The sequence below is a fragment of the Streptomyces canus genome (assembly GCF_030816965.1).
Lineage (GTDB): Bacteria > Actinomycetota > Actinomycetes > Streptomycetales > Streptomycetaceae > Streptomyces > Streptomyces canus_E.
The window spans coordinates 57,672-114,506 of record NZ_JAUSYQ010000002.1 but is presented as its reverse complement, the minus strand read 5'-3'; the positions used below and the strand labels follow the sequence as shown (position 1 = coordinate 114,506).

Sequence of the window (56,835 nt, the reverse complement as noted above, 5' to 3'; positions counted from 1 at the left end):
CAGTGGCTGCGGACGACCAGCGGGCCGGCGGGCAGACGTACCGGATCGGTGAGCAGCCTCTCCAGCGCCTCGGTGGCCCAAGAGCCGAGCTCCTGGCCAATCGTCTCGGCCTGCGCGCCAAGTTCGCGTGCTGCCGAGGCACTGTCCGGGCCCAGGGACAGCGGGAGGGAGGTCTCCCGGGTGCCGAGGGCAAGTGTCGCGCGGATTTGGTCCTCCAGCACCTCGCTGTCGGCGCTGGTGAGGGCGTTGTCGTCGATGATGCCCTGGAGCAGCGGCTCGGTGGCCGTGAAGAAGTCGCGGGCGGTCAGGGTGGTGCCGGCCGCGGGGAAGGTGTTCCAGTGGCTTCCGCCGAGAGCGGGCGCACTCGGGGCGGGTGCGTGGGGCATGGGTCCTCCGAAGTCTTCGAATGAAGCGGGGAAGGGTCGCCGGATCCCGTGTCCGAGTAGGCACCGGCGGTTTTTCTGGATCACCTGATACAGATTCAGGACATGAAAAAGTCAGTCGAGGGCGGCCAGCGCGACCTCCACAAGGGGTTCGAGGGCGCGGACGTCCGGCGTGATCTTCGAGGAGACGAGCAGTCCGTTGAGGAAGGTGACGAGGAAAGCGGCGAGGGTGTACGGGTCGTGCCGCTTCGCGATCTCGCCCCGCTCCGACGCGACCCGCAGCACTTCGCCAAGCGCGTCCCGACTGGCGTCCTGCATGTCGCGCACGGTGCGCCGGGTCGCTGCATCCTCCGGCAGGCGCTCGCAGGCGGCATTGACCGCCAGGCAGCCCCGGCCGTTGTCCTCCACAGCGATCCGGACCCGCTCGACCAGCATCGTGCGGATCGCCGACCGGGCGTCCACCCCCTCCTCCAGACTGCGCAGGGCGGCCGCCGCGAGGGTGGTGCGGTAGTGCTCCAGCGCTGCCCGGTACAGGCCGTCCTTGTCGCCGAACGCGGCATACAAGGACCCCTGCCCGATCCCCAGGTGCCCGGTCAGGTCGCGTACCGAGGTGGCCTCATAGCCGCGCGTCCAGAACAGCTCCATCGCGCGACTCACCGCTGCCTCGGTGTCGAACTCCCGGGTCCTTGCCATGACCCCACCGTAACCTATCTGGATCGTGCGCTCAAGAAAAGAGGCTGTGGCCGCCTGGCCATTCGCTGACCCCTGCAGGCCGACCTCACGGCTACTCGCCGTCGGCGTCCTCGGCGTCCTCGGCGGTGCCCGGGTCGTACAGCGGGCGCAGGCCCTGCCCGGGGCCGCTGGATTTGATGTTGAACAGGTAGCGGCCGGGGAAGTTGATGTGCCGGTCCTTGAGCGGCGGGCAACGTCCTCGTCCTTGATGTCGTGGTCCTCCGCGCGGAGCTGAGCGACAGTCGCGTCCAGGTAGCGCGTATTCCGCACCACGGCATTGAGGGCCAGGCCGAGGGCGGCGAGCTGGTCCTCCTGGCCCTCGCGGTACGCCTGGCGGATCTGACCCCGGCCACCGTTGCAGATCGCGCGAGCGAGGCGGTGGCGGGACTCCTGCACGGTCAGCTGCCGGTTCATCAGGCGGCGGTAGGTGTCGTCCATCGGGTCGACCATGGCAAGCAGGCGCACCCTGGTGGCCTCGTCGGCCAGGTCGTCGTCGAACCCAACGATCCTCTCCAGCTCGGCGATGGTCTCGTCCTCGCCATCGATCGCCCGCAGCGTGTGGGGCATCGCGGGCCGCGTCCGCGATGATGAACGCATCCCTCGCGTCGGTCTTCGCCTCACCTGGGTAGAGGTCGGCGATCCTCCGCATCGTCAGGCCCGGCAGGTAGGCGACCGGACAGCCCATGTCCCTCGCGACCGACGGCGGCAAGGCACCGATGGAGGCCGGTTGGTCGACCACGACAAGCACCGTTTTGTGCCTGGCCTGGAGTTTCGCGAACAGTTCGCGGAGCTTGGGTTCGGTGTTGGGCAGTCGCTTGTCGAACGCCTTCTTCCCGGCCGGTGTGACGGCGGTGGCGTGGTGTTCGCCCTTGCCGACGTCCAGGCCGAGGAAGACGTCGATGGCGCCGGTGTCGATCACGTGCAGGCCCCTCCATCACGCTTTCGTCCGGCCTTGCCTCGGCATCGAGCTGCCACATCCACGTTACGGAGAGCTCTTCCGGCCCGGGTGAAGCCGGAGCTCAAGCCCCTCATCAGCGGTCCGTCGATGCCTCCAGGCCCGGTGGCACCACCCCCCCCGGATCATGAACAACAAGGGGGGAAGTCATGTCGGACCCGAAGGCCGGTAGCCCCATTGCGGAGCCACGAAAAAGGTAACGGGGGCCGCGTACGACCTCGCGCCGATCCCTGCGACCTGGTCGTTGACTGCACTGAGCCGCGTTACGCCCCTTTTTATACCCCAACCTCCCGCGTCGGCTGGGCACTTGTCGTGGCAGACACATGAAGCTCCTGGTAGACGGGTTTTCGACCAAGAGAACCGTCGCCATACCGCGAATGCCGTCGAGGGGCTGGCAGCGGGCGAGGAGCTGGCGGCGGACCGGACACATGGCGCTGAGGCGCAGGGTGTAGCCCTGGCCGCGTGCGTACGGTCATGCCGTCGGGGCATGAGGCCAGCGACGGCCGTGCGGATGGCGCCGCGGCTGACGCCGGTTTCGCGAGCGGAGGGCGGCGATGGAGCGGCCTTCCAGGTACGCGGTGCGCTCAGCGGCGGTCTTCCCGGCAGCGACGGCCGGGCGGTGGGCACCCTTGCTGCCCTTGGCCCTCGTGGCCCGCAACACGTCGTAGGTCAGCTCGCGTTGAAGGTCTCGCTCGAGTTCGCCGGCGGCGGCGAGGGTCTGCACCATGAACTTCACTGTGGACAGCAACTCGCCGGTGCGCGGGGTGACGGGCGGTGAGGGCCATCGCGGAGAACGCGCCATCGTGGATGCGCACGGCGAGACGATCGCGATGGAGGACGTCGAGCACGTCGAGGATGTGCTGGGTGGCGCGCACGAGATGGCTATCTCTGCTGCCCGTGGGTCCGGAGTGGCGGGCAGTTACTCGGCCAGGTGCTTGCCGAAGAACTCGGTGAGCTTGGCGACGGCGGGGGTCACGTATTCGTCCTTGTCGTACAGGTCGATATGCGTGGCACCGTCGATGACGACCAGTTCCTTGGGCTCGGCTGCCTGCTCGATCGCTTCTCGGCTGAAGTAGGCGCTCTCTGCTTCCGAACCGGCGATCATGAGCAGGGGCCGGGGCGAGATGAGTCGGATCATCGCGTACGAGTCGTACTGGGCGATCAGGTCGATGCTGCGCAGTACCCATCCTTGGTTCGCGCGAGGATGGTGGCCGCGCGGGGTGCGGTAGAACTCGAACGTCTCCCGGAACTGCCTGGTTTCGGTCTCCAGCAGCTCCTCAGCGTTGTCGGGAATCCATGCCGCCAGATGCGGGGCCGCGCCGCGTGCTTCCGCGGTGCGCGCCGCACCGGCCTGGTCGAGCATGGCCTGGAGGATCGCCGGGTCCTGGGTGCGGCCCAGTCCCTCACGGAACGCCGACCCGAGGTCCGCGGCGCTGACCGTGGCGACGGCCTTGATGCGGCGGTCGGTCTGCGCGGCGTAGGGGACGTAACCGCCGGACGCACAGATGCCCAGAGCCCCGATGCGGTCTGGGGCGATGTCGTCACGGGTGGTCAGGTAGGACACGGCGGACTTGATGTCCTCGGCCCGCTGGAAGGGGTTCTCGAGACCCCGCGGCTCGCCCTCGCTCTCGCCCTGGTGGGCGGCGTCGAAGACGAGCGCGGCGAACCCGGCACCGGCCAGACGCTCGGCGTAGATACTCGGGCTCTGCTCCTTCACGCCGCCTCCCGGATGGGAGATGACAACGGCCGGCAACCGGCCGTCGATGTGATCACCGGGGGTGAAGAGAATCCCGGCGATGGCGAGATTGTTACTGGGGAAGGTGACGTTGGCCTTCATGTTTCTGTGTCTCCTGGGTGCAGGTGGGAAATGGGAAATGCTGTGACTGCGGACGAGACGGATTCCTCTGACGGGGCCTCCCGCCTCGGGCGGCCCGTCCGCCGGTCACGTCACCGACGCTGGCACGTCGTACGCGGGTGGGTAAGGGGCGTGTTCTGTCCCCGGACAACGCTGTCCTGGGACACGCCTGGCCCCCTGTCACGGGCATGGCTGTCTGTAAGACTTGTGCCTATGAGCAGCAACAACGCCCACGACAGCGAACTGGGCGCCTTCCTGAAGGCACGGCGCACAGAGCTGAGCCCGGCCGAAGTGGGGCTGCCTGATTCGGCCGGCAGGCGCAGAGTCAAGGGCCTGCGCCGTGAGGAGGTGGCCTTGCTGGCGTCGATCAGCCCCGACTACTACACGCGCCTGGAGCAGGGCCGCCGCCAGGCTTCCGAACCGGTGCTTGACACCCTCGCGCGTGTCCTTCAACTCGACGACGGTGAGCGTGCCTACATGTTCGAACTGTCCGGTCGAGACGCCGCCCGGCCGCATCGGAGCACCACGCAGAAGGTCCAGCCGCAGCTGCAGCGCCTCCTAAATGACCTCTCCACCACACCGGCCGTCGTCCTGGGGCGCCGCACAGACATCCTCGCCTGGAATGCCATGGCGGCCGCCCTGTTCACCGACTTCGCGCGAATCCCTGAGAAGAAGCGCAACTTCGTACGGCTGGTCTTCTGCGAACCGGCCATCAGAGCGCTGTACCCGGATTGGGATTGGGTAGCGCAGATGACCCTGGCACAGCTGCGCATGGAAGCCGCCCGCGATCCGAAAGATCCGCGGCTGGCCGAACTGGTGGACGAGCTGTCGCTTCAGGACCCCGACTTCCGGCGCTGGTGGGGCGCCCACCGCGTCGCCACGCAGGGATCGGGCACGAAAACGCTGAACCATCCGGTTGTCGGCCCGCTCACCCTCGACTGGTCCTTCCTCACCTCCACCGACGACCCCGACCAGCAGCTCATCACCCTGACCGCCGAGCCCAGCACACCCAGCCACGACCGTCTGCGCATCCTCGCCTCATGGGCAGCGCAAACCCCCGACCACCCGATTTCGGACCGTTAGAGGATCGCCTGGTTCCGGGGCCGGCAGGCTGTTCAGCCCGGCATGGGCCTTTGGGAAGGTCACTCACTGTGCGTTGGGCGCACCGCAGCGCAGGCCGTCCGGGGCCGGTCCGAGCTGCCGGGCGAGGCCGTGGAGTTCGTCGCGCGGCAGGTACAGGTGCCCGTGTCCTAGCCAGACGGTATGTGGGTGGGTGCCGGTTGTGAGCCCGGGCCTCGCTCGCAAGTTGTCGTGAGTTGCCGGCCGGGCGCAGCCTGGCCTGTAGTGCCTACATTTGGGGGAGGCCCGGTGTTTTCTGAGCGCACGAGCGTCGGGTTGGATGTGCATGCCCGCAGCGTGGTGGCGTGCGGGATCGACACGGTGACCGGGAATTGATCCGCTGTCGGCTCACGCCGCAGCATGCTGAAGTCCTGGGGTGGATCACTTGCCTGCCCGGTCCAGCCGCGGTGGCCTACGAAGCCGGGCCGACCGGCTTCGACCTGGCCCGGGCGCTGTGGGCAGCGGGGATACGCCGCGAGGGGCTCGCGCCCTCGAGACTGCAGCGTCCGGCCGGTGAGCGGGTGAAGACCGATGCACGCGACGCTCTGCACCTGGCGAAGCTGCTGCGTCTGGACGAGTTCACCGCGGTGCGGGTGCCGTCTCCGGCCGAAGAAGCTGCCCGAGATCTGGTGCCGACCCGCGAGGATGTGCGCGGAGATCTGATGCGTGCTCGCCATCGGGTGAGCAAACTGCTGCTGCGCCAAGGGCTCGTGTGGAGCGGCGGGGTCACGTGGAGGCCGGCGCACCACGCGTGGCTCGGCGCGCAGCGCTTCGACGACGTGGCGCAGCAGGCCGCGGCCACGGACCGGGCGTTCGAGTCCGTCCGCCGAACGCAGTGACTCCAGCAGCCGAAGTAAGTCGGGCTGGGACAGGGCCATCATGCACCTCCTGGTTGAACTGGCCGTGTACCAGAGCGAGTTGCATGGTGGCCCGCCTGCTGGGCAGGGAGCGGAATCCCAATCGGCACACGAGTTGGGCGAGAACCTGCTCCGGACTCAGGCCCGTGCAGGCGGCGATGGCGCGTAGCCGACGGCTCGCGTCTGTAGGCAGCCGCACCTGTGCCTTCAGTTCGTCGCGCGCGTCCTCGCGTTCCTTTCCCGAGCGGTACGACGTGCGATGGCGCCCTCGTGATGGGGATCTCTGATTCGGCTCCGGCCGCAGTTCCGTGAACGGTGGGCGAGGTGCCGGTCAGCCCAGCGAGGCGCTCGCGGCACGCAGTTCGTCCAGGGCCGCCAGGGTGTACCCGGCGAGCGCGTCCTTGCCGTCACGGTCGCCCTCGGACCATTGGACGTATCCCCGTTTGAAGGCGAGGACGCCCAGCTCGCCCGCCAGAGCCGCGGTCGGATCGGGTATGCCGCGGGCGACCAGAGCGGTCGTCATCGCGGCCGCGAGGCTGACGCTCTTGAGGGCGTCACGCTCTTGAAGTTCGGCGCTGGCGGCGACGGCCGCCTTCAGGCGAGGCGCGAGCTCGCGGCTCATGGGGCCCATCGCGCTCGACGCGCGCTCCAGACCGGCGGCGACCGCCTCGAGCGGGCTGGCGTCAGCGGGCGCGTCGGCGATCCCCTCGGTCAGCAGTCGGCTCAGCGTCTCCTGTCCGGCCACCAGCAGCTCGCGCTTGTCGGGGAAGTGCCGGAAGAAGGTGCTCTTGGTGACTCCTGCGCGCTCGGCGATCTGCGCGACCGTCGTGGCGTCGTACCCCTGCTCGGTGAACAGGTCGACGGCAGCCACGACGAGGCGTTCGCGTGCGCCTGGTTCCCATCTGCCCATGGTCACCATCCTAGGTGATGGGACTCTTGTCCCATCACTGCAGTAGGGTGATGGGACAAGAGTCCCATCACTCCTGGGGAGTTTCCCATGCGCGTTTTTGTCACCGGCGGCACCGGTCTGATCGGTTCCGCTGTCATCGCCGAACTGCTCGACAACGGCCACACCGTCCTCGCACTCGCTCGCTCCGACGCATCCGCGCAGGCCATAGCGGCGGTTGGTGCCGAGCCCCTCCGGGGAGCCCTCGCCGACCTGGCCACCCTTCGCGCCGGCGCCGCCCGGGCCGACGGGGTGATCCATCTCGCGTTCGACCACGACTTCAGCAGCGCCGACACCCTCGCGAAGTCGGTCGCGGAGGAGGGTGCCGCCCTCGCGGCCCTCGGCGAGGAACTCGTCGGCAGCGACCGCCCCCTCGTCACCTGCTCGGGTACGCCCTACGTACCCGGCCGCGCCTCCACGGAGGCCGACCCGCTGATGACCGAGGGGCCGGTCGGCGGTCGCGGTCGTGCGGTCACGTCGGTCCTGGGCCTGTCCTCGCGCGGGGTCCGCAGCAGCGCCGTACGCCTGCCGCGCACGGTTCACAACCAGGGCTCCGGCGGATTCGCCGGCCTGTTGACCGACATCGCACGCCGCACCGGAGTGTCCGGTTACCCCGGTGACGGCGCACAGCGCTGGCCGGCCGTGCACGCGCTCGACGCGGCAGTCCTCTTCCGGCTCGCCCTGGAACAGGCGGAAGCGGGTACCTCCTGGCATGCCGTGGCCGACGAGGGGGACAAGGTTCGCGATATCGCCACGGTCATCGGGCGACGGCTGGGCCTGCCGGTCGAGTCGGTATCGGCGGAGACCTTCGGCCCCCTGGGCCAGATCTTCGCGAGCGACCAGCCCTCGTCCAGCGCGTACACCCGGCAGGCGCTCGGCTGGGAGCCCAAGCACCCCGGCCTTCTGGAGGACCTGAAGAACATCCAGCCCTGACCGACGACCGGGACGTTCGGGCAGGCCCCCTGCCGAAACGATCCCCCGTTCCCGCCCCTGATCCGTGAGGAGGTGTGTCCCATCCTCTCTCCGCAGGCCACAGCGTTGTGGAGCGTGGCAGGGCTCCGCTTTTCGTTCGGTGTGGCGTCGGTGGACGGGCAGCCGAACGGCAACGGGGCCCCAGGGCGTTGCCGCGAGGGCGGCCGGAGCGATCGCGGGCCAGAGGCACCGTTGAGTCCGGGAACGCATCAGGAAGGTGCCGGTGGCCTTTTCCAGGCCTTTCCACCCAGTAGAGCTGTCAAGCGCCGCGCTCATCGAGAGTCTCGCTGAGCTTTTTGGGCTTCGTCGTGGGAGGCATATCTGCCGACCCGGTGCCGGGCGCGTTGGCGTCCTGGTGGATCACTGACAAGGGAAGCGTGATCGGGTTACTGGCGTCGTCGCCTCCGCCGTGCATAACGCGGCATCAACTCCCCAGGCTGCCGTTGGCTGGCCGAAGGCGGGCGCAGTCGGCGCCTCCCTGGTAGGTGGCAGCGAGTGCGACACGGGCGCACTCGGCACCGGTTGGGGTGAAGCGGTAGTAGCGGCGGCGATGCCGGGGCGGATGGTGCCCGTGGGAGGCCTGCCGCCTCGGAGATTTTCAGGGAGCAATAGTCAAGACTTGTCGATGAGTTGTGTGGCTCGGATCCTTCCTTGGCTGCGTGACGCGGGAGACGACGTGTCAGGTCAGTCGTTGAGTGGTTCGACGTGAATGGGATCAGATCCGCCCAGGTAGAGCATGCACCCCGCGTACTCCATGTCCACGTCCATCCTCTCCGGTGGTACGACGTAGAGTCCTGCGAGCGGCGGCGATGCCGGGGCGGATCGGTCTTCTCGATCTCGCTGTGGGTGAGCGCGGGAGCTCAGCCGAGAGTGACCGAGTGGGCCGCGATGAAGGCGGTCGCAGCCTACTCGGAGACAATCACAGGATCATCGGGAAGATACGCCCTCGGCGTTGCTCCCAGCAATGATCCACAGGTTCCGAGCGTTGCTCCCAAGTGTGCAAGTACCAAAATGCTTCCGAAACTCGGCTCTGGCACAAGATCTTGGGGAGTAGCTGCGGAGAGTCACCGAAGTGTTCGATTGCGGATGTCCGGGTTCGCGTGAGACCGCGTACGTCTTCCTCCTCGACGGCGTTCGACGGCTCGGTCACTTCTCGCGGCGTGGCGCGATCTCCGTCGCGTTGGCACGGATCCATTGCAGCAGTGGGTCCAGCGCCGCCGCCGCGCCGCGGCCCAGGTTGGTGACCGAATACGTCACCGATGGCGGCTGTCCCGTGCCGACCTGGCGGTGTACCAGGCCGTCCTGCTGGAGTGAGCGGAGCGTGGCTGCGAGGCTCTTGTCGCTGATTCCCGCGACCACCGTGCGTAGCTCGTGATAGCGGAGCGGTTCGGCCAGCAGTGCCGTGAGGATCAGGATCGTCCACCGGCTGGCGAGGTGCCCCAATACCTCGCGCGCCGGGCAGTCTTTGTGGAACACGTCACCCATCACACCTCTCCCGGGCTTCTGGACTGCGCGCTCACCGTCGGGTGAGCACCTCACCACGTGGTGAGCGCCTTCCGCCGCACCTGCGCTCTCCCTAGGTTAGTGACCTGCTTACGACCAAGGAGGAAGCGTGCCACCGACCACACTCGTCACCGGCGCCGCCCGTGGCCTCGGGGCGGCCATCGCGCGGCAACTGGGATCGTGCGGCCACCACGTGATCGTCAACTACCGCACCGGCGCCGCCGACGCGGCCGAAATCGTGCGTGGCATCGAGGCCACTGGCGGCAGCGCGTCGAGCGCCAGGGCCGACGTCACCGACCCGTCCGCCGTCGATGACCTGGTGACCGGGATCCTCGCCACCCACCGGCGGATCGACACAGTCGTCATCAACGCCAATACCGCGCCGCCGCCGTTCGCCGCGCTGGCCGACCTGTCATGGGCGGCTTTCGCAGCCAAGGTCACCGGCGAGCTTGCCGGCGCCTTCCACATCACCAAGCGCGTCCTCGCGCCGATGCGGGCGCAGGGCGCAGGTCGGATCATCTTCATCGGCAGCACCGCTGCGGACTACGTCGGCGAAGGCCGGCTCGCGCATGGCACAGCGAAATCCGCGCTGGCCACCTTCGCCCGCCACGTCGCTGCGGAGAACGCGCGCGACGGCGTCAGTGTGCTCATTGTCGCCCCAGGGGCAGTCCGGACGTCGGCCACCGCAGAAGTCCTGACCAGCGAGCGCGGCGCCGTCTTGGCCCGCGAGTCCGTGCTGGGCCGGATGCTTGAGCCCGAAGATGTCGCGGCCGCGGTGGCGCTGGCCGCCGACCCCGCACTCAGCGCAGCCACCGGCACGACTCTGCGGGTCGACGGCGGCTGGTCGGTCCTGGTCGGCGGCCCAGCCAGCTGAGCACTCACGCCTGGATCGAACGGTCCAGGTCCGTCGGCGATGCCGTTCATTGCACTCACCGCAGTCCCGCGGCTGATCCTCGGGATCACCGCATCAAAGCGCCCGACTCCGGCCCCCGCCTCGCAAGACATGGACCAAGACAACTGGTTTTGGGGGCCTCCCCCTGCGTGGTGGACACGCTGATACCGGTCTGCTTGATCCGGAGGAAGCGAGAAGACCGCCGATGGCGATGAAGGACTTGCGGACGAGTTCAAGGCCGATGCTGTGGCCCTGTACGAGTCCACGCCCGGGGCGACCTACAAGAGCATCGCCGCTGACCTGGGCATCAAGCGGGCCCCCTGCGTGAGTGGGTCCTGCGGGACCGCGAACGGCGCGGTGTCGCCGTCGCTGCCCCCTCTGCGGGCGGGACGCCGGCGGCCCGGGCCGGGCAGACGCCGTCGTCGGCCGATCCGGACGAGCGGATCCGGCAGCTGGAAGCCCGGGTGTCCGAGCGCGGGGCAAATGAGCGGAAGTTGGCGACCGAGCGGGACATCCTGCGCAGGGCGGCGAAGTATTTCGCGGCGGAGACCAACTGGTGAGTCGCTTTCAGTTCGTCTCCGATCACCGGGCGCCTACGGCGTGAAGCGGCTGTGCGAGGTCCTGGGCCTGCACCGGTCCAGCTACTGCAAGTGGCTTACCGGCAGGAAGGCGAGGGCGGCCCGGCAGCGCGATGACCCGCTCCCGTTCGCAGCCTGTCGGTTCCGAGAAGTGCGCGCGCTCGGCCGCGCTTCGGCTCGGGAAGTCGCCTGGCTGAAGGCCGCCGAGCCGGGAGAGCGTATCCGCCGCCCGGACGGCGGGACGCACACCGCCCGGCCTTGTCCTGGACCTCGACGTCACCCTGGTGCCACTCCGAGAAGGAGGCGGCCGCACCCACCTCCAAAGGTGGTTTCGGGTTCCACCCGCCGGTGTGCTCCCTGGCCAACAGCGGCGAGGCGCTTGCGTGGCCGCAAGCGGCTGGACGACGGGGTGGCCTCACGGGATCGAATGGAATTTCCGGGCCTGGTGGCCCAACCGGCAAGATTCATCTGGCCTGCGACGCCGTCGGTCGCCCGCTCGCTTGCTACGCCGTTGGAGCGAAGCCGCAGGCCGACGGGATTTTGGGTCCGGTCCGGAGGGGGAGACCCAGCGTTGTGACAGATCATGTAGCAGGACATGCAATTCCGTATGAGGTACAGGGCAACGGTCCGGAGCGGGTCCTCGCACTCCACCACTGGCTCAGCGACAGGTCGGGTTTCGGCCATCTGCGGCGGTACCTGGACGGGAGCGCGTTCAATTACGCGTTCGTGGACTGCCGTGGGTACGGCGAGGCGATGGACATCCCTGGGACGTACACGATGGAGGAGGTCGCGGCGGACGCTCTCGCCGTGGCCGACGACCTGGGCTGGGACAATTTCTCGGTGATCGGTCACTCCATGGGCGGCAAGGCGGCCCAGCTGATGTTGCTGGACGCCCCCTCGCGGGTCCGCTCGATCGTCGGCATCTCGCCGGTACCTGCGTCCGGGTTCCCGCTCGAAGGGGAGATGTGGGAGCTGTTCGCCGGAGCCGTGGAGGATTTCAGCAATCGCAGGACGATCTTTGACGTCACCACCGGCGGTCGGCACGACGATGCGTGGCTGGATGCCAGAGTGAGCGGCTCGGAACGCTCCTCGTCGGCGGCTCTGCGCTCGTACCTCGATTCCTGGACTCGTGGCTCCGACATCCACGAGCGGCTCGAGGGAAATCCGACCCCGGTGCTTGTCGTGGCTGGTGCGAACGACCCGGCGATGGGCCCTGACACCATGCGGTCCACCTGGCTGCAGTGGTATCCGAACGCTGAGCTCGAGATCTTCAACGACGCCGGCCACTTCGCCCCGGATGAGAGCCCAGAGGCTCTGGCGACAGTGGTCGAGAGATTCCTGGGCCGCTAGCCCGCGTTTCATTCGCGGCTGTGTCCGGATCTTGACCCAGAAGCGCCCTCTGAACTGGGATCCGAGCTTGTCTTCTCGGTCGACGGTCGAGGAGTGGTCAGCCAGGCCGGATCCCGCGTGCCGGCCGATCTCGCCGATGCCACAGGCCTGACCGACGCCTTCACCAACGCACTGCACCGGTTGCGGCCGCGCGGCACCGGCCACACGGTCGGGCCCTTCCACTGCGCCGTCGCTCCCGTTTTCCCCGAACCGCTGCAGGGTGCCTTCGCCGCCCTGCTGGCGCCCTGCTGGAGAGCCTCGGCGAGATCGCCGGGGACGGCGTCCACCCGGCGCTGTTCACCGAGGTGTTCTGGGCGGCCCTGCACGGGCTGGCGATCCTGACCTGGGCGGGACGGGCTGCCGCCGGAGGATGCCGAGCGGAGGACGGAGCTCCTGGTGGACCGGCTCGCCATCCTCTGCCCCACCGTTCCGGCGGGCACGCAGCGGGGTCCTCGGGCCCCGTGGCCTCCCTGCGGCATCGCTCCCGGTCATTCGCGCCCACACGGCGCAGCCGCAGATCGCCGGGCTCTGTACCCCAGACGGGTCAGTCGAAGGGGCACCCGGCCGGAAGCTGCGGTACTCATTGATCACGACCCGATACGCGGCCCTGGCGCCGTACTGAATAGGAAGATTTCGGAGGCAGTCATCCGATTGCTTCGGATGAGACAGCCTTTGCCAGAGTCGGAACGTCCAAAGAACAACGAGACACGTGGTCTCCGTTTGGGGGAACGTTCATGCTCAAAGTGAGCATCGTGGTGCCCGTATACAACGCGGGCCGTTACATCGAGATGTGTGCGCCGTCACTCTTACGTCAGACCCTGGGGGAGGACGCGTACGAAGTCATCTACGTCGACGACGGCTCGACCGACAACTCCGCGCAACGTCTCGACCAACTGGCGGCGCAACACCCGCATGTGCGCGTGGTCCATCAGGAGAACTCCGGCTGGCCCGGCAAACCCCGCAACGTCGGCGTCCAAGAGTCCCGCGGCGAGTACATCCAGTTCGTCGACCAGGACGACGAGTTGACCCCGGCGGCCCTCGAACACCTGCACCGACTGGCCAGCCGCAACGGCTCCGACATCGTCCTCGGCAAGGTCGTGGGCACCATGGCGGGCCCCAGCAACGTCTTCAAGCGCACCGTGGAGCGCTGCACGGTCGAGGACGCGCCGCTCATGGAGAGCCTCACCCCGCACAAGATGTTCCGCCGCGACTTCCTGCTCGCCCACGACCTGAGGTTCCCCGAGGGCCCGGTGCGGCTGGAGGACCAACTCTTCATGGCCCGCGCCTACTTGCGCGCCAAGACGGTCTCGATCCTCGCCGATCACCCCTGCTACGTATGGAACCGCCGGGACGACGGAGGCAATACCAGCAGCCGCGGCGCCAGCCCGGAGGACTACTACGGTCACCTCCGCACGGTAGTCGAGGCCATCAAGCAGGACACCCAACCCGGTCCCCTGCAGGACCACTTGCTCCGCCGGTCCTACCGCGTCGAACTCCTCCGTCCGGTGGGCGAGCCCCGTGCCCTTCAGCGCACGGGCAAGGTCCTCGAACGCTACTTCGACGTCGTACGCCGTATGGCACTCGAGGCCTATCCGCCCGGTGTCCGTGACGGCCTCCCCGCCCTCACCCGGCTCCGGGCGCACCTGCTGGAGGAGGGCCATCTGGACTCCCTTGTCGAACTCGCCCGCCGCACCCGGGGCATCAGGCCCGAGCTCACCGTCGACGACATCCGCTGGCGGGACGGAAAGCTCCACGTCACCACCACGTTCGGCATGCGCCGCGCCGACGGTGAACCCCTCGCTCTCGTCGAACGCTACGGCCGTATGCTCCTCGACCCCGACCTGCTGGCCGGTATCAGGGGCGCTGAGGCCTGGGAGGCCCCGCACCCCCTCGGCCACGCCCACGGCGAACTTCTCGTCCACGACACCGCCCGGGACCTGTGGTGGTACCCCGACGCCGATCTGACCCCTTGCACGCAACCGCTCGGCGGTGGCCGCCACCGCGTCGTGCTCACCGGCGAGACGCCCATCGACCCCCTGACCCTGGCCGGCGGCCGGCCGATGGAACCTGGCACGCACGTGGTGTGGGCGAGCGCCCAACTCCTCGGTGTGGGTCGCAGGGCGCGGGTGACACGCAGCGACGTCGCAACGCGCGGTGCAGGCCCGGACGCCGGTCTCGGCTTCGGCTCGGTCACAGTCGGAACCCCATCCCACCTGGTGATTCCGGTCTGGGACGGCCCGGCCGGCCAACTCCGCCTCTCCGCCCGTCCGCCGAGTCAGGCCACACTTCCGCACCGCATCTACCTGCGCACCACATCGGCTCCGCCCATCCGCCGCGCGGCACGTACGGTCCTCCACCGCCTCCCCCCGGACGTACGGGGCCGGGCGAAGAAGCTGGCGCGCAGGGCGGACCCCTGGAGCGGCGGCCGGCCATAGCAGCCGCGGCTACGACGCCGCGAAGAAGACAACGGCCGCAAGCGACATATCACCGTGGACCCGCTCGGCCTGCCGGTGATGATCACGGTGACGCCCGCCGATGTCCAGGACCGCGACGCTGCCCGCGACGTGTTCTGGCGCCTGCGTCTCATACAGCCGCAGATCACCCAGGTCTGGGAAGACCGCGACTACGCAGGCGAACTGGGCCGTGCTGCCGTCGGTGAGTTGGAGGTTGCGGGCGTCGAAGGTCGAAGTGGTCGAGCCGGCCGTGGTGCGGTTTCCGGCGGCGTCCCATTCGTACGCCACTGTCGTGGTGGCGTCCTTGTCCAGGACAGCTACCGGCGCAACAAGCGACCGAGGAACCCCACCGACAAGCCCGACAAATCCCCGAACGGTAGCGAGCGAGATTCCGGCTACCGCCACTGCTGTCACAGGTCCCCGCTGCTCTCACCGCGTCGAGATCAAGGTGGATGGGGTGCTTGAAGGCGTGCTGATCGCCGAAAGTCTGCGGGTCGGGCCGAACTGGCCGGAGTCCCGCGGCACATCACCAAGCTTGCGAGAGTGGCGGTGAACAGCGCGGCGGCTGAGCAGCCACAGCAGTGGACTCTGTTGGACTTCGCTGCCGACGAGGCCGAAGCCGAGCAGCTGGCTGCCTGTCTGGCCCCGACGGGGACGACCGGTCGCCTATGGCAGAGTAGACGACCGGTCTAGAAAAAGTCAAACGCGGATGCGTATGGCGGGGGAGGTGCGATGATCCGGCCGGAAATGCAGGCGGATTCGAGACAGCGGGCGCTACGCCGAGCATCAAGGAGCCGATGATGTGCACGGCAGGCCGGGCGGGCCGGTCGTCTCTCACCCGGCGTCTTCGCAGCCGCTCAGGAGCGGCCCGGGCCGAGGTCTCCGCTCGCGCGGCCGGAAATGTCGATGCCTTTCCGAGAGGCGGGCTCGGCCCGGAGCCGCGCTGAGGCGGTTCATTCGTGGGCGGTGATGTCGAGGCGGATACGGTCGTTGTCGCAGCCTCGTTCTGCCGTCCGGAAAGCCAACGAGGTCCGCTACGCCGTGGCGGCCGCTGCCGCCGCTTGAGCCGTCACCTGCTGCGCGGCGCGCTCGGCTCGGCCGGTCAGTCGCCACATGACCATGCGCAGCATGCCGGCCGGTTCCGGCGGGAACATGCCCAACTGCCCGAGCATCGTGACGTCGTCACGGACCGCTTCGTGCGAGACCACTTTGCCGTCGCGGAGACCGAGTACATGGATCTGCTCGAAGTCGATCTCACGCCCGGTGGGCGGCACAGCCTGGTCGAGGACGCCGTCGCGGAACCGGACGAAGGCGCCCGTCTGGCGGCCCTGCATACGCAGACGCACCCAGACCTGGTCTCCCTCATGGACGATTCCGGTGACGGCGAAACGAAGGTCGCTGAAGGCGGAGCGCATCCACGCACTTGACGCCAGAACTCCCGCAGGCCCCGCGACCGAGCAGGCCTGCGGCGAGACGGAGGACTCGCGGTTGCGGAAGTCCTGGTGCACGACCTCGGCCGCCAGCTCCCGGTCGCCCGTCTCCAGGATGCGGAAGAGGCCGTGACCCAACTCCGCAGCGTCGATTCCCATGATCAAGCCTTTCGTCGGCGCCGCGCCTGCGCGGCAAGTATTGAGGTAATGCCGTGCCTAATGAATTCGCGATGTTAGCATGCAATCATGTCGCCCAAGCGCCCCTACGTGTCCCCGCTGCGTGAGCAGGGTGCGGCCCGCACCCGGGAACTGATCCTCGGCCGGGCGACAGCGCTGTTCGCCGAACGCGGCTACGGGCGCGTGGCCGTCGCCGACATCGCCGCTGCTGCCGGCGTCGCGCCGAAGACGGTGTTCGCCAGCGTCGGGAGCAAGGGCGACATTCTCAACCGGATCGTCGACCGGGGGGTGGCCGCGTCGGGCTACCGGCAGGCCATCGAGGAGATCCTCGGCATGCGAACGCCGGAGGCGGTCATCGCGGCGCTGGCCCGGGGGACGCGAGCGGGCAACGAGGGCCAGCACGCCGTACACGAAGCCATCCGCAAGGCACTCCCTGTCCACGAGGACGGCGAGGCCCTCTGGGACCGTGCCACGGCGGCGTACCGGGACGCCCTGCGGGCTGTCGCCGGTCACCTGCACTCGCTCGATCCATCGCCTTCCTGCCCGGTGGAGGAGACGGCCGATCTTCTCTGGTACTGGTTCGGACCTCTCGGCTGGCACACACTCGTGGTGGAGAGCGGCTGGACGTGGGAACGCGCCGAGCACGTCCTGAACAGGACCGCCATGCTCACCCTGTTCGGCTGAAGCCACCTCCCCGGGCGTCGGCTCCCACACGACTCACCCTCGCACCACGACTTTGGTCACCGGCGCACGGCCGACTTTCGGCCGATGCCCGCACGCGCCGCCCGGTCCTAGTGTCGGCGTCATGAACCGATCCACACACCGGACCACTGCCCTCCTCTTTCAGCAGCCCGCGCGGCTCATCGCTGTCGTGATCGCCGCACTGCTTCTCCTCATGGGCGGCGTACCCATGGCCGAGCGTCTCGTGGCCCACCTGACGGTGTGGACCGCCAGTGCGCCCGTGCCCGGACTGGCGTGGCTGCTGCCGTTCACCGCAGGCGCCTCGGCACTGTTTCTGACACTGGGCCGTCGCAGCGGCACCGCAGACGAGGCACACCCGCAGAAGGGATGACCGGGAGCCCGAGTGCGGCCGTACGGCACCGTCGTACGGCCGCGGCCTCTCATCCCGACCTCCGCAGAAGGATCACACAGGTTTCCTCACGTCATGACAGACCACATCACGGACCCTCGGGTCACTCCGCCCCCGCCTCGGAAACGTATGAGTTGGGCAAGCGTCACCGTCGCGGATGGGCCCTGCGTGACGCTTCCTTGCGTCTTCCGGAGGGAAGCATGTGCGCCCTCGTCGGGCCCAACGGAGCCGGCAAGACCACCCTGCTCTCCCTGGCAGCGGGCCTCCTCGAACCGACGGCCGGCACCATCAGGCTGTCCGGGCATGACCCGGGGAGCTCCGAGGCCCGCCGGAGTACGGCCTTCGTCAGCCAGCGCAAGGCGCTCTACCCACGCTTCAGCGTGCGGGACACCCTGCGCATGGGGCAGGAGCTGAACCCCACCTGGCACCAGGAGACCGCTGAGTCGGTCATCGAAGACGGCGGCATCCCGATGAGCGCCAGGGTCGGAACGCTCTCCGGAGGCCAGTCCACCCGTGTCGCCTTCGCCCTCGCCCTGGGCAAGCGGCCCCGGCTGCTGCTCCTGGACGAACCGATGGCTGATCTCGATCCGCTGGTGCGCAGGCAGATGACCGACCTCCTACGCGTCGAGGCGCGTACGAACGGGGCGACCATGCTCATGTCCTCCCATCTGGTGTCCGAGCTGGCGAACGCCTGCGACCACCTCGTTCTCATCAACAACGGCCGGGTCCGCTTGGCCGGCGAGGTCGACGTTCTCCTCGACCAGCACCGACGCATCACCTCAAGAACGGATGACCGCCGCTCGCATCCGGTCCCTACGACGTCGTCTCGACCACCGACACCGGTGGTGAGAGCATCTCCCTGGTGCGCACTCGCGACACCTCACTCGCCGGCGACGGTCACCACGCGCCCACTCTCGAAGAACTGGTGCTCGGCTACCTGGGAGCCCCCGATGCGTCCCCGGTCCTCACCGCCGGCGCTCGTGCCCACGGAAGCCGGATGTCGGCGTGAGCACCGCGACTCCTCGTTCCCGTGCGAGCGTTCGATACGGTCCGCGTCTGCGCGGGCTGACCTGGCTCATGTGGCGCCAGAACCGCGCCGCGTTCCTCATCGGGCTGGCGGTCGCCGCGGCCGTGGCCGTCTACGCCGCCGTGCAGCATCAGCACGTGACCGAGGCCATCACCGCACAGCATCTCGACGCGTGCCGCGGCGGCACCGTCGAGTCCACCCAGTGCACGCGCGACCTCCTCAGCTTCGGCAAGGAGTACCAGCACCCGCTGCGGCGCCCCCTGCAACTCGTGCCTGTACTGCCGTTCCTGTTCGGCGTGTTCCTCGGCGGGCCCCAGTTCGCCCAGGAGCCGGAATCCGGCTCGTACCACACCGTGGCCACCCAGTCCGTGCCGCGCCTGCGCTGGTTCGCGGCGAAGTTGGGCGTGCCGCTCGCAACCTGTGGCCGGTCAGTACCTCCGTCGCGCAGAACACCGCGGAACCTCGGCTGCCGGAAAACGTCTGGCTGCTGGCGGACGGTCCGTTGACCACGGACGGACGAGGTGCCCGCGAAGTCACCGACTGCCTGCCTCAGGACAGTTACGCGCAGTGCCTGAAGTCGCGCGGGCTCACCGGCCGCTTGGCCGAGTACCACCCGGTCTCCCACTTCTGGAGCCTCCAGTGGACGGCGACGGCCCTGTGCCTGGCGGTCGGCATGGCGTTCGTGGCGCTCTCGGTGTGGCGGATGCGAAGGCACCCCGCCTGATCACCAGGCCTGGGCAGCCCGTGGCGGAGCCGGCGGTCGGACGGCGATCGAGGGGACGGCACGCGGGACACCGACGCGTGACCCTGATCCACTGGTCCCACGTCAGGCGCCCGCCACGCCCCCTGGTGATCCACAGGGTGAACGCGCACAGGAAGTCCACCCGCCTCGGTGAGGCATGGAGGGATGAGTGAGGCACCGGTCGCTTCGCTCACTGAGAGGCAATACTTGTCGAGTAAATCAGATGTGCGCCAGTGGCTGGTCCGACTCCGCGAGTCATCGGTCACCGAGCCGAACGCGGACTTTCCTCCGTGTTCACGGCGGGGAGCGATCGTGGTGGCCCTGCCCAGCCGACGGGACCGCGAGGTCCGTCAACTCGCCTCTGTTCGCACGCGCTTGAAGACGGGATCCGGGCGATGCGTGTCGCGCGCCCCGCCCGCCGAGGCACCGGCGCACTGGCCGCTGCGGCGACGACGGCGTCTCGGCAGCAGTGGGACCACCGGACCGAGCCGGGCATCTCACGGGCTTCGCAGGCGGCTCGTGGCGAGAGCGCTCAGAGGAACAGGGCGCTCTCGATGTCGATGGTGACCAGTTCCAGCTCGTGGTTGACGGTTCCGTCGGCGGCCAGCGGGTGGACGCGCCTACGGGTCGGCAGCATGATGCCGTCGAACTCCTTGTAGTCGGAGGAGTAGTGCGCGACAGGGCCGGCATTGAGGACATCGGCGGAGTAGTCGTGCCTGCGCAGAAGCCCTTGCTGGTCGAAGTGGAAGATCTGTTCCCGGCTGTGTGTGGCGATGCGGTCGGGGAAGGTGACCTTCAGGCGCCGTAGGGTCTGCCCGTTCTCCTTCAACGAGGGCAGCTCCTCGGTGTGGACGTCGGAGGCGGCGAAGGTGAAGGGCGCCGTGAGGTAGGTCCACATGGCAAATCCGGCGAAGTAGGCCACATGAAGGTCGTCCCAGGGGGTTTCGAGGGTGTGGCCGGCGAATGCCGCGCGGGGTCGAGCCGCTCTGCCTTCACCTCACCGTCGTCACTCTCGACGGCCACCCGCTCTGCGGTCACGGAGGTGCGCAGATGGGGTGCGGTGAAGGGGTAGTGGCTGGCGTGCTGGCGGTGCAGGTCCACTCGCACTGCGGCGTGCTCGAACAAGCCCTCCTGCTGCTTGAGGCCCCACAGCAGGCCGCCGGAGCGGAAGTGCGCGGTGACCGAATTGAAGCCGTTGTAGCGCTCAAGGCCGCCGTGGGCCGCCATGGCAGTGCTCGTGAGGTCGTTCATGACAATTCTCCGTGGTGAGGGCGAGACGCCGGAGTGCATAAATGACCGGTCGTCTTGTTGTAGTCCATACAAGTCGTCCGGCCCGGAAGAGCTTCCCGGCGCGGAGCTGTGGTGGCGTGATCCTCGACACCTTCATCACTGCAGCCCCGCGTCACCCGCCCGCACGCGCCAGGCGCTGGGACGGTCGTCCGAAGTGGTGGCGAAATCTGCGGCGCTATGGCTTTGTAGGGAACCGCGGTGGACTGTCTCATCGCATCGTGACCCAGGTCTTCAGCCCTTCGAACCCTTGCCGGAAGGGTCCACGCATGAATTGCCGGAAGGGTCCACGAAGGTGGATGGAACCGCGTTCGTGACCGGTGCCAACCGCGGGCTCGGTGAGCAATTTCGTGCGGGCGCTGCTCGAAGCCGGTGCGGCCAAGGCCTGTGCCGGCGCCCGCGATCCCGCGATCCCGCGATCCCGCGATCCCGCGAAGGTCACGGTGCCCGAGGCCGTACCTGGCACTGGCGCCTGGCCCAGCCGTCGGCCTCACCGGCACCGCCGCACTGACTGTGGCTCTTCCTGCCCTCACCGCCAACCTCGCACTCGAGCTGGCGCCGATCCGCGTCAACCTCATCGCTGCCGGCTTCGTCGACACACCCCTGTCCGCGTCCCTGCTCGGCGACCAGCTGGAAGCCCGCCGCGAGGAACTGCGCGCCGCGCTGCCCGTCCGTCGGGTCGTCGGCGCCGACGACGCCGCCGCGCTGGCGACCCACATCATGGACAACGACGCGCTCACCGGTGCGACGTACGACATCGACGGTGGGCAACAGCTCCTCGGCCGCTGAACGAGCGCGCACTGGTTGTCGGCCACAACCACCGGACACATCACCTGGTCCGAGAGGCCCGTGCCTGATCCTGCGCCTATCGTTGTCGGAGCCGTCCGCGACCATCAGGTGCATGTTCCGCAGCCCGCGGCAGCACCCCGACAGACGTGCGCGAGGTTCTCCGCCGACGCCGGATCCCACTGCACACCGGAACCGTCAGCCGGTGAAGGCGGCCGACAGCCCAGGCGCCGATCGCCGACCGTTCCCCTCGTCGCGCTTGGAGTTGACCATGACCACGGCCCGGGACCTGGCGCTGATAGCTACCGACCCGCAAACCGGCTCAGTGGTGGAACTGGGTGAGCTGTCCCTCGCTCTGGCGGGGCCGGAACTGGTCGACCTCATCGACACCGGGACCGTCACGCTCGACGGTGACCTCCTGGTGTCCGGCGGCTCCCCACCGGCCGAAGCCCCTTGCTGCACGAGGCCGTATCGCTCCTCGCACCAGGGGCACCTCACACAACCGTGGAGGACTGGCTGTGGCGCCGGGGCCGCGAACTCGCGGCGCGCTATCGAGGCGCGCTGGAAGAAGAGGGACTCGTGGCACGCGCGGGCCGCCACCGCAACCCCCTGCGCCGGACCCGACCGGCACCGGTGGACCCCACTGCCCTCCTCCTGGCGAGGGACCGCCGGACGTCGGGTGAACCGATACTCGCGGGGTTCGCGGCTGCGCGGGGTTGAGCGAAGTGCCGGCGGATGCGCTCGCCGGTCTGGTCGACGAGCATGACGCCGTGCCGCCGTCCACCAGGCCGTCACGGAACTCGCTGCCGAGCGGCAGCGCCGGTCCATCGAGGCCGCTGCCTTCGACAACATCTGGCGCGGCGACTGACGACACCTCGCTCATCGGGACGGCCCAGCTACGCCCGTCGGTTTCCCTACCCACGCGCGCGATCCCGGTAGGTCTCGAGGACGCGCAGCCACACCTCGCTGATCGTGGGGAAGGCGGGGACGGCGTGCCACAACCGCTCCACCGGCGTCTCACTCGCGATCACCACCGTCGCCGAGTACAGGAGTTCCTGAGTCCCAGGACCTACGAAGGTCACACCGACCACCGTGCCGCGATCGGTGTCGATCAGCACACGGGCCCTGCCGCGGTAGCCGTCGGCATACTGAACCGCGCCGGCGACCCGGCCGATGTCGTAGTCCACGACGTCCACCCGGCGGCCCGTCTGCTCCGCTTCCCGCGTGGTCAGCCCGACACTGGTCACCTCCGGCTCGGAGAAGACCACCTGCGGCACAGCGGCGCTGTCGGCGGTCGAGGCGTGCCTGCCCCAACGGCCGTCGTCGAGCGGCGTCACCCTTGGCGCGCGCTCCGATGACGGCGCCCGCGATCCGCGCCTGGTACTTGCCCTGATGCGTCATCAGAGCCCGGTGGTTGACGTCGCCAACGGCGTAGAGCCATCCGTCGGCGATGTCCGTCACGCGGTACGAGTCGTCCACGGTCAGCCAGTCACCGGGGGAGAGCCCGACGGTCTCCAGGCCGATGTCCGTGGTGTGCGGCGCACGGCCGGTCGCGAAGAGGATCTCGTCGCCGACCAGTGAGCTGCCGTCGTCCAGCGTGACGTGCACGGGACCGTCCGCGCCGTCCTCACGGGCGACGGCGGTCACCGAGGTGCCGAAGCGCAGGTCGGCCCCGGCGGCGCGCAGCGCGTCGGCCACCATCTCGCCGGCGAACGGCTCCATCCGGTTCAGCAGCCCCTTGTCTCCCCGGACCAGCAGGGTCACTTGGGAGCCGAGCGCCTGGAACGCGGTGGCCATCTCGACGGCCACCACTCCGCCTCCCACCACGACGAGCCGGTCCGGCACGTGCCGTGCGGCGGTCGCGTCTCGGTTGGTCCAGGGGCGCACCCGCTCCAGTCCCGGCAGGTCGGGGAAGGCGGTGACGGTCCCCGTGGACACCCCCACGGCGTGCCGGGCGGTCAGGCGGACGCTCCCACCGTCCGCGAGGTCCACCACCACCTGGCGAGGCCCGTCCAGCCGCCCGTATCCGCGCACCAGGTCCACAGACACCGAGTCGAGCCAGTCGACCTGATCGTCGTCCTGCCAGTAGGCGGACATCTTGTCGCGGTAGGCGAAGACGGCCGGAACGTCCAGTGGGCCCTCGACCGCTCGCCTCAGCCCTGGGACCCTGCGGGCGTCTGCACGCGCCACCACCGGGCGCAACAGGGCCTTGCTCGGTTCGCACGCCCAGAACGAGCATTCTCCGCCGAGCAGTTCGTTCTCCACGATCACTGTGGTGAGCCCGGCTGCCCGGGTGCGTTCGGCGAGATTCTCTCCCGCGGGACCTGCACCGAGAACCACCACGTCGTAAGCGCGGGACGTGCCGTCCATGCCTGCTCCTGTCCTTTGCTGGGCCTGATACGGCTGACGGGAACCCGGAACAGGAACGCCACAGTGTGACGCCGGTGTGCGTTCGACGCCGCGACAGCGCCTTTCCAGTGTGCTCCCTCGGCCGGTGCGCCGCCCGATGTGCGGAGGATCGCGTACCGCGTCCCCGTGGAACATGGCGCCGGTCGAGTACGCCCTGGATGTCGGCCGGCTTCCTTCGCTGTGCACCTGGCTCCGGCCGCCGCGTCCTCGACCCCACCTGACGAACCCGGGCCTCGGGAAGATCACGGCGGCGCTGTGGAACGGCCGCTTGGCCACCCCGCGCCCGAGTTGGTCGCGCGTCCACGTCGCCCTCGGCCGGCAGTGAGCTCACGCCGACGTGGCACGGTGGGTGCGCGGTTGCACAGTCGAGGTTTCGGCGAGACCGTCCGTTTCGCTGCGGACGGCCTCAGCGGCCCGGCAGCCGTTCGGTGATCTCCTGCACGATCCAGCCGTTGCCGTCCGGGTCGGTGAACGAGAGGTAGGAGGCGTAGCTGCCCCGCTGGGGGTCCGGGCCGGAGACCCGGGCCTTCTGGCCCGCGTGATGGAACACCCCACCGGCATCGTGGAAGACCTCGCTGACGTCTGCACCTGCCCGGGCCAGCTTCTCCCGCGCCGCCTCGATGTCCGAGACCACGAGGTGGAGTCCTTCGGCGGACCCCGGGGCGGCAGCGCTGACGTCGCGACCGAAGATCACCGAGCACGCCGAACCGGGCGGCGTCACCTGCACGACCCGCAGGCCGTCATCGGCGGTGAAGTCGGCGTCCAACCGCCATCCCAGCCCTTCGTAGAAGCTCTTCGAACGATCGACATCGGCCACTGGTATCACTACGACTTCGAGTTTCATGTCCATGGATGAGCCTTCCTGACCAACGAGCGCGATCCGTTGCCGACTCCCACACCACCGGGTCCGGCCGCTGCATCGTGGAAGTGAGGGGACGGACCGGCCGCTCCCGGTGCCCGGTGAGCGCAAGCCCGCACGGCTCAGCAGGACAAGACCGTAGGGCGGCAGTGCGGGAGGCTTCGGACTGTGTCCCCAGCGCGTTCATGCCGGTTACCGACACAGCGGAGCGTGCGACCTGCGAAGGGACCTCCCCCTTTTTTGCGGGGAACGAGCAATGGCCGACTATCGCTCGTCGAGTGGTGCGACAGCATCCGCGGCCTCCTCGAAGCTATCGCGCGCGGCTGCCGGTCACCACTCGAAGTATCCGGTCCTGACCTGTGCTGTGTCGGGGTGAGCTCTGCAGGACTGACCTGATTCTCCCACGCTAGTCGAATGGTCGTATACTAGGTGCATGGGACGTACGAGTGATGCCAGAGTCAAGATCCTCGATGCTGCGCAGTCCCTCATCGAACTGCGGGGCTACTCAGCGCTGGGCGTGGCCGAGATCTGCAAGACGGCCGGCGTGCCCAAGGGCAGCTTCTACTACTTCTTCGAGTCCAAGGAAGCGTTGGCCTTGGCCGTGCTCGATGAGCAGTGGGCCGCCCAGCAGGAGAGCTGGAACCGCGTTCTGCGCGGCGACCAGGAACCCCTGCTCCGGCTCCGGCAGCTGTTCGAGGAGACGGCAGCCGCCCAGCGTGCCGGCCAGGAGACGTGCGGCACCGTGTCCGGGTGCATGTTCGGCAACCTCACGCTGGAACTGAGCAACCAGACGGAGGCGATCCGCCTGCGTCTGCAGGAGATCTTCGAAGCCCAGGTGGACATGGTCCAAGAGGTGGTCGCAGCCGCTGTGGAACGCGGCGATGTGAAGATCGCCGACACCCGTGACGCCGCGCGAGCCGTCGTAGCGCAGCTGGAGGGCCAGGTGCTGTTCGCCAAGCTCTACAACAACACCGCCCAGCTCGATGTCCTGTGGCTCAACTGTCTTGCCCTTCTGGGAGCACAGGCACCCGCCAAGGGTGTGGCCACAGTCTGACCTCTGACCCGGGGGCCGGTCCGGCCGACACGGACGGGGACCGCTGATCGGGGCCAGCACCTGCCGCGGGCGCTCGGCTTCGACTCGGGCATGACCTGCCGGCGGCTTGGCTGAGTGGCCCGAGACCGGCGTGGGGCGCCGGTGCGGCTCAGGCCGGGTCGTGCAAGGACAGGTCGACGACGTTCTTGCCGCGGCCGTTCGGGAAGCTGTTCCACGCTCCGCCCGACGCGTCGACGATCAGCAGACCACGTCCGTGCTCGGCGTCGGCGTTGTCCTCTTCGGACAGTGCCAGAGGTGACGGCACCGGCGGATTGCTCCGGGAATCGCGCACCTCCAGCCGGACGTGGTCGTCGAATGCCCGAAGCCGGACGTCGACGTCACTGCCCGCGTGGATCAGAGCGTGGGTGACCACTTCGGAGGTGATGAGCTGGAGCGAGTCCGACAGTTCCGACAGCCCCCAGGTGTGCAGGCGGTCGTCGACGAAGGTACGGGCCGTCCTCGCGCCCAGTAGATCGCCCGCTGGATGAGCATGCCCCCGGTCCGCGGGGGCGGCGTGCTCCCCGGGCGTTGCCGGTCCCCTCGTACCGGGCCATGAGCAAGACGGCGTCGTCACGGCGCTGAAGGGGGCGTGAGACATCGGCGGAGATGTGGTCGGCCAGCTGCTCCACGGGCACGGGAAGGTCGCCCTGTACGTACCGGGCGCGGCCGTCGGCGAACGACCAGTCGTCCGGGCCGTTCTCGAGGTGGCTGATGAACAGGTCCGTGCGTCGACGCCGGCTTCGGCGAGCTGGGAGGCGAGCGCCTTGTACAGGCGCTGTTTGTCCCCGGTGCTGCGGCCGCGGTGAAGATGTGGACGATCACCGTGCCGGGGGTGCGCCGGAACCCGAGACCCGGATCGAGGGTGACACCGGCGACGCAGGCCCCACCCGCTCCAGGACGGTGAAACTGTTCCTGCAGGGAATACACGGCGACAGACGAAAAAGACGGCACCACCCGCACCGCCAGCGTCAAGGGCATCGACCTCAGCAACGACTCCACCGTCACCACCGACGACCTCGACGTCGCCGACCTCGACGATCTCGACCGTTACGCCGGACAACTGCGCCAGGAGATCGTCTACGACGGTGACACCGCGATCTCCGCCACCGTCCACACCCCTTGGGCACAGCGGACGGCCAGCCAGAAGAAGTCCTACGCCGACATCGAGGCCTATTTCGTCAAGACGGCCCGCACGTTCAGCCACACCTATCTCACGGTGGGCAGACGGTGGCGCACCACCGCCCTCTCCTACGCCTACGACGCCAAGTACGGCATGGTCACCACGGTGCAGGACGACGGCGACTGGACCGCGACCGGCGACGAGACCTGCACCCGGACCTGGTATGCCCGCAACGACGCCAACGGTCTGACCGCACTCGTCTCCCGTACTCGTACCGTCGCCAGACCCTGCGCCACCCCGGACGCGAGCCTGAGCCTGCCGACCGGAGCGGACACGCGCGGCGACGTGCTGTCCGACACCGCCACCGTCTACGACACGGCCTCCGCCACCGGCTGGAGCCCCGATCAGAGTCCCACCCTGGGCCTGCCCACCTGGACCGGCCGCGCCAAGTCCTATCCGCTGGCCTCCGGCAGCGCCGACCGCAATCCCCTGGCCGCCTCCGGCTGGCAGACCGTCACCACCACCTACGACACCGCCACCGCCAAGCTCGGCCGCCCCCTCACCGTCACCGACGCCAAGGGTCGTACGACGACCACGGCCTACTACCCGGCGTCCGCCGGTCCGCTCGCCACCAAGGTCGAAACCAAGCCGAAGCTCGCTTCCAACGGCCAGGCCCACCAGACCACCACCGGCTACGATCCGGCTCGCGGCGTCGAGAGCTACGTATTGGACCTCAACGTCAAGCGCACCGAGCACACCTACGACGCCCTGGGCCGTATCACGGCCACCTGGTTGCCCAACCGCTCCAAGTCCGGCGGCGACACCCCGAACGCCAAGTTCGGCTACGGCTTCGAACGTGACAAGGCCCCGTGGACCTCGGTGTCCACCCTCAAAGCCGACGGCACCACCCACACCACCACCTATGCCCTCTACGACTCCCAGCTGCGCCCCATCCAGACCCAGACACCCTCACCCTCGGGCGGGCGGATCCTGACGGACACCCGCTACGACAGCCGTGGTCTGGCCTACGACACCTACGCCGACGTCTGGGACGACAAGAACAGCCCCACCGGTGGCTATGCACGACCCGGAAGCGGGCCGCGCCCGACAGCATGTGCTCATAGGCCTCCAGCGCCCGGGCGAAGGGCATGATCTCAACGCTGGGACGGATGTCGTGGGCGAGACCGAACGCGAGGTTGTCCTCGTTCTCTATGGACGAACCGGTCAGGCTGCCGACGATGGAACGTGTGCCGAAGATCAGGTCGGGGGTCGAGACGGTCGGTGGGTCGGGCGCGGCACCGACCACTACGAGCCTGCCAGACGGGGCCAGGCCGCGGACCAACGGGTTCATGGAGGCACCGCTGGACGACGTGGCAACGATGACGGAGGCGCCGCCCAGGTCGCTCAGCGCGGCACCTGGGTCGGTGGCGCTGCTGTCGACGTACTCGTGGGCGCCCAGTTGCCGGGCGAAAACCTCCTTCTCCTTTCCTCGCGCCACCGCGGCGACCCGGTATCCGAGACGGTGCGCGTATTGCAGGGCCAGATGTCCCAGGCCGCCGATGCCCTGCACGGCGACCAGTGAGCCGGCCCGCGTCGGTCCCTGCTGCAGGGCGACAAAGGTGGTCAGGCCGGCTCACAGCAGGGGAGCGGCGTGAATTGCCGAGAGGCCCTCGGGGATGCGCACCAGTCCGCTGGCCCGGGCGTAGACCACTTCCGCGTATCCGCCGTCGGTCGTCGTCCCGGTCTGCTGCTGATTGCGGCAGTTCACGAAGTCACCCCGGCGGCACGGCTCGCACTCCCAGCACTGGCCGTTCAGGAAGCCGACACCGACACGGTCGCCGGGCCGCCAGACGGTGATGCCGACCCCGACAGCGTCGATGACGCCTACGACCTCATGCCCAGGAACGACGGGCTGCGAGGGGCCCGAGCGCAGGCCTTCCACGGCCAACACGTCGGTGTGGCAGACTCCGCAGGCCTCGGCCCGTAGCCGGACATGCCCGGGTGCCGGGTCGACGAGATCACGTTCGACCAGCTTCAGGTTGTGAACGCCGGTGGCCTCGAAGGCTTGATAAGTGGACAAGACTGCTCCTTGATGTGGTGCTGCCTGTGGGGCAGGCGGCGGGCACTGCGCGCGACGGGACTTGACGGCGCAGCGCGTCGGCGCGTTCTGCAACCGCTTCACCAGCAAAGAGGAGGAGATCCGGGCCGCGGTCAAGCGCGGCTTCGAACGGTGGGGCGCGCAGATCCGGCAGGTGTTCGTAGAAGCCCGGCAGGCAGGCGACCTGGACGTCCCGCTCACCGAGCGTCTCAGTCCTTTGCGCCGTTACTGCCGGGCGTCACGTTTACAGGACCTTCAGAAGCTGCGTTGCCAGGGCTGCGGCGGATGCGGGGTTCTGGCCTGTGTAGAGGTTGCGGTCCACTACCGTGTACGGCTTCCACATCTCGCCGCGGGTGAACTCCACGCCCAGCTCCTTCAGTTAGTCCTCCAGCAGCCAGCGGGCCTTGGAGGCCAGACCGACGGCGTCCTCCTCGTCGTTGGTGAACGCCGTGACCCGGTAGCCGGCGAAGGGCGAGACGCCGCGCACCCTGGTGGCCAGCAGCGCGGCCGGGGCATGACAGACGACGGCGAGCGGTTTGCCCGAGGCGAGCGCGGCGGTGAGCAGCCTGCCCGCGTCGGAGTCGGTCCACAGGTCTTCCATCGGCCCGTGACCGCCGGGGAAGCAGACGGCGTCATAGTCCTCCAGGCGGGCGTCCGACAACTGGATCGGCCGCCGCATCTCCTCCGCGGACCGGATGATGCCTTGGGGGTCTGATGGCGTGGGCACGGGAGTCGGGGGCGACGGGAGTGGGGCTGAAGGACGAGTCGGAGGTGTTGCCGGGATAGGGGGGCGGCCTCGCCGAGAGCGTTGCCGGGGGATGAACGGAACAAAGCGATGAAAGGGGAGGGAAGCGCATCCCGCGTGAGAAGGTGCGTGCACGTTGTCAGTCCGGACGTGTCCTGGTCCTGCACCAGCTTTGGAGTGTTCCGGCGGTGGCTTGCGCAGGCCGAGGGGTTCGCACTGGACGAGATGCACGGCTTCGGAGGGCAACGCCCCTGGAACGACGTCTCCACCGCCCTGGCACCACTCCTCGGTCATCCCGAGGACGACGGCCCCAACCTCACGCCGACCCAGTGCGTCGCGATCCTGCCTGCAGGAACTCACCCTCACCGAGAAGACGCTCAACCGGGCGCTGGCCGCAGCACCGGCACCGGTCGAGCGCGGTGTTGCGCGCCTGAAGTCCTGGCGGATCTTCCGCAGGTCCCGGTGCAGTCCGAACCGCATGACGCCAATCGCCAAGGCTGTCCTCACCCTGGAGCGGCAACGCTGAAGAAACTCAGTAACTGTTGGACGGATAAATTCGCATACGCGGACTCTTTGCATCCGTCAAGGGAGAATTTTCTCCCCCTCACAGAACGGATATCCGGTGCGAGGCTGTGCGGCGTCAGCACTCCCCGCGGCCAGTCGCGCTTCGCTCCGGAAAGAGAACACCACTCAGATGCCACCCCTGACCGACGACCGATCCGCCAAGCTGCCTTTCGTCGTCCTGGTGCTGGCAGCCGGGATCTTTCTGATGGGCACCACCGAGTTCGTCATCGCGGGCCTGCTGCCCGAGATCTCGGACGATCTGGGCGTCAGCGTGTCCCACGCGGGGCTGCTGATCACGGCCTTCGCGGCAGGCATGATCGTCGGCGCACCGGCGATGGCGATCGCGACGCTGCGCCTGCCGCGGCGGTCCACGCTGGTCCTCGCGCTCACCGTCTTCGCGCTCGGCCACGTGGTCGCCGCGCTCAGTCCGTCCTTCGCGGTCGTGCTCGCGGCTCGCGTGGTGACCGCACTGGCCACAGGTACCTTCTGGTGCGTCGCCGCAGTCGTGGCGACAACCGCGGCAGGACCGGCAATGACGTCCAGGGCCCTGGGCATGCTGCTCGGGGGCATGACCGTGGCCAACATCGCCGGCGTACCGCTGGGCTCGTGGCTGGGGCAGGTGTCCAACTGGCGGGGGCCGTTCTGGGTGCTGGCCGCCCTGTCGGCCGCCGCGGCGGCGGTCATCGGCCGGTACATCCCCGACGAGGAGCAGCGCGAAGCGCGTTCTGTCCGGGCTGAGTTCGCCGCGCTGCGCCAGGGCCGGGTCTGGCTGGCGCTGAGCGCCATCGCGTTGCTCATGGGAGGTGTCCTGGCGACCTACACCTACATCTCGCCCCTGCTCACCGAGCGGGCCCAGATCCCCGCCGCGGCTGTGCCCCTGGTCCTGACCGGCTACGGTGCGGGCGCCCTGCTGGGCACCACGGTCGGCGGGCGCCTGGGTGACCGCCGGCCGCTCGCCACCCTCATCACGGCCGCCGCCGCGAGCAGCCTGATCCTGCTCCTGCTGGTGTTCTTCTCCACGAGCCCCGTGGCGACCGTCGTCCTGGTGACGGTCATGGGGGTGACCGCGTTCGCCGCCTCCCCGGGGCTCGGCGCGCTGGTCAGGCGCTTCGCCGGTTCCGCGCCCACGCTCGCCTCCGCGCTGGCCAGTTCGTCGTCCAACGTGGGCGTCGCCGTCGGCTCCTGGGCGGCAGGCATCGCCCTGGCCTCACCACTGCGGCAGGCCGGGCCACCGCTGGTCGGCACGGTGACAGCCGCCCTGACCCTCGTACCGCTGACCGCGCTCGCGCTGATGCGCGCCACCCGATCTGACGACCACGCCGCCGCCGGCGACCCTTCACCCCGTGGTCGAGCCCGGGTGGGGTGACGAAGCCGCACCTACAGATCCCCGTAGGGAGACTGCCGAGAGGGGCCATCGTGACCACTCCGACCGAAGCCGCAGCCGAGGGCATCATTCATCTCCGCGCAGCAGGTGTGAGCCTGGTACTCGACCTGCGGGGCAACGGTCTGCCCGCCGTTCTGCACTGGGGCGCCGACCTCGGCGACCTCAGCCGCCAGGACCTGCACCGGTTGGCCGAGGCCGTCACCACGCCGCCGATCGCGGGATTCCCCGACGCCGTACCGCGTGCCGCACTGCTGCCCGAACACGGCACCGGCTGGCCCGGACAGCCCGGACTGACCGGTCACCGCCAAGGAGCCGACTGGTCACCCCTGTTCACCCGCGACTCACTGGAACTGGAAACCGCAGCACAATCGGTGAAGGTCGGGGCCGCCGACGCTGCAGCCAGGCTCAGCCTGGTACTGGAAGCCGGACTCACCGCGTCCGGTCTCGTACGCGTGCGAGCCGCCGTACGCAACGACGACCCGGACCGCGACTACACCCTCAACGGCCTGCTGCTCACCCTGCCGGTCCCCGACACCGCCACCGAACTGCTCGACCTCACCGGCCGCTGGTGCCGCGAACGCGCCCCGCAACGTCGGCCCTTCACCCACGGCACCTGGCTGCGCGAGACCCGCAGCGGACGCACCGGCCACGACGCCCCCCTTGTCCTGGCGGCCGGAACCGCGGGCTTCGGCTTCGGCACCGGCGAGGTATGGGGCCTGCACCTGGCCTGGAGCGGCAACCACCGCGTACTGGCCGAGCGACTCCCCACCGGCCGTCCGGTCATCGCTGCCGGCGAACTGCTGCTGCCGGGCGAGGTCATCCTCGGCCCCGGCGAGGAGTACACCGGCCCGTGGCTGTACGCCTCTCACAGCGGCCAGGGGCTCGACGGCCTCTCCGCCCGCTTCCACGACCACCTCCGCTCCCGTCCCGGCCACCCCAACCGCCCTCGCCCGGTGGTGCTCAACACCTGGGAGGCCGTCTACTTCGACCACGATCTCGACCGGCTCACCCACCTTGCCGACCGCGGCGCCGAGGTCGGCGTGGAGCGTTTCGTCCTGGACGACGGCTGGTTCCGGCACCGTCGTGACGACCGGGCGGGCCTCGGCGACTGGTACGTCGACGAGACCGTGTGGCCGGCGGGACTTGATCCGCTCATCGACCACGTTCGCGGCCTCGTCATGGAGTTCGGCCTGTGGGTCGAGCCGGAAATGGTCAACCCCGACTCCGACCTGGCCCGGGCCCACCCCGAATGGATCCTGGCCACCGGTGGCCGCACCCCCGCAGACCGCCGTTTCCAGCAGGTCCTGGACCTCACCCACCCCGAGGCGTACGCCCACATCCTGCAGCGCCTCGACGCCCTGCTCAGCGAGTACGACATCGCCTACCTCAAGTGGGACCACAACCGCGAACTGGTCGACCCCGGCCACGCACCGGGCGGTGAGCCTGCCGTGCACGCACAGACCCTCGCCGTCTACGCCCTGCTGGACGAACTGCGCGCACGCCACCCCGGCTTGGAGATCGAGTCCTGCGCAAGCGGCGGTGGACGCGTCGACCTCGCCATCCTGGAGCGCACCGACCGCGTCTGGGCCAGCGACTGCAACGACGCCCTGGAACGCCAGTCGATCAATCGCTGGACCCAGCTGCTCCTGCCGCCCGAACTCATCGGCTCGCACGTCGGCGCCGCCCGTTCCCACACCACCGGCCGCACCCACGACCTGGCCTTCCGGGCGGGCACCGCGCTCTTCGGTCACTTCGGCATCGAATGGGACCTCACCCGCACAACCGAGACCGAACGCGCCGAACTGGCGCACTGGATCACCCTGTACAAACAGCTGCGCGGGCTGCTGCACACCGGCCGCGTCGTACGCATCGACCACCCCGACCCGGCCCTGTGGGCACACGGCGTCATCTCCCAGGACCGTACGGAAGCGGTCTTCGCCCTCACCGCCATGGCCACCCCGCTCGCCGCTCACCCCGGCACGCTACGGCTGCGCGGCCTTGACCCGGACGCCACCTACCACCTGCGCCCCCTGCCCCCGGCCGACCAGGCACCCGGCATGGAACGTGGCACCCCCGCATGGTGCACGAGCGACGAAATCACCGTCCCCGGCAGCGTCCTGGAACGCGTCGGGATCCAGATTCCCAACCTCCACCCGGAACAACTGCTCCTGCTGCGGCTGGCGAAAGCCTGACCCTGCCCGGCCGCGATCTGGCAGCAACATATGTCCTGCCGGGTACGAGCCCTGGTCGACGTGACGGAAGGCGCCGGTGGCCGGCCGGCCGTCCGCCTCGACGAGCAGCATTACTACGACGTCGTGGCCTCGTCCGGCAATGTGCAGGTGCGCGCCCGCGTCGGTCCGTCGAACACCGATGTGGCATCCCTGCCGACACCTCCGGGACCTGTGGTTCTCCGCGTCGAAATGGCTGGTGTAAGCACAGTGAACGACGCGCGCACAGGTGCCGATGTCGTCTCGATCGGCGTCGGGGAGCCGGATTGTCAACCACGAGCCCTGCACCAGCTGCGGACGTACCGCCAACATCGTTCGCCGCGACGGTGACCAGCGACTCTGCGGACGATGCGTCCGGCCGCCGACAGCCGTCTGCGCGGACTGCGGCTGGACCCGGCCCTGCTACTTCGCCCCGAGCGAGACGCCCCGCTGCGAGGCGGGTTCCACCGCTCCACGCCACCACTGGACGGCTCCGGGCGCAGCCACGGGTCGGCACATTTGGACGCCGACGCCCCCGGGACGCTTGAACTGGGTGCAGTTCGCCCGCTGGCCCGGCGTGAGGACCAGGGACAGCGGACGGCAGCGGCCGTCCGCGCTCAGGTGGATCTTGCTGGTGAACCCGCCTCGTGAGCGGCCCAGGCCCTCGCCTCCGACACCACCTCCTCCAGGCGGCCGACGAGGCTCCGCCACGGCGTCTCGTCCTGGTGTTCTACCATCTCGGCCCCCTTTGAAGCGGGCGCTGGAGGTGGGGCGGTGCGGGCGCCGGCCGCGTGTTGGTGAGCGCGGACGATGGTGGAGTCGACCGAGATGTCCCAGTCGATCTCACCTGTCTCGTCGACGGCAGCCTGGATCTGCTGGAGCAGACGCTCCTATTTTCCGTCCGCGGACCACAGCCGGTGGCGTTCGTAGACGGTGTGCGGACCATATCGCCGCCTTGCTCGCCGGCTGCCCGGACGGTGTGCCCGTGGTGACCGCCTGACGCCCCGGTCAAGGCTCTGAGAGGGCGTTCTGTGACTGTTCGACAGGTTCTCGGGGCGCCTGGTTCTTGGCCGGTACACAGTCGACGATCCAGATGTTGCGACCTCGGTCGGCGAGGGATGCCCAGAGCGCGAGCAGGAGCGCGCCTGCTGCCACGACGAGAGCCACCAGAAGGGCGCCCTCGACGCCGTGAGCTCCTGCAAGGCTGCCGGACACGGCCTGTCCGCCAGACGTTCCCAGGGGACCACCGGCGCACAGGATCGTCATGGCGACCGCTGCACGTTCCGCGGGGCCAAGTCGCTCGGTCAATGCGTACAGGCTGATCATGTACGGCGCGACGGTGAAGCTCGCCAGCGCGACGGCGACGGGGACGGGCACCAGCTGGGTTCCGGCGAAGAGGATCAGCATGCCGGCGCAGAGCGTTGCGGCGAACGAGACGTAGCGGGCGCGCAGGGAGAACCGCGGCGGGAGCCAGGCACAGGCGGCACCCGCCAGGGCCCTGCCGATGCCGAACGCGGCGTACACGAGCCCCGAGGCGCCGGGTTTGTCGATCGTGTCGGCATACACGGGGACAGCTGTCTGGATCGCTCCAAAAACCGCCCCCATCGCGACCATCGCCAGGAACATGACGGCCAGCGGACGACGCGGCAAGTACGGGTTCCCACGCTCGCCCGAAGCGGGCTGCTGCGTGGCGCGGTGGGAGTAGAGGAGAGCGAAGGGGAGGGTGCTTGCTGCGATCAAAGACATGGTCGCCACGGCGGGCGCAAGCGGACTGACCGACGTGAGCAGCCCGACGAGCGCGGGTCCGGCCACGAAGCTCATCTCGTCGGCGGATGCCTCATAGGACAGAGCCGCGGACAACAGGTGGTGTTCGTTGTGCGAGCGCACCAGACGCGACCAGTGCACGCGTACGAGAGGGCCGACTTGGGGCTGGGTCAGGCCCACGAAAGTGGCCGCAGCGAGCATGCTTTCCTGTGTTCCGTGGCTCGCGGCCAGCAGCGCGGCCCAGGCAGCGAAGTTAGCGATAGCGGCGGCTGCGACGGATCGGTGGCCGTAGCGGTCGGCCAAGGCCCCGACCAGGGGGCCGCCGATGGCGATGGCGATGCTTTGGGCCGCAATGGCCAGGCCGGCGAAGGCGTAGCTGTGGGTCGATGCCTGCAACAGCATGAGCGTCGCGAGAGCCGGAGGCGGCGTATGGCAGGCGGGCGAGGAACCCCAGAGGGAAGAAGCCGACGCCGACGAGGCGCAGCAGGGAGCGGTACGACACTGATGTCTCCATCGGACACGTCGATGAGACGCGCCACCCAGCCAGCCACCAACGCGTCGACGAGCCCGATTCTGACTGTCAACGTAGTGCTGGATGCTGATGGCTGTACAGGTCCCTTGACCGAAGTGAATTGACGCCCCGGCAAGGCCCGAGCGGCTGGCCTCACCCGATCTGGCGATAGCACCACACCTGTCGCGAGGGATAAGCCCAGGCACATCGGCGCTGAGCCGCATCACTCCTGAGCGTCCCACCACCGCAACAGGCTGCACCCCGGAGAACCCATGTCCTCCAGGTGGTACTGGTGGAACTGGATCGAACGGTTCTCGGTCGCGGACGCGACGTGGACAGGGACGGTCACGAGACCGAAGCTGATTGCAGATCGTTCGGGGCATGGCAGACCTCCAGTACGCCCCGGGCCCTGCCAGCAGTGGGACCTCATTTCCCGTGTCGGAATCTCAGGGTCGGTGTCGGATGGAAGTGGGATCCGACATCGCGGCGAGATACCGCAGTGTCCTGTCGCATTGGACCCACCGGTTTCTCACGCGTTCTCGTTCGTATCGGCGGATTCTCATCGCGCTGCATCCGACGGGATGCAGCGCGCGGGAAGACTGACGGTGCGGTGCTTCCGTCCAGAGCGGCGGTCACGGCGGGCGCTTCGACCTCAAGCCAGCGAGCCCTTATCACGGTGCCCTACATCCCAATGTCGGAGAAGACGCCGACCAGGACGGCGCGACACGCTCATCTTCCATGCTTGGGCGTCGAGATGGACGGGGGAAGGGGCCGGACCTGCAGTCCGCCTCCCGGCGCCGAACTCCCCATGCTCGAATGGATCGTTGGTCATCCAGGATTGATCGTGTTCTCTATCGTGGAGGGATCACGACAGATGCTACGGGGGTCTCATGCGGGTTCTGGTCAGTATCGACGCGGATGACGGTGGTACTGCGCTTACCGATCTGTACCGCTGGTTCCGCCAGGATGGCGAGCTGCGACGCCAAGCTCAGGCACGGCTGCGACCAGTACGGCAGACCGGTGGCTTCATAGGAGCCGTCGAAGTGATCGAACTGGTCGTCGGTCAGGGCATCGCGGTGGCCAACTTGGCGATCGCGTACGCCACGTGGCGCCAGGCTCGAGCCCTGCAGGCTCCGGTGACGATCACGGTCGACGGCATGTCAATCACGGTTCGGGACGGCTCGGAGGAGTCGGTGCGCCGGATCGTCGAACTGCTGACGTCTGGTCCCGATTCCGAAGTCCGTGACGCAAGCGACGACGCGGACAGCCCCGGGAGCGGATGATGAGGCTGCTGCCTGATCCCGCGCGATCGCAGTGCCGTCCTCATAGGGATGGACACGTACGTCCATCTGGAAGCCCTGCCCGCGGTGCGAAACAACGTCGCTCGTCTTGCAGAGCTGCTGATGGACCGTGGCCTGTGGGGCCTGCCTCCGGAGCACTGTGTGGTCCTGAACAGTCCCGGTATGCCCCCCAAATAGGCGATACGGTCCGCGCGGCAGCGAGGGCCGCGAAGGACGCCTTCGTGTTGTACTTCGCAGGGCACGGTCTGGTATCGCGAAGCGGGACGGACGACTTACTGCTGGCCCTGCCCGAATCGGACCGGGAGAACTCGCACTGGGCCATCCGCTACAACGACCTGCGACACGCACTGGTCAACGCACGTACGGCATCGGTCCGGGTGGCCCTATTCGGGCGGGCACAGTGTCGCCGGTCGGGCGCCTGTCCATGGGTGAGTGGGGCTGCCGCATGGACAGGCGTGACCGTGGGCCTCAAGCCCCTTCGAGGAAGGGGTAGTCGGTGTAGCCCTCGGCGCCCGGCCCGTAGAACAGTTCCGGCCGCGGCTCGTTCTCCGGGTGGCCACCCTGCCAGCGCTCGACCAGGTCGGGGTTGGCGATGAGGGGCCGGCCCACGGCCACGGCGTCGGCGTGGTCGGCCTCGATCTGCTGGAGCGCCTGCTCGCGGGTGGTCTGCCCCCCGAAGGGGCCGTTGTTGACGATCAGCTTGCCGTCGAAGCGCCGCCGCAGCTCCTGTACCAGGTCGCCGCCCGGCTCGGTGTGCAGTACGGAGAGGTAGGCCAGGCCCAGCGGGCGCAGTTGGTCGAGCAGGGTGCCGTAGGTGGCCAGGACGTCGTCCCGGTCGGTCTCGAAGACGTCCCCGAGGTCGACCTCCGGCGAGATCCGCAGCCCGACCCGCTCGGCACCGACGGCCTGGGCGACCGCCGTGACGACCTCGACGACGAAGCGGGCGCGGTTCTGCGGCGAGCCGCCGTATCCATCGGTGCGCTGGTTGGCCGCCGGGGAGAGGAACTCCTGGAGCAGGTAGCCGTTGGCGCCGTGGATTTCCACGCCGTCCGCTCCCGCCTCCATCGCCCGGCGGGCCGCGGTGACGAAGTCCTCCAGGGCCGCACGGATCTCTGCGGTGGTCATCGCTTCCGGTACGGGGTAGGGCTGCTCGCCCTTCTCGGTGAACGTCTTGTTGTCGATGGCGATCGCGCTGGGGGCGAGGATGCGGCGGCCGCCGTTGATGTCGGGGTGGGTGCCGCGGCCGGCGTGCATGATCTGCAGGACGATGCGGCCGCCCTCGGCGTGCACCGCCTCGAACACCCGCTGCCAGCCGGCCGCCTGCTCGTCGGTGGCGATGCCCGGCTCACCGACATACCCCTGCGACGCGTGGTCGGGGTAGGTGCCCTCGGTGATGATCAGGCCGACGCTCGCCCGCTGCCGGTAGTACTCGACCATCAGATCCCCGGGAATGCCGGAGGAACCGGCCCGGACCCGGGTCATCGGTGCCATGACGACGCGGTTGGCGAGCTCGATCTTCCCGAGAGAGACGGGGGAGAAAAGTGACGGGGCAGGCGAAACTTCTGAAATGTTGATAGACATGGGTTTCTTTCTGTAATAGAGAGAAAAACGGGATGAATGTCTGCGACACAGGGGGTCCACGCTGCCCCGGCGGAGGCGCGGATGCGGTCCTCAGGCAGGCACGGGCACGCTGACGGTGACGCGGTTCCAGGACCGCGATCGGGGTGCGGGTGGTGTTGGCGGCGAACGCGGTGAGAGCCGCATGCCGTCGGCGTCGGCGTCGACGCCGGTCAAGCGCAACTGCCCGTCGGAGCACGAGCCTTCGCTCCGTGCGCACGATCCGCAGCCAGCCAGGTGACGAAGTCACGGGTGCCGCCGCCGGAATCGGTACGGATCGGTGTCTGCAGGCCGCGCCGCGACCGACTCCCTCGACGCGTCCCCGCGAAGAGGACCGATACACGGCTTCACCTGGAACGCGCTTCCGGCGGTCGCGGGAACAGTGATCTCAGCGATCCTCATTCTCACCGGCCTGAGGCACTTCCGCCGGCGATCGCCCATCGGACAGCCTGCTTCACGAAAGCGCGAGGCTAGCTGAGCGGGACGTCCGCGACACCCTTGAGGTGGCTGAACGTCTCGAGGGAATACCGGCCGTGGTACCGGCCCATGCCGCTTTCGCCCACGCCACCAAAAGGCAGGCCGGGCATAAGCAGTTGCATCACCGGCTGGCCCCAGGCGACGCCGCCGGAGGAAGTCTCATTCACGAGGCGCGACTTGATGGCCTCGGACGTGGTGAAGGCGTAGAGCGCGAGGGGCTTGTCGCGTTCGTTGATGAAGGCGATGGCGGCATCGAGGTCTTCGACTTCCACGACGGCGAGGATCGGACCGAAGATCTCCTCCTGCATGACCGGCGATGCGGGGTCGGCATCGGTGAGCACCGTCGGTGCGATGAACAGGTCGTCACGGTCGTGCTGGCCTCCCACCGCCGCCCGGCCGGAGTCCAGCAGACGCGTGAGCCGGTCGAAATGCCGCTCGTTGATGATCCGGCCGAAGCCGGCTGCGGTCTGCGGAGTGGAGCCGAACTGAGCTTCGACCGCCGTGCGGAGGGCGGGAACCAGTGCGGCGGCGGTGGCAGGGTCGGCCAGAACATAGTCCGGGGCTATGCACTGCTGCCCCGCGTTGCCGAACTTGGCGCCGACCAGCCGCTTCGCGGTCTCGTCGACGTCGGCGTCGGGTGCCACGAAGACCGGTGACTTGCCCCCGAGTTCGAGCGTGACGGGGGTGAGGTTCGTGGCTGCTGCGGCCATGACGATCCGGCCGACGGTGCCATTGCCGGTGTAGAAGATGTGGTCGAAACGCTGTGCCAGGAGGGCCGTGGTCTCCTCGGCTCCCCCCTCGACGACGGTGAGCACGTCAGGGTCGAAGTACTCGCGCAGGAGGCGTGAGGCGACTGCCGAGGTGTGCACCGAGATCTCGCTCGGCTTGGCCACCACGGTGTTCCCGGCGGCCAGTGCGCCGATGATGGGGTCGATGAGAAGGTGCAGCGGGAAGTTCCAGGGAGCGATCACCAGGACGACCCCGAGCGGGTCATACGTGGTGTAGGCCGTTGTTGTGGGACCGAAGTGGGCGGGAACCTCCACCGGGCGAGGCTGAAGCCAGCTCTCGAGATTCGCCAGCGTCTCGTCGATGTCGGCGACGGTGAAGTCGATCTCCTGCGTCTTCGCCTCGGCGGGGTTCTTCCTCAGATCCGCCCAGAGCGCTTCGATCAGCTCCTGCTCGTTTTCGACCAGCAGTGCCCGCAGCCGCTGCAGCTGGTTGACGCGCCAGTCCAGTCCGCGGGTGACACCGGTGTTGAACGTCGCACGAAGGCGGCCGACCACCTCCGCGGCCGTTTCGCTCTGGCGCGTCCTCGACTCGGTCCCCTGTGTTGCGGTCATGGGATGTGCTCCGTTCTTGATGCAAGCCACGCCCCGGCTGCCTTCCAGCCGGGCACGGTCTCCAGCGTGCTGGGCGGTCCGGTATTCACCCAGGTCACGGCTTTGCGTATGCCGGCGATGCCTACCACTGGCTGGGTCAGGCTGGTGTGCGTGCGACCGTGGATACTCGAGGCATGGACGAATACCCCGAACCGGTGCACGAGCCCGCCGCCAACTCTCTGGACCCGCGTGCCGAGCTCAGCGAGTTCCTGCGCACCCGGCGGGCCCGGCTGAAGCCGGAGGACGTGGGGCTGCGGGACTTCGGACGGTACCGGCGGGTGCCGGGGCTGCGCCGCGAGGAGCTGGCGCAGCTGGCCGGGGTGTCCGTGGCGTACTACACGCGGCTGGAACAGGGCAACGGGCGGCATGTGTCGGCGGAGGTCCTCGACGCCATCGCCCGCGCGCTCAGGCTGAGCGACGCCGAGCACGCGCACCTCACGCACCTGGCGAAGCCGAAACAGAAGAAGAAACCGGCCGTCCGCGCCCAGCAGGTGCGGGGCCCCCTGCGGACGCTGCTGGACACCATGGACGGCGTCCCGGCGCTCCTCGTGGGGCGGCGCTCGGACATCCTCGCCTGGAACCGGATGGCCGCGGCGGTCTTCGGCGACTGGGCCGAGCTGCCGGCGCACGAGCGGAACTGGGCACGGCTGGTGTTCCTGAGGCCCGAGTACCGCGACCTGTTCGTGGACTGGGAGCACAAAGCGAACAACGTCGTCGCTCAGCTGCGCATGGACGCCGGCTCCCATCCGGACGACCCCCGGCTGTCCGCGCTGGTGGGCGAACTCTCCGTGAAGAGCGAGGAGTTCCGGCGGATGTGGGCCACCCACGACGTCAAGGACAAGTGCCACGGCATCCAGCGCCTGCACCACCCGCTCGTCGGCGAACTCGACCTCCACCCCGAGTCATTCCACCTGGCCGACGACCACGAACAGACGCTGGCGACGTACCACGCCGACCCCGGTTCCCCGTCGGCGGAGGCACTACGACTGCTGGCCAGCTGGGGCACCGACGCGACAAGGGCGGGAGCCGGGATGCCGCCGGCACGCACGGCTTGATGAACAGTTGATCATCGGTAGTTGACTGCGCGCCACGCCCAGCGTCCTTTCGCACGCCCGACGCCTCCGGGGGCGGTGTCGGATTCAGGACGGCGCGGGCGTGCTGCGGGTAGGCAGTAGAAGAACGGCGGCGCCGCTGCGCAGGACGTCGTTGTCGAGGGTCAGCTGGCGGATGCGGCGTCGTGAGGTGGTTACGGTGGCTCAGGAGGCGGTGCTCCTTTCCCGAGGACGGGTCGCGGCTGGCGCCGACGCCGACTCCCATACCCCCAGTCACGCCTTAGCGTGATGAATTTTGGGGGGTCCTACTGGGTAGGGCGGGGCGCCGTCGTGAGGCGGTCCCGGTGGCTCAGGAGACGGTGGCCCTCTACCGGGGATTGGTCGAGGTCGACCCTGACTCCCATGCCCCCGGTCTCGCCTTGGCGCTGATGAATTTCGGGGCCCGGTTGGGTGGGGCGCCGTCGTGAGGCGCTCATGTCGGCCGAAGAGTCGGTAGGCCTCTATACGCGCCTCGACTCCGGCCTGGCCAAGGTGTACATCGATCACCTGAGCGAAGCCCGCCGTCTGCTGGATCGACTGCGTGCGTCGTTCAAGGCGTAGCACTTCGTAGCTGCTCGGCGTGCGGACAGCGGACCCTCACGAACTCTGTCCATAACTTCGGTTATGCGCTATCGAGCTGTCCGTGGCCTAGCCTTCAGCAGCATGTCGTTCACGGGCTGACCGGCTCACCTCATCCGCCGAGATCTGGCACGGCTGTATAAACAGAGGGCTGGCCCGGTGGCACCCGGTCGTTCCGCGCGAGGTTGGGCCAGGCCGATGTGACTACTGGTGGTGTCCCGGTTTGCTCAACGCAGATATCGGCGGCTTCCATGTGTGGGCGATGGATCTGTCGGGCTCCCAGCCGTAGCGTCGTAGCTGCTCTGCCTCATCCATGTGTCCGGCGCCTGCCAGCCAGTGGGCCGCCCACCGCAGTGCCTCAGCATCGCCTGCATCAGCGGCGTACTCGACCCATGCCAGGGCTTCGTCCAGCCGGTCAGCCTCTGCCAGGCGTTCGGCCGCCCACCGCAGGGCCTCGGTGTCACCAGCGTCCACGGCGCGCTCCGCCCAGGTCAGGGCCTCGTCCAGCCGATCGGAAGCTGCAAGCAGGTCGGCCACCCACTGTAGGAGCTCCGTGTCGCCAGCGTCGATGGCACGCTCGTACCAGGTCAGGGCTTCGTCCAACTGCCCGGCAGCCGCCATGAGGTCGGCTGCCCACCGCAGAGCCTCGGGGTCGCCGGCGTCCACGGCGTGCTTGGACCAGAGCAGTGCGTCGTCTAGTGCCGTGACCGCACACGTTCGCCGGGTTGATGGTCGGGTACGGATATCGAGTTCTGTCCAATGTCGGGCTGTGGCACGATGCCTCGATGATCACCTCAGCCATACCGCCCGTCGTTTCTGCAGGCCACATGGCCAAGCAGGAACAACCTGTGCTCGCCCTCCCCAGCGGCCTGGAACTGCGCCCCTGGCGCGCCAGCGACGCCGACACCTTGGTAACTGCCGGCCAGGATCCGGCAATTCGCCAGTGGAACCGACTGGTCGTGGCCTCGCCTGCGGAAGCACGCAAGCGTATCGAGCGCATGCACGAGCGCTGGCAGAACGAGCAGAGCGCGATATGGGCCATCGGCCGCCCCGACGGCGGCCAGGCCGTGGGCTTGATCGGCTGCGGTGACATCGACCTCGCTGGTGGCAGAGCCGAAATCCTGTACTGGATCCTGCCCGCAGGACGCGGCCGCGGCGCCATGGTCGAGGCCACGAAGCGCCTCAGCCAGTGGGCGTTTGACGACCTTGGACTGCACCGGCTCCGGCTGTGCCACGCGATGGCCAACCCGGCATCGTGCCGAGTAGCGGCCAAGGCCGGCTTCTCCGTCGAAGGCACGATGCGCAGCGCGCTGCTGCATGAAGACGGGTGGCACGACCAGCATTTGCACGCCCTGGTCAAGGGCGACATCTGACTATCCCGGGTAGTCAGGCCACGGCCTGAAGCGGGCGTCCGCCCCAGCGGATGCCTTTCTCGCTTCGGATGCGGGCGCGCTCCTTGCGTGCGGCAGCCAGGACGTCGCGGTGGCGGGCGTTACGGGCGTTAGCGTTGCGCCAACGCAAGTAGGCGTGCAGGGCCCGGGTCTGCACCGTGTGGTTGGGGTGGTGGGAGTTGGCGATGGTGAACTGCCTCAGCGGCCCGAAGTACGCCGCGATGGGGTTTGGCCCACGAGGCGTAGGTCGGGGTGAAGCACAACTCGACCTTGTTCTTCTTCGCCCAGCGGCGCATGTCGCATCCCTTGTGGGCGGATAGGTTGTCCATGATCACGTAGATCGGTGCGCCGTCGGGACGAGCGGCGCGGATCGACTTCAGCGCGGCCAGTGTGTTCGCCGCGCCCTACCTGCGGCGGTAGACGCCCCACAAGCGGTCGTCACCGATCGAGTAGCAGCCGTGGAAGTAGCGCACCCCGTGGGTGCGGTGGAAGGTGGCGGGCGCCCGGGCAGGGTGTTTCTGGCGGGCCCAGCCGACGCCGGCGGTGGACCGGATCCCGAGCGGGCCGAACTCGTCGAAGGCGAAGACCCGGTCCGGGAAACGGTCCACCACTTCCTCGATCCGGTCTGGCTTCGCCTCGCGCTAGGGGTCCGGCGACTCCTTCCACGTCCTGGTGCGCTGGAAGGTGATGCCGCGGCGGGCGAGCGGGCAGCGTAAACGCCTCGCGGCCGATGCGGATGACCCGGCCGCGGACTTTCCGCAGGTAGGCCAGTTTGCGCAGTGACCAACGGGTGAAGGGCTGGCCGAGCTTGACCGGTCGGGTGATGGCCGTCTGAATCACGAAGTCTTCGTCGTCAGGGCTGAGCGGCGGGGACGGCCTCCGGCCCATCGAGGGTCCAGGCAGGTCAGGCCGATCTCTTTGAACCGGTGGATCACATCCCGAACGGTGTCCTCGTCGGCCTGCACCAGCTGGGCGATCACCGGCACCCGGTTCCCGCCAGCAGCATCATCGCACGGCGGTAACGCACCGAACTCGTACTGCCCCGGCGCACGATCTGCTGCAGCCGCTGCCCCTCCTGGTCGGTCAGTCTGCGTACACGGACGGGCTCGGCCACCGCGCCTCCAGCGGTCGGGTCGGACGTCACCGCACATCCAACCGCCGCGACTACCAACCCGGCGAACCGACGCGGTCAGAGCACTAGCCGTCCGGCAGCGGCCAGCAGGTCGGCTGCCCACCGCAGAACTGCGCGACGACTTGCGCACCGCCGCCCACGCTGGCGGTGGCAGCCAGCGCGATGGCCAACGGGGTCGGGCCGCCTGCATCCTCTCCCCTCGCCGCGATCCAGCTCGGGCTGCGCTGACTTACCACGAGTCAGTCCAAGCCTCGGCGCCAAGAGCGCAAGGCTCGCACCGGGGCGGCTGGCGTGCGTCATGCAGAGAAGATCACCGAGCGCACCTTGACGTCTTCGCAGTCGGAGTCTGCGAAGACCGTGGCAGTGGCGTTGGCGCCGTTGGTGCGGTTCTGCGGGGCGAAGGCCGACGAGGCATTGATGACGCTGCCCGGTGCGCGGAAGGCGTACCTCAGGAGCTGGCGCCGCTGACCCCCGGGGCGACGAAGCGCCGGTGCAGGGGGTAGAACTTCGGCTCGGGGTCGCTTTGCACGCCCAGTTCGCCCTTGAGTACGGGGGCGATCCTGGCCTCGATGAACCGGTTGAAGTGGTCCTCCGACTCCCAGATGTCCATCACGTTGAGGCCGCCATGGACGAACCAGGCGGCGTGCAGCACGCACCCGTCCGGTGCGTCTTCTTCCCAGCGCACCCTCTGGCGCACCGCGTCGTACACGTCGGGTGTGATCTCGGGCCAGGAAAAGGTCATCACGACTGCCATGGAATTTCCTTTCGCCGCCTGGACGCGCCGCGGTCGGACGGCCCGCGGCATAGCACTGCGAAGCTAAGCCGCTGGTATCGCCGGTGCACTCCGGGGCGTCCATACGAGAAGGGATTCAAGTCGGTACCAGACCTCGGAGACCCCCATCGCCATAGCGACTCCGAGACACATCAGGGACAGTTCCAGGGTTACGGCAAGAAGCGGGTCGGAACGCTCTCGCCCACCCAACCGCCGCTCAGCATTGATCAGTGCCAGCAGATCGGCGTGGACCAGTCGCCGGTTAAGCAGGTGTTTTTTCAACCGGTTCGTCGAGTGATAGTGGGTCCGGCGTGTGAGTGCTTTTGCTGTCCAGAAGGCTCTCGCCCTCGACGAGGTCCCGGCAGCCCTGGGAGAACTGGCCAGCCGTCACGTGCGGAGCAAGCTCGTGCACGTGTTCCGCTGAATCAAGAGGATGGTCCTCGACCATGATCGTGGTCGAGGACCATCCTCTTGCCTGTAAGGGCCTTACGGCGTGGGCCATCGCCCGGCTGGGCTCAGCGCTTAGCCACGAAGACATGCGCGGCGGCCTGCGCGGGGAGTTCCGCGGCCTCCCCGCCGCTGCTGACCATCGCGCCGGCGGGCGAGGACGTCACGCTCACGCCCGCGTCCGGTGATTCGAGAAGGATCCGGGAAACGTGGGGTGCAGTACGGGAAAGACCACGAAGAGACGACGAGCCGGAACCGCCGGCTGACGTCTGGGCTCGGCAGGAGGTGGAGTCCACGCTCACCATCAACCAGTCGATACGGCCCTCAGCGTCGGCGTCGGCCGGTACAGCCGCGAAGAGCCGGGCCCACGTGCCGCCGGCCGACCACCGTCGGTGCCGTTCGTACACGGTCTTCCACTTGCCGAAACGCGCAGGCAGATCCCGCCACGGCACTCCGGTGCGGTTCCGGTAGAGGATCTTGTTGATGATCCGGCGATGCCCCTCTCGACGACCGCCCCGCTTGCCCGACTTCGGCAGATGCGGCTTCAGCCGCGTCCATTCTTCGCCGCCCGCACACTCTCGCCGGCCAACTCCGGCCGGTTCAAGTCCCGCACCGCGCTGATCACATGGGTGGAGTCGGTTCGCTGCTTACCCCCGGCCGCCACCAGGCCGACGTCCTTGCAGTGCTCCAGGAGCCGGTCGAAGACGACCCGTTCCATGCCGTTGTCCGCGAGCCGTGCCCGCAACCGGCACAGCACACTGGCGTCGAAGCCGATGTCCGACAGTTCCACCCCGAGCGCGTATTTCCAGTCGATCGCCCGCACCGCCATCGCTGCGGCCTGCCGGTCCGTCAGGTCCTCCGCACACTGCAACACCGTCACCCGCGACAACGTCCCCGGTGACAGTCCCGGCGCCCCTCGCACACCGAACGCCTCCGCGAACGGCTCATCAGCGAAGACCTCCGCGAGGTGATCGGCGCCCGGATCGCCAGGCTCCCCTTCGGGAACGCCGCCCGGCCACCATCACGGTCTGCTCCGGAACCTCCGGCAACCCCACCGGCCGCATGGACATGTCCTACCGCCTCCATGGGCCGCACAACAGAAGAAGCGACCTCAGGAACGATCATCACTGACCCGCCCTCCCCCCCCCGTGCGCAGCAGAGTCACATAGGGGTGCACAGTTCAGATCCGCAGGGCCCACAGTCTTCCATCCATGTCCGCGATGAAGACCCGGCCATCGGTGGACTGCGGAAGGGTGGCCAGGCCCGTATCGAAGTCACCCGTCCAGACCTCACGGCCGGTCCGGGCGTCGACGATCCGCGTGTGTCGCCACTGCGTGAACATCCGCTCGCGGGGCGTGGTGAACAGCACGTGTTTGCCGATGAGTTCGGCGCCCTCGTCGCGGCTGCGCCAGCGCTGCCGGCCGTCGTTCGCGTTCAGGCACACCGTGCCCTTGCCGGTGGGCACCACGAATCCGCCCTCGACCCCCAGCACGCCCTGAACACCCTCGATCTGCTTGACCGAGCCGTCGTCGCCGTAGTCGGAGGCCCGCCGGTATGGCCCGTCGTAGGTCCACTTCACCTTTCCGGTGGCAGCGTCCACCGCCGTGGGCCTGCGGCGGTCCCCTGCCGCCAGCGGCAGGAAGATGGTGGTGCCCGAGATGACTGCCTGCCAGCTGCGCTCCGCCGAACCGGCGCGTTCCTCCGCGGCGTTGAACGGCGTGCGCCACACCACGTCCCCGGTGTGCGCCGAGCGGCATACGAGATCGGTGGCGGCCTTCTTGCCAACCTCGTAGAAGAGGAGGAACTTTCCGAGCGCATGAGCCAGGCGGCCGTTCGCGCTGAATCCTGACTGTTGCCACGCGGTCTTCCCGGTCCGGGCCGAGAGCGCCGTATCGCCGCTGACCACCAGGTCCCCGACGCACAGCGCCCCTCCCGGCGTGTCCGTGAGGAACGTCCACCGGTCCTTTCCACTACGCGGGTCGAGACCGGCCACTCTGCCGTCGCCGGCCACGATGACCAGGCTGCCGGGCTGGTGCACGTCCCAGCTCTGTGAGTCGAGCTCGTGGCGCCACAGCCGTCTGCCGCCGACGGTGTCGAAGGCATCGAGCCAGGGGCTCTGCTCCTCCTTCAACTTGCTCTTGACGATGGCCGCGTGCCCGACCACGGCGAACTGCGGGCTGCCGTCCGCGGTCCAGTTCTGCCCGCTCAGCGTGGCCTTCCACAAGCGGGCGCCCCGGGCGGCATCGAAGGCGTGCACCATGACCGGGGCGTCGCCGCTCGCGATGTACCAGCGGCCGCCGCTGACGACGGACGTCGGGTGGTTCCTGTCGAGTCTTTGCGCGTCGCCGATGTTCTGCGACCAGGCAACCGGGCCCTTGTCGGGTTCCTCGGTGAGATACAGGGCGGCTGCGGTCCCGGCGGCGCCCAGCGCGAGGACTCCCGCACCCCACCCCAGGGCGCTGCGCCGGGTGAGCCCGGGCGGGCGGGGCGGCTCAGTCACCGATGCCGTCGTGGCATCCGGGGACGGCCGGCCGGGCGATCCGCCCGCATCCACGACCGTCGGCGTGCGGCGCGCAGGTACCGCCGCCCCCGCGCTCCCGTACAGGCCACGCAGCTCGGCGGCCAGTTCCGCGGCCGACGCGTACCGCCGGCCGGGTTCCTTCTCCAGCAGTCGCAGCACGAGCTCGTCCCACGCGGCGGGCAGACCGGGCAGGACACTGCTCGGGGTCGGCGGCGTGTCGTTGAGGTGCGCGGTCAGATAACCCAGCGCGTCCGGAGCGCTGAACGGCAGGCTGCCGGTGAGCAGTTCGAAGAGCAGGCACCCCACCGCGTAGAGGTCGCTGCGCTCCTCAGGGCGGCCGCGGGCCTGCTCCGGCGCCATGTAAGCGGCCGTTCCCACCACCGTTCCGGTGCGGGTCAGCAGCTCTCCGGCCCCCGCCGGGTCCGCGGCGCGCGCGATCCCGAAGTCCAGTACCTTCACCCCGCCGTTCGCCGTGATGAACACGTTCGCCGGCTTGATGTCGCGGTGCAGAACGCCGCCGGCATGCGCTTCGGCCAGCGCGTCGCAGATCTGCGCACCCCACCGTGCGACGTCCTGGCCGGGTACCGGACCACGGCGTACGACGGTCTCAAGACCCTGGCCCCGCAGGAACTCCATCACCAGGAACGGCGCGCTGCCCTCCGCGGTGACCGCCTCACCGAGATCGTGCACGGCCACGATGCGCGGGTGTTGAAGCGCCGCGGTGATCCGCGCCTCTCGCAGGAAACGCGCCCGCAGTTCACCGGCCGCGTTCCCCCCGCCCGCCAGAAGCGAGACGACCTTGACGGCGACGGTGCGCCCCAGACGCTCATCGAACGCTTCCCACACCTCGCCCATCCCACCGCGCCCGACCAACTGCTTGAGCTGGTATCGCCCGGCCAGCAATGCATCACCCACCACACAGCCCCCACCGAAAGTGTCCGCGGGCTGCATGTTAACTCCCGCAACCCGCTCACCTTCGGTTACACCGTTCGTTTGACAGACCCCTGCCCCGGCACCGCGGGAAACGCGGACACGGGCGTCAGGCGCTCGAACGCCACAGCAAGGGCCGCGTCCGGCCACCGGTCTCTTCGTCAGTCCACACAATTAACGATGATCAACGGCGGCCGCACCCCTGCCGTCCTCTCAGTGCCGGACGAGACAGAACGGGTGTCCTGCCGGATCCGCGAAGATGCGCCAACTCCGCTGTCCATCACCTGCGTCGAGCAGTGCGGCGCCCCGCTTGAGGACGTCTTCCTGAGCTTGTTCCAGGTCCTTGACCTCCAGGTCGAGGTGGAACTGCTGAGGGTGCGCGGAGTCCGGCCACCGCGGCGGCTGATAGTTGTCCACCCGCTGGAAGGCCAGCACGAACCCGCCGTCGGTGTGGAGTGTGGCCCAGCCCTCCCCGAGGGACCACCGCGGATCCGGCTGGTTCACTACGCCGCCGAGAAGCGACTGGTAGAACCGGGACAGCCCAACGACATCGGCACAGTCCAACACCACGCACTGCAGCTTGGCGATCACGCAGGCCAGCGTCTCACGGCACCTGATCACGATCTACAGCTGGCAAATACTCCAGCCGTAGATCGTGATCTCGATGGTGAGAGGCGCCGAGGAGACAGGTGGCCAGTGTCGATCAAGGACGAGATCGACCACGCCAGTGGGTGTCCGTTCCTTCTCCGCCTACCCGAGTCCACCGAGACGGAGGGCGTCCCTCATCTCGCTGAGCTTCGCGGTCGTCGCCGGGGTCGGCTCCTTCGCCTGTCCGCCGAGACGGAGGGCGGCCTCAACCTCGCTGAGCTTCGCGGAGGATAGGGCGCCCGCCCGCTCGATCAGGTCGTCCCGGGACACGGTGGTCAGCCACGTGCAAGGGGTAAAGCCTGGACGCGGGATCGCGAACCGCAGAACGCCTTCAAAGGGCAGTCCTTCCATGGCGCCTACTGCCACTTCGACGCCCAGACCGCTGATGTCGACGCCCGCCGGAGCGACGACCTGCATCACCCGGATCCCGGATGCGTCGTCTCCCGACAGCAGTACGACCGGCCGCCGCTCGTCGAACTCGACCCACCAGACTTCGCCACGTTGCACATGTCCTCCTGACACAGGACGGCAGGCGGACGCTGCGCGACCCTGAAGCGCTGTGGAGACGGGTGCGGCCACCGTTGATCATCGGTGTGTGAAGACTGAAGATTATGCGGTGGCCGCAGGTCACAGCGTAGACCCTGCCCGCTGGCAGGAGGGGTTCGACGGCCTGATGAGCCGGATCGCAGGACGGTTCGCGCGGGTAGAACCCGGCGCCGGGCACGGCAGTTGATGCTCGGACTGCTGTCGGACCTGCCACGCAAGAACTGCTGGACCATCGCCGAGTGGGCCGGGGAGTCCACCCCGGACGGCATGCAGCACCTGCTGGGGCGGGCCGAGTTCGGTCTCGGTGCCGTCCTTGGTGGAGGCGGTCTTGGTGCCGTAGTGCGGTTCGGGCCACAGATTGCTCGGGCCACAGATTGCTCGGGCCGCGGGGCGCGCCGCCGAGTTCCAGCGGTACGAGGTGGTCCTCCTCGTAGTCCGACGTGGTGGTGTCGGTGTACCCGTAGTCGATGATGCCCTGTGCCTTGAGGGGGTTGGTGCAGGAGGTGAGGGGCCGGACGGTGCCGGTCCAGCCGGACACGCAGATGGTGCTGGCGATGGTTCGCATCGACCGGCGATCCGTGGGTGCCGTATCGCCTGCTTGACCGCGACGGGGTTCCGGTCGAGTCGGTGGGCGCGTACTTCCGTGATTTGCAGGCGGCCGGCCGCAGCGCGGCAACGGTTCGCTCACATGGGATGGACCTGCTGCGGTGTTCCGGTTCCTGTGGGCGAGCCGACGGCCGGAATCGCCAGGGACGCGAGATCCCGCTGCGACACCTCGTCTGTCGTCACGGGCAACGACCGGAGACCAACGAGCCCTGAGATGTCTTCTGAACTGCGAAAATAGTCCCCATAGTTCAGTCAACATGAGTGCATAGCGGTCCACCCGTGGGGTCAGCAGCCGCCCGGTCTCGAAGTGGTCCTCGGGCAACGGCTGCAGCAGGGGCTTCTCGATGGCGAAGTACTCGCCGACGGTGCGCGGGCGCTCGCCGATCCGGCGCTGGTCGTCCTGCTGGTCCCATGTGTCGATCCGGGCGTTGAGCTCGGCCAGGGTGGCGACTTCGGGGACGGGGACCAGGTGGTTGCGGCGGAATCGTCCGACCTCGCCCTCGACGCCACCCTTCTCGTGGGCGCCGTCGATGCCGGGCCGCCAGTAGAAGACCTCCAGGCCAGCCCAGGAGCGGAACGCGGTCCATCGCTCGGTCTCCACGCGGGCGCCCGGGTGAAGCCGAGGCCCTGAGCAACCGCAGAGCTGAGGTTGTCGTAGCGGACCATTTCCACGCGGCAACCCTCCCAGCACCTGGAAAGCGTGGAGGTGGCCCTCGAAGGAGGCTTCCTGAGCTTGCGAGACGAAGACGCGGTGGATGGCCTTTCCGGAGAAGGAGAGCCGGAAGACGAACAGATAGCACAGGGTGCGGCCGCCGTTCAGGGTGATGTAGACGTCGCCGAAGTCGACCTCGGCCTCTTCGCCGGGCCGATGGGCCTGCGGGATGAACACACTCGTCGGTCCGCGGCCCTCCTCGACCCAGATCTCGGGCTTGCGCCGCCTGATGTAGTCCTGGACCCGACCGTAGGAGACGCCGTCCATGCTGTACTCGTCCACAAGCCTGTCGAAGACCCGCTTGGCGGTATGGCGCTGCTTGCGGAGCGTCCAGGTCGGCACGCAGGATCGCGTCGACCAGATGCTGGTAGGGGTCCAGGACCGATGCGCGGAGCGGCATCGGCTTGCGCGGAGTGGGCCGCGGCGATGTCAGAGCCTCACGGATCAACCGCCGGTGGACCCCGTAGCGGCGGGAGAGTTCATGGATCGACAACTTCTCCGTACGCGAATCCCGGCGGATCGCCGCGAAAAGCCCGACCTTGGATCTCGGCCGTCCATCCCGCCCCCTGCCTATCGGAAGCACATCGATGCTCCCACCGCGAGACCGCCCCTGGGGCCACTTCTGACGAACACTTGCCTCCCAATCAGGCCGCAGGCGCCACAGGATTCGTTCCGATGGGGCCAGAGAAGTCATTCACAGTCAGCCGGCCGCATCAAGGCCGGAACCGAACTCCCTGCCCACCCCGGTCGACCAGGTGGGGGAGGAGCAGGTGCAACAAGCACTCGAGGCAGCCGAGCGGATCTTCGTGTCCCTGACGGGCTACACGGGCTTCGACCTCGACCTGTCAGAAGAGATCCTCGCAGTCGTCCTCAAATCCGTCAGCGCCGAGCAGCAGGAGGGCCACGCACGGCAGTTGGAGGCCTTCGCGGAAGCCAGCCGTAAACGCCTCGCGCAGCTGTACGGGAAGTACGGGCCAGGCGGGAAGTTCGCGGACGAGAGCCACTGCTACCTGACCCATCAGCCCGCGAGCATCGTGGTTCTGCGAGCGACTGGACACCGTCCCGATGTGGCTCGAAGCGGTGTGGAACGAAGAGACCGACGCCGAGCTGACGCGGGAGCGCCTCACCAAGTACTGGCGGTTCGGGCTGGGACCCTCATGAGTACATCCGGCGATCGAGGTCCTGACTTCCCTCGGATCGACGTGGCCTTCAGGGAGAGGACGAAGCCGTGGCTCAGCTGATCCGGGACGTGCACGCATTCCTGCGCCAGGCCCCCGGCGAGGAGACCTTGAGTGGGACGGGATCCGGCTCGTGTACGACGGCACCGCGTTGCACATGTCCACGGCCGACGCCCCTGACACCGTGATCGCCCGCGCCGACACCTGCGGGTTCACCACCCAACCGTGGGAGGTGACTGAGTACCGCGCCAGCATCACCAGCACGGAGGTGTGGCTGCGCATCAACAGCGAGTACGGCGAGCACCTCATCGACGTCTGCCCCTTCTGGGGGCAGCGCCCCGCCGCGATCACGTTCGCCGCGGGCGACCACGCGGCGGCGTTGCCGGTGATCGCCTGCCCGACGGCACCAGACGACCGGCGCCCCTGGCACGGTCGCGATCGAGGGAAGGACCGTGACGTGAACGGACGCTGCCCGCGCTGCACGGAGACGCACCACGTCCGTATCCGACTCGTGGGTCTGGGCGGACTACTGGGCGTCCTTGATGAGTTGCTGAGCCCACTCGGGCAGGATCGCCAGGTCCTGTGTGTCCCTGCTGTTCGGCGCGACCGGCGCCGCGGCCGGGATCTGCGGCGCGGCAGAGCCGGGGCCGGGGATGGGCGCTGGCGTCGAGGGCCACTTCCGGCGGTGTAGCCGGGGCACTCGGCCTGGAGGTCGCGGGCGCGGTCGGTCGGGTAAAAACGCCCAGCCTGCACGGCAGAGGGTCGTGTTCGAACGGCGAGGTCAACTCTCAAGCTCACGGCGCCGACCGGATGACGAAGACCTGGCTGTCCTTCGGCCGGCACGGCTCCACCACGGCCTCGGCTCCCTCGGAGGTGTCCGCGTCACTGATGGCCACGCAGCCTCGGCCGTCGATACGCAGCGAGTACCGTCGGCTTCCGTCCGGCCCGGCCGGCGCGATCTGGAACGGGGTCGTCTTCCTACAGTCGTCCCACGGCTCCAGCAGCCCGGAACCCGGCCCCCCGGCCAGGTCCTTCAGACAGCCGGGGCCGTGGTCGGGGTGGTACCAGCGGATCCGGAAGGTGTTCCCGCCGAGCGGAACCAGCGTCGTCTCCTGGGGCGCGACCTCGTCGCACGGCCGCTGCACCGCGACCAGTGACTTGTACCGGCTGCTGTAACCGTCCGTCAGACAAAGGCCGTTCGCCAGGGCCGGACGGATCTGCACACGGCCCTTGAGTAGGGACCGCGCGTCGGCCGCGGCGAGGCCCCCGCCCCCGGCGCCCTTCGAGCCGCCGTCGTCCCTGGAGGGGACCAGAGCCCAGACGGCGGCGGCCAGGAGCGCCACCAGGACCACCGACGCCGGCAGGACGGGAACCCCGAACACCCGCGCACCGAGGCGGACGCCCCGCCTCGGATCCGCGCCTCTCTCTCCGGTGACCTCCCCTCGGGCGAGGCCGTCCCGGGCCGCCAGCCACTGCGCCGCCCGCTCGCCGTCCCCGCAGGCTTGTACGAAGGCGGCCAGCAGTTCCGGACGCGGCAGGGTCCGGCCGCGCAGCACATCGGCCAGGGTGCTGCGCGGCAACACCTCGCCGTGCTCGGCGGCACGCTCCTCCAACTGGCGGTACGTCAGCCCCGCCCGTTCCTTGAGTTCCCGCATGGCGGCGATGAACTCGGCAGTATCACACGCCTGTTGGGGGCCCGCGTCCCCCCTGATCTCCATGTCGCACATCGTCGGACCTCCTCGAACGGCCGCACAATCCCGTTTCCCGCCACGGTCCTCATGATCCGGACAAGATCCGGACAAGGCGCTGACCAGGCCGGACAGTCAGTGGGCTGTCCGGGACAGCGACGGCTCTTGTCCCTGTCCGGCCCACCCCAGCAGGCTCGGTGCTGCACCGGCCGGAGCACCCACCCACCCACCCGACTCGTCGATCCCAGGGAGATACCTCATGCCCATGCGTCAGCGCATCGCCGCGACCGCGATATCGGCCGTACTCGCGGGCGGCGCCCTCGGCCTCGCTCCGGCGGCCCAGGCACACGACATCGCGCCGGCTTCCTGCTACGGCAGCGCGAACAGCTACCTCAAGCCGGCCGGAACGTACTGGCTCCCGGCGGGCGATGTGTTCAGCACCTCAAGCGCGTGCGCCGACATCAACATCAAGCCCAACACGAACCGCTACGTGAAGGTCTGCTTCGAGACCAACGGCCGCCTGGAGTGCCAGGCGAACTACACCCTCGCCCGCGCCGGGGAGTGGAACGTCATCGCGAGGAACGTGCGGGACGGCGCCCTGTTCGCCTTCGAGTTCCGCTCGGACGCGAAGTCCACCGGCAGCTGGGCCGCCTGACCCACTGGCACCGACCCCCACACCAGCACTGCCACCGACCACCAGGAAAACCGATGAAAAGGACTCGAACGATGGCAAGAGGCACCTGGCGGGCCACGGCCTCGCTGACCGGAGTGACCACGGCTCTGTTCGCCCTCGGCGTCGCGCTGCCGGCCCAGGCCCACGCCGCCGTCCGCTGCGAGACGGTGCGCGCAACCGTGGCCAACTCCCAGGGGATGTCCGGCGGCACCGTGCGGGCGACCGTGTGCAAGCCCGGCAGCGGACACGCCTACTTCGACGATGGCTACTACAACTACGTACAGGACCACCAGGCCGACGGTGCCGCGGCCCGCGCGTATGTCGTGGACGCGAACGGCCGCTACGGCCCACTCGCAGTGGACGACACCTCCACCTCCGGTGGGGAGCCCATTTCCTGGGAGTCCAACGGGGCGGGCAGCGGGACGGTCCATGTGTACGTCTGCCTGGGCAAGAAGTACCCGTGGGACAGCGGGTCCCGCTGCGCCTCGGACTCCATGAGCTAGACCCGTAGGAGAACAACGGGGGAACGGGGGAAACCGGGGGAAGGGGGCCGGGCTGCTGGAGCAGCCCGGCCCCCTTGAGGAACTTGCCCACCCGCTCCACCTCTTCCGGCGACAGCGGCACCTGAGCTTGGCGTCAACGGCCTCGCCCACGATTGACTTCGAGGTGTGCTGGCCTGGTGGTTCAGTTGGCGGTGCGGCGCGAGGGGACGAGTGCAGTGCTCGAGTGGCGGTCGGGTGACCCGCTGGGCGGTCCGATCGGATACCAGGCCAGCCGCATGGTGTTCTTCTGCATCTCGGCTGCGGTCGGCCATGATGACGCTGCAGACCGGTGGGCACCGGGACGTGCTCGGGCAACGCCGTGGAGTTGACGACACCAGGGCCTCCCGGCGTTGCTCGGTCAGGTTCGCATCCCCGAGCTACCGAGAGGCCTGCCTTCATACGCGTGCAACGGGAAGATCGCCCCAGCGGGAAACTGACCCGGGAGGGCTGGCCCGCGCCGCGACGCGTGGGTCAGCCCTCCGAGGTTCTCGGTGCTCTTGACCGGCTTTCCGGCCTGCGGGCCCGCCGCGGCGCCGCGACGACGAAGCCTCCAGGGCTCAACCGGCCCCGAAGGCTTAACCGAGCCGCCATGGTCGGGGCGACCATCTGGGTTCTAGCGATCGTTGCAACACCTCGGCTCAGAGGTGGCGATGGACGTCGAATTTCGTGAGAAGCGAA

50 protein-coding genes and 14 pseudogenes (2 of these 64 running past the window's edge) are annotated in these 56,835 nt (G+C 68.7%); 32 read left to right on the top strand and 32 right to left on the bottom strand.

The genetic code is table 11. The features are described 5' to 3' along the window. The 6 genes and pseudogenes from QF027_RS01295 to QF027_RS01275 all read right to left on the bottom strand — a co-directional run. Positions 1–386, bottom strand: partial view of a hypothetical protein gene (locus tag QF027_RS01295; RefSeq protein WP_307072149.1) — the beginning only. Its footprint begins 895 nt before the window's first position; the window shows 386 of its 1,281 coding nt (coding positions 1–386); it begins with the start codon at positions 384–386; its stop codon lies beyond the left edge, outside the window. Positions 387–497: 111 nt separating this feature from the next. After that, on the bottom strand, positions 498–1,076 hold the full coding sequence (locus tag QF027_RS01290; protein ID WP_307082230.1) for a TetR/AcrR family transcriptional regulator: 579 nt from the start codon (positions 1,074–1,076) through the stop codon (positions 498–500). 91 nt (positions 1,077–1,167) lie between these two features. Continuing rightward, positions 1,168–1,589 (bottom strand): annotated as a pseudogene (locus tag QF027_RS49455) (Tn3 family transposase); the annotation flags it as partial. Then, a pseudogene (locus tag QF027_RS01285) lies at positions 1,578–2,031 on the bottom strand (IS110 family transposase); the annotation flags it as partial. The pseudogenes QF027_RS49455 and QF027_RS01285, both read right to left, overlap by 12 nt. 511 nt (positions 2,032–2,542) lie before the next feature. After that, entirely contained in the window at positions 2,543–2,797 is a 255-nt protein-coding gene (locus QF027_RS01280) for a hypothetical protein (RefSeq protein WP_307072148.1), read from the bottom strand. A 192-nt stretch (positions 2,798–2,989) separates the two neighbouring features. Next, the gene (locus tag QF027_RS01275; RefSeq protein WP_307072147.1) at positions 2,990–3,907 is read right to left on the bottom strand and encodes an alpha/beta hydrolase; all 918 of its coding nucleotides are present in this window, start codon (positions 3,905–3,907) and stop codon (positions 2,990–2,992) included. Between the two features lie 231 nt (positions 3,908–4,138). On the opposite strand from QF027_RS01275, the gene QF027_RS01270 reads away from it, so the two are divergent. Beyond that, entirely contained in the window at positions 4,139–5,008 is an 870-nt protein-coding gene (locus QF027_RS01270) for a helix-turn-helix domain-containing protein (protein ID WP_307072146.1), read from the top strand. A 443-nt stretch (positions 5,009–5,451) separates the two neighbouring features. Then, a complete protein-coding gene (locus QF027_RS01265) occupies positions 5,452–5,883 on the top strand; it encodes an IS110 family transposase (RefSeq protein ID WP_307072145.1) in 432 nt (143 codons plus the stop codon). 349 nt (positions 5,884–6,232) lie between these two features. On the opposite strand, the gene QF027_RS01260 is transcribed toward QF027_RS01265, so the two are convergent. After that, positions 6,233–6,811, bottom strand: a complete 579-nt coding sequence (locus QF027_RS01260; protein ID WP_307072144.1) for a TetR/AcrR family transcriptional regulator — start codon at positions 6,809–6,811, stop codon at positions 6,233–6,235. An 87-nt stretch (positions 6,812–6,898) separates the two neighbouring features. Here QF027_RS01260 and QF027_RS01255 point away from each other — a divergent pair, with 87 nt between their 5' ends. Beyond that, entirely contained in the window at positions 6,899–7,780 is an 882-nt protein-coding gene (locus tag QF027_RS01255) for an SDR family oxidoreductase (RefSeq protein ID WP_307072143.1), read from the top strand. Positions 7,781–8,965: 1,185 nt separating this feature from the next. Here the strand turns inward: QF027_RS01255 and QF027_RS01250 are convergent. Next, positions 8,966–9,304 (bottom strand): winged helix-turn-helix transcriptional regulator, encoded by a 339-nt coding sequence (locus tag QF027_RS01250; protein WP_306986962.1) that lies wholly within the window; start codon positions 9,302–9,304, stop codon positions 8,966–8,968. Positions 9,305–9,431: 127 nt separating this feature from the next. Here QF027_RS01250 and QF027_RS01245 point away from each other — a divergent pair, with 127 nt between their 5' ends. The 6 genes and pseudogenes from QF027_RS01245 to QF027_RS49445 all read left to right on the top strand — a co-directional run bounded on the left by QF027_RS01245 (position 9,432) and on the right by QF027_RS49445 (position 15,099). Continuing rightward, the gene (locus tag QF027_RS01245; protein WP_306986961.1) at positions 9,432–10,196 is read left to right on the top strand and encodes an SDR family oxidoreductase; all 765 of its coding nucleotides are present in this window, start codon (positions 9,432–9,434) and stop codon (positions 10,194–10,196) included. Between the two features lie 944 nt (positions 10,197–11,140). After that, positions 11,141–12,142, top strand: a complete 1,002-nt coding sequence (locus QF027_RS01235) for an alpha/beta fold hydrolase (protein ID WP_373432488.1) — start codon at positions 11,141–11,143, stop codon at positions 12,140–12,142. Positions 12,143–12,226: 84 nt separating this feature from the next. Then, positions 12,227–12,376: pseudogene (locus tag QF027_RS49450) on the top strand (IS1380 family transposase); the annotation flags it as partial. Positions 12,377–12,385: 9 nt separating this feature from the next. Then, positions 12,386–12,598, top strand: a pseudogene (locus tag QF027_RS01230) (WHG domain-containing protein); the annotation flags it as partial. A gap of 317 nt (positions 12,599–12,915) precedes the next feature. Then, on the top strand, positions 12,916–14,616 hold the full coding sequence (locus tag QF027_RS01225) for a glycosyltransferase (RefSeq protein WP_307072142.1): 1,701 nt from the start codon (positions 12,916–12,918) through the stop codon (positions 14,614–14,616). A gap of 78 nt (positions 14,617–14,694) precedes the next feature. Next, positions 14,695–15,099 carry a hypothetical protein gene (locus QF027_RS49445; protein ID WP_373432134.1) on the top strand — a complete coding sequence of 135 codons (405 nt, stop codon included), beginning with the start codon at positions 14,695–14,697 and terminating at the stop codon, positions 15,097–15,099. Between the two features lie 569 nt (positions 15,100–15,668). Here the strand turns inward: QF027_RS49445 and QF027_RS01215 are convergent. Next, positions 15,669–16,223 carry an ester cyclase gene (locus tag QF027_RS01215; RefSeq protein ID WP_306986957.1) on the bottom strand — a complete coding sequence of 185 codons (555 nt, stop codon included), beginning with the start codon at positions 16,221–16,223 and terminating at the stop codon, positions 15,669–15,671. Positions 16,224–16,310: 87 nt separating this feature from the next. Between QF027_RS01215 and QF027_RS01210 the strand changes: the two genes are divergently transcribed. From QF027_RS01210 to QF027_RS01185, 6 genes and pseudogenes are all read left to right on the top strand, one after another. Then, a complete protein-coding gene (locus QF027_RS01210) occupies positions 16,311–16,925 on the top strand; it encodes a TetR/AcrR family transcriptional regulator (protein ID WP_306986956.1) in 615 nt (204 codons plus the stop codon). Between the two features lie 121 nt (positions 16,926–17,046). Then, positions 17,047–17,313, top strand: a complete 267-nt coding sequence (locus QF027_RS01205; RefSeq protein WP_306986955.1) for a hypothetical protein — start codon at positions 17,047–17,049, stop codon at positions 17,311–17,313. A gap of 212 nt (positions 17,314–17,525) precedes the next feature. Further along, positions 17,526–17,849 (top strand): annotated as a pseudogene (locus QF027_RS49440) (ATP-binding cassette domain-containing protein); the annotation flags it as partial. A 344-nt stretch (positions 17,850–18,193) separates the two neighbouring features. Further along, a complete protein-coding gene (locus tag QF027_RS01195) occupies positions 18,194–18,340 on the top strand; it encodes a hypothetical protein (protein WP_307082776.1) in 147 nt (48 codons plus the stop codon). Beyond that, the gene (locus QF027_RS01190; protein WP_307082773.1) at positions 18,337–18,864 is read left to right on the top strand and encodes a hypothetical protein; all 528 of its coding nucleotides are present in this window, start codon (positions 18,337–18,339) and stop codon (positions 18,862–18,864) included. The genes QF027_RS01195 and QF027_RS01190 overlap by 4 nt, the downstream gene beginning before the upstream one ends. Further along, entirely contained in the window at positions 18,861–19,082 is a 222-nt protein-coding gene (locus QF027_RS01185) for a hypothetical protein (RefSeq protein WP_307082772.1), read from the top strand. Before QF027_RS01190 ends, QF027_RS01185 begins: the two co-directional genes overlap by 4 nt. Before the next feature lie 550 nt (positions 19,083–19,632). Here QF027_RS01185 and QF027_RS01180 read toward each other — a convergent pair. Further along, entirely contained in the window at positions 19,633–19,998 is a 366-nt protein-coding gene (locus QF027_RS01180; RefSeq protein ID WP_307072141.1) for a hypothetical protein, read from the bottom strand. Between the two features lie 902 nt (positions 19,999–20,900). Between QF027_RS01180 and QF027_RS01175 the strand changes: the two genes are divergently transcribed. Next, entirely contained in the window at positions 20,901–21,176 is a 276-nt protein-coding gene (locus QF027_RS01175) for an SDR family oxidoreductase (protein WP_306986946.1), read from the top strand. Positions 21,177–21,495: 319 nt separating this feature from the next. Here QF027_RS01175 and QF027_RS01170 read toward each other — a convergent pair whose 3' ends face one another. Further along, entirely contained in the window at positions 21,496–21,657 is a 162-nt protein-coding gene (locus QF027_RS01170) for a hypothetical protein (RefSeq protein ID WP_307072140.1), read from the bottom strand. Here QF027_RS01170 and QF027_RS49435 point away from each other — a divergent pair. Then, the gene (locus tag QF027_RS49435; protein WP_373432389.1) at positions 21,627–21,893 is read left to right on the top strand and encodes a hypothetical protein; all 267 of its coding nucleotides are present in this window, start codon (positions 21,627–21,629) and stop codon (positions 21,891–21,893) included. The two genes, QF027_RS01170 and QF027_RS49435, sit on opposite strands and share 31 nt — an antisense overlap. Before the next feature lie 194 nt (positions 21,894–22,087). On the opposite strand, the pseudogene QF027_RS01165 reads toward QF027_RS49435, so the two are convergent. Further along, positions 22,088–23,543, bottom strand: a pseudogene (locus tag QF027_RS01165) (dihydrolipoyl dehydrogenase family protein). Positions 23,544–23,988: 445 nt separating this feature from the next. Next, positions 23,989–24,432, bottom strand: coding sequence for a VOC family protein (locus QF027_RS01160; protein WP_306986942.1), 444 nt, complete (start codon positions 24,430–24,432; stop codon positions 23,989–23,991). Positions 24,433–24,874: 442 nt separating this feature from the next. Here QF027_RS01160 and QF027_RS01155 point away from each other — a divergent pair, with 442 nt between their 5' ends. After that, positions 24,875–25,495 (top strand): TetR/AcrR family transcriptional regulator, encoded by a 621-nt coding sequence (locus QF027_RS01155; RefSeq protein ID WP_306986941.1) that lies wholly within the window; start codon positions 24,875–24,877, stop codon positions 25,493–25,495. A gap of 148 nt (positions 25,496–25,643) precedes the next feature. Here QF027_RS01155 and QF027_RS01150 read toward each other — a convergent pair whose 3' ends face one another. Continuing rightward, positions 25,644–26,108 carry an ATP-binding protein gene (locus tag QF027_RS01150; RefSeq protein ID WP_307072139.1) on the bottom strand — a complete coding sequence of 155 codons (465 nt, stop codon included), beginning with the start codon at positions 26,106–26,108 and terminating at the stop codon, positions 25,644–25,646. A gap of 642 nt (positions 26,109–26,750) precedes the next feature. Here QF027_RS01150 and QF027_RS01145 point away from each other — a divergent pair. Then, positions 26,751–27,806, top strand: a complete 1,056-nt coding sequence (locus QF027_RS01145; RefSeq protein WP_307072138.1) for a hypothetical protein — start codon at positions 26,751–26,753, stop codon at positions 27,804–27,806. A 115-nt stretch (positions 27,807–27,921) separates the two neighbouring features. Here the strand turns inward: QF027_RS01145 and QF027_RS01140 are convergent. From QF027_RS01140 to QF027_RS01130, 3 genes and pseudogenes are all read right to left on the bottom strand, one after another. Then, a pseudogene (locus QF027_RS01140) lies at positions 27,922–28,152 on the bottom strand (zinc-binding dehydrogenase); the annotation flags it as partial. Between the two features lie 135 nt (positions 28,153–28,287). Then, entirely contained in the window at positions 28,288–28,734 is a 447-nt protein-coding gene (locus tag QF027_RS01135; RefSeq protein ID WP_307072137.1) for an alcohol dehydrogenase catalytic domain-containing protein, read from the bottom strand. Between the two features lie 262 nt (positions 28,735–28,996). Continuing rightward, positions 28,997–29,449 (bottom strand): annotated as a pseudogene (locus QF027_RS01130) (type 1 glutamine amidotransferase domain-containing protein); the annotation flags it as partial. 394 nt (positions 29,450–29,843) lie between these two features. Here QF027_RS01130 and QF027_RS01125 point away from each other — a divergent pair. The 3 genes and pseudogenes from QF027_RS01125 to QF027_RS01115 all read left to right on the top strand — a co-directional run. Then, positions 29,844–30,023, top strand: a pseudogene (locus tag QF027_RS01125) (IS5/IS1182 family transposase); the annotation flags it as partial. 168 nt (positions 30,024–30,191) lie between these two features. Next, positions 30,192–31,427 carry an MFS transporter gene (locus QF027_RS01120; protein ID WP_307072136.1) on the top strand — a complete coding sequence of 412 codons (1,236 nt, stop codon included), beginning with the start codon at positions 30,192–30,194 and terminating at the stop codon, positions 31,425–31,427. A 50-nt stretch (positions 31,428–31,477) separates the two neighbouring features. Continuing rightward, positions 31,478–33,637, top strand: a complete 2,160-nt coding sequence (locus QF027_RS01115; RefSeq protein ID WP_307072135.1) for an alpha-galactosidase — start codon at positions 31,478–31,480, stop codon at positions 33,635–33,637. A gap of 555 nt (positions 33,638–34,192) precedes the next feature. Here the strand turns inward: QF027_RS01115 and QF027_RS49980 are convergent. The 3 genes and pseudogenes from QF027_RS49980 to QF027_RS01100 form a co-directional block, all read right to left on the bottom strand. Beyond that, positions 34,193–34,602: pseudogene (locus QF027_RS49980) on the bottom strand (hypothetical protein); the annotation flags it as partial. A 58-nt stretch (positions 34,603–34,660) separates the two neighbouring features. Next, positions 34,661–35,818, bottom strand: coding sequence for an MFS transporter (locus QF027_RS01105; RefSeq protein WP_307072134.1), 1,158 nt, complete (start codon positions 35,816–35,818; stop codon positions 34,661–34,663). 377 nt (positions 35,819–36,195) lie between these two features. Continuing rightward, positions 36,196–36,315: pseudogene (locus tag QF027_RS01100) on the bottom strand (Ku protein); the annotation flags it as partial. Positions 36,316–36,817: 502 nt separating this feature from the next. Between QF027_RS01100 and QF027_RS01095 the strand changes: the two are divergent. After that, complete coding sequence (locus tag QF027_RS01095; RefSeq protein WP_307072133.1) at positions 36,818–37,210, top strand: effector-associated constant component EACC1; 393 nt, start codon at positions 36,818–36,820, stop codon at positions 37,208–37,210. A 486-nt stretch (positions 37,211–37,696) separates the two neighbouring features. Here the strand turns inward: QF027_RS01095 and QF027_RS01090 are convergent, their stop codons facing one another. Further along, positions 37,697–38,809: an alkene reductase gene (locus QF027_RS01090; RefSeq protein WP_307072132.1), complete on the bottom strand. Its 1,113-nt coding sequence runs from the start codon at positions 38,807–38,809 to the stop codon at positions 37,697–37,699. 506 nt (positions 38,810–39,315) lie between these two features. Next, entirely contained in the window at positions 39,316–40,662 is a 1,347-nt protein-coding gene (locus QF027_RS01080; RefSeq protein WP_306986933.1) for an aldehyde dehydrogenase family protein, read from the bottom strand. Positions 40,663–40,835: 173 nt separating this feature from the next. Between QF027_RS01080 and QF027_RS01075 the strand changes: the two genes are divergently transcribed. Beyond that, entirely contained in the window at positions 40,836–41,756 is a 921-nt protein-coding gene (locus QF027_RS01075; RefSeq protein ID WP_306986931.1) for a helix-turn-helix domain-containing protein, read from the top strand. A gap of 471 nt (positions 41,757–42,227) precedes the next feature. Beyond that, positions 42,228–42,353, top strand: a complete 126-nt coding sequence (locus tag QF027_RS01070) for a hypothetical protein (protein WP_306986930.1) — start codon at positions 42,228–42,230, stop codon at positions 42,351–42,353. A gap of 222 nt (positions 42,354–42,575) precedes the next feature. Here the strand turns inward: QF027_RS01070 and QF027_RS01065 are convergent, their stop codons facing one another. Further along, positions 42,576–43,037, bottom strand: coding sequence for a hypothetical protein (locus QF027_RS01065; protein ID WP_306986929.1), 462 nt, complete (start codon positions 43,035–43,037; stop codon positions 42,576–42,578). Between the two features lie 119 nt (positions 43,038–43,156). On the opposite strand from QF027_RS01065, the gene QF027_RS01060 reads away from it, so the two are divergent. After that, a complete protein-coding gene (locus tag QF027_RS01060) occupies positions 43,157–43,744 on the top strand; it encodes a GNAT family N-acetyltransferase (RefSeq protein ID WP_307072131.1) in 588 nt (195 codons plus the stop codon). A 13-nt stretch (positions 43,745–43,757) separates the two neighbouring features. Here the strand turns inward: QF027_RS01060 and QF027_RS01055 are convergent. From QF027_RS01055 to QF027_RS01020, 7 genes and pseudogenes are all read right to left on the bottom strand, one after another. Beyond that, a pseudogene (locus QF027_RS01055) lies at positions 43,758–44,876 on the bottom strand (IS630 family transposase). 466 nt (positions 44,877–45,342) lie between these two features. Continuing rightward, positions 45,343–45,648, bottom strand: a complete 306-nt coding sequence (locus QF027_RS01050; protein ID WP_307072130.1) for a hypothetical protein — start codon at positions 45,646–45,648, stop codon at positions 45,343–45,345. A gap of 674 nt (positions 45,649–46,322) precedes the next feature. Further along, positions 46,323–46,661, bottom strand: a pseudogene (locus QF027_RS01040) (transposase); the annotation flags it as partial. Then, complete coding sequence (locus tag QF027_RS01035; protein WP_307072129.1) at positions 46,658–46,993, bottom strand: transposase; 336 nt, start codon at positions 46,991–46,993, stop codon at positions 46,658–46,660. The gene QF027_RS01035 and the pseudogene QF027_RS01040, both read right to left, overlap by 4 nt. Positions 46,994–47,293: 300 nt before the next feature. Then, the gene (locus QF027_RS01030; RefSeq protein ID WP_307072128.1) at positions 47,294–49,549 is read right to left on the bottom strand and encodes a protein kinase domain-containing protein; all 2,256 of its coding nucleotides are present in this window, start codon (positions 49,547–49,549) and stop codon (positions 47,294–47,296) included. Positions 49,550–49,777: 228 nt separating this feature from the next. Continuing rightward, complete coding sequence (locus QF027_RS01025; RefSeq protein WP_306986923.1) at positions 49,778–50,155, bottom strand: VOC family protein; 378 nt, start codon at positions 50,153–50,155, stop codon at positions 49,778–49,780. Between the two features lie 159 nt (positions 50,156–50,314). After that, positions 50,315–50,719: a type II toxin-antitoxin system PemK/MazF family toxin gene (locus tag QF027_RS01020; protein ID WP_306986922.1), complete on the bottom strand. Its 405-nt coding sequence runs from the start codon at positions 50,717–50,719 to the stop codon at positions 50,315–50,317. 166 nt (positions 50,720–50,885) lie between these two features. Here QF027_RS01020 and QF027_RS01015 point away from each other — a divergent pair. Both QF027_RS01015 and QF027_RS01010 read left to right on the top strand, forming a co-directional pair. Further along, positions 50,886–51,070: pseudogene (locus tag QF027_RS01015) on the top strand (IS701 family transposase); the annotation flags it as partial. Between the two features lie 601 nt (positions 51,071–51,671). Continuing rightward, a complete protein-coding gene (locus QF027_RS01010) occupies positions 51,672–51,995 on the top strand; it encodes a hypothetical protein (protein ID WP_307072127.1) in 324 nt (107 codons plus the stop codon). 926 nt (positions 51,996–52,921) lie between these two features. Here the strand turns inward: QF027_RS01010 and QF027_RS01005 are convergent. Beyond that, the gene (locus QF027_RS01005; RefSeq protein WP_307072126.1) at positions 52,922–53,095 is read right to left on the bottom strand and encodes a hypothetical protein; all 174 of its coding nucleotides are present in this window, start codon (positions 53,093–53,095) and stop codon (positions 52,922–52,924) included. Between the two features lie 292 nt (positions 53,096–53,387). Between QF027_RS01005 and QF027_RS01000 the strand changes: the two genes are divergently transcribed. Further along, positions 53,388–53,945: a hypothetical protein gene (locus QF027_RS01000; RefSeq protein WP_307072125.1), complete on the top strand. Its 558-nt coding sequence runs from the start codon at positions 53,388–53,390 to the stop codon at positions 53,943–53,945. 103 nt (positions 53,946–54,048) lie between these two features. Here the strand turns inward: QF027_RS01000 and QF027_RS00995 are convergent, their stop codons facing one another. Next, positions 54,049–54,972 (bottom strand): helix-turn-helix domain-containing protein, encoded by a 924-nt coding sequence (locus tag QF027_RS00995; RefSeq protein WP_307072124.1) that lies wholly within the window; start codon positions 54,970–54,972, stop codon positions 54,049–54,051. Between the two features lie 229 nt (positions 54,973–55,201). On the opposite strand from QF027_RS00995, the gene QF027_RS00990 reads away from it, so the two are divergent. The 3 genes from QF027_RS00990 to QF027_RS00980 form a co-directional block, all read left to right on the top strand. Further along, positions 55,202–55,597, top strand: coding sequence for a hypothetical protein (locus QF027_RS00990; protein WP_307072123.1), 396 nt, complete (start codon positions 55,202–55,204; stop codon positions 55,595–55,597). 71 nt (positions 55,598–55,668) lie between these two features. Further along, positions 55,669–56,118 (top strand): hypothetical protein, encoded by a 450-nt coding sequence (locus QF027_RS00985; protein WP_306986914.1) that lies wholly within the window; start codon positions 55,669–55,671, stop codon positions 56,116–56,118. 689 nt (positions 56,119–56,807) lie between these two features. Beyond that, positions 56,808–56,835 carry the 5' end (the start) of an IS30 family transposase gene (locus QF027_RS00980; RefSeq protein WP_444876082.1) on the top strand. It continues 1,262 nt past the right edge of the window, so the window shows 28 of its 1,290 coding nt (coding positions 1–28); its start codon is at positions 56,808–56,810; its stop codon lies off the right edge, out of view.

What these genes read in the sequence shown, in the direction of transcription:
- QF027_RS01290 (WP_307082230.1), bottom strand. Translation starts at nt 1,076, where the DNA reads ATGGCAAGGACCCGGGAGTTCGACACCGAGGCAGCGGTGAGTCGCGCG.
- QF027_RS01280 (WP_307072148.1), bottom strand. Translation starts at nt 2,797, where the DNA reads ATGGTGCAGACCCTCGCCGCCGCCGGCGAACTCGAGCGAGACCTTCAA.
- QF027_RS01275 (WP_307072147.1), bottom strand. Translation starts at nt 3,907, where the DNA reads ATGAAGGCCAACGTCACCTTCCCCAGTAACAATCTCGCCATCGCCGGG.
- QF027_RS01270 (WP_307072146.1), top strand. Translation starts at nt 4,139, where the DNA reads ATGAGCAGCAACAACGCCCACGACAGCGAACTGGGCGCCTTCCTGAAG.
- QF027_RS01260 (WP_307072144.1), bottom strand. Translation starts at nt 6,811, where the DNA reads ATGGGCAGATGGGAACCAGGCGCACGCGAACGCCTCGTCGTGGCTGCC.
- QF027_RS01255 (WP_307072143.1), top strand. Translation starts at nt 6,899, where the DNA reads ATGCGCGTTTTTGTCACCGGCGGCACCGGTCTGATCGGTTCCGCTGTC.
- QF027_RS01250 (WP_306986962.1), bottom strand. Translation starts at nt 9,304, where the DNA reads ATGGGTGACGTGTTCCACAAAGACTGCCCGGCGCGCGAGGTATTGGGG.
- QF027_RS01225 (WP_307072142.1), top strand. Translation starts at nt 12,916, where the DNA reads ATGCTCAAAGTGAGCATCGTGGTGCCCGTATACAACGCGGGCCGTTAC.
- QF027_RS49445 (WP_373432134.1), top strand. Translation starts at nt 14,695, where the DNA reads ATGATCACGGTGACGCCCGCCGATGTCCAGGACCGCGACGCTGCCCGC.
- QF027_RS01215 (WP_306986957.1), bottom strand. Translation starts at nt 16,223, where the DNA reads ATGGGAATCGACGCTGCGGAGTTGGGTCACGGCCTCTTCCGCATCCTG.
- QF027_RS01210 (WP_306986956.1), top strand. Translation starts at nt 16,311, where the DNA reads ATGTCGCCCAAGCGCCCCTACGTGTCCCCGCTGCGTGAGCAGGGTGCG.
- QF027_RS01205 (WP_306986955.1), top strand. Translation starts at nt 17,047, where the DNA reads ATGAACCGATCCACACACCGGACCACTGCCCTCCTCTTTCAGCAGCCC.
- QF027_RS01180 (WP_307072141.1), bottom strand. Translation starts at nt 19,998, where the DNA reads ATGTGGACCTACCTCACGGCGCCCTTCACCTTCGCCGCCTCCGACGTC.
- QF027_RS01160 (WP_306986942.1), bottom strand. Translation starts at nt 24,432, where the DNA reads ATGGACATGAAACTCGAAGTCGTAGTGATACCAGTGGCCGATGTCGAT.
- QF027_RS01155 (WP_306986941.1), top strand. Translation starts at nt 24,875, where the DNA reads ATGGGACGTACGAGTGATGCCAGAGTCAAGATCCTCGATGCTGCGCAG.
- QF027_RS01120 (WP_307072136.1), top strand. Translation starts at nt 30,192, where the DNA reads ATGCCACCCCTGACCGACGACCGATCCGCCAAGCTGCCTTTCGTCGTC.
- QF027_RS01105 (WP_307072134.1), bottom strand. Translation starts at nt 35,818, where the DNA reads ATGCTGTTGCAGGCATCGACCCACAGCTACGCCTTCGCCGGCCTGGCC.
- QF027_RS01095 (WP_307072133.1), top strand. Translation starts at nt 36,818, where the DNA reads ATGCGGGTTCTGGTCAGTATCGACGCGGATGACGGTGGTACTGCGCTT.
- QF027_RS01090 (WP_307072132.1), bottom strand. Translation starts at nt 38,809, where the DNA reads ATGTCTATCAACATTTCAGAAGTTTCGCCTGCCCCGTCACTTTTCTCC.
- QF027_RS01080 (WP_306986933.1), bottom strand. Translation starts at nt 40,662, where the DNA reads ATGACCGCAACACAGGGGACCGAGTCGAGGACGCGCCAGAGCGAAACG.
- QF027_RS01075 (WP_306986931.1), top strand. Translation starts at nt 40,836, where the DNA reads ATGGACGAATACCCCGAACCGGTGCACGAGCCCGCCGCCAACTCTCTG.
- QF027_RS01070 (WP_306986930.1), top strand. Translation starts at nt 42,228, where the DNA reads ATGTCGGCCGAAGAGTCGGTAGGCCTCTATACGCGCCTCGACTCCGGC.
- QF027_RS01060 (WP_307072131.1), top strand. Translation starts at nt 43,157, where the DNA reads ATGATCACCTCAGCCATACCGCCCGTCGTTTCTGCAGGCCACATGGCC.
- QF027_RS01050 (WP_307072130.1), bottom strand. Translation starts at nt 45,648, where the DNA reads ATGGCAGTCGTGATGACCTTTTCCTGGCCCGAGATCACACCCGACGTG.
- QF027_RS01005 (WP_307072126.1), bottom strand. Translation starts at nt 53,095, where the DNA reads ATGGGTCAGGTAGCAGTGGCTCTCGTCCGCGAACTTCCCGCCTGGCCC.
- QF027_RS00995 (WP_307072124.1), bottom strand. Translation starts at nt 54,972, where the DNA reads ATGGAGATCAGGGGGGACGCGGGCCCCCAACAGGCGTGTGATACTGCC.
- QF027_RS00990 (WP_307072123.1), top strand. Translation starts at nt 55,202, where the DNA reads ATGCCCATGCGTCAGCGCATCGCCGCGACCGCGATATCGGCCGTACTC.
- QF027_RS00985 (WP_306986914.1), top strand. Translation starts at nt 55,669, where the DNA reads ATGGCAAGAGGCACCTGGCGGGCCACGGCCTCGCTGACCGGAGTGACC.